This window comes from Flavihumibacter sp. ZG627 (genome assembly GCF_000814325.1).
Classification (GTDB): Bacteria; Bacteroidota; Bacteroidia; order Chitinophagales; family Chitinophagaceae; genus Flavihumibacter.
In genome coordinates this window covers 1-57,671 of sequence record NZ_JPHF01000011.1, presented here as the reverse complement: position 1 = coordinate 57,671, position 57,671 = coordinate 1, and the positions used below count along the sequence as shown (strand labels likewise).

Annotated in this window: 56 protein-coding genes (1 of these 56 running past the window's edge); 39 read left to right on the top strand and 17 right to left on the bottom strand. The window is 44.2% G+C overall.

The window, feature by feature from the left end:
- Positions 1 to 155, top strand: partial view of a DNA ligase D gene (gene ligD, locus HY58_RS16645; RefSeq protein ID WP_039134662.1) — the 3' end only. The gene continues 2,215 nt to the left of window position 1, outside the view; only the last 155 of its 2,370 coding nucleotides appear in the window; its start codon lies off the left edge, out of view; it ends in the stop codon at positions 153 to 155.
- 25 nt (positions 156 to 180) lie between these two features.
- Positions 181 to 459 carry a hypothetical protein gene (locus tag HY58_RS16640; RefSeq protein ID WP_039134659.1) on the top strand — a complete coding sequence of 93 codons (279 nt, stop codon included), beginning with the start codon at positions 181 to 183 and terminating at the stop codon, positions 457 to 459.
- On the opposite strand, the gene HY58_RS16635 is transcribed toward HY58_RS16640, so the two are convergent.
- Positions 449 to 2,716 (bottom strand): radical SAM protein, encoded by a 2,268-nt coding sequence (locus HY58_RS16635; RefSeq protein ID WP_253271601.1) that lies wholly within the window; start codon positions 2,714 to 2,716, stop codon positions 449 to 451. The genes HY58_RS16640 and HY58_RS16635 overlap by 11 nt on opposite strands.
- Before the next feature lie 27 nt (positions 2,717 to 2,743).
- On the opposite strand from HY58_RS16635, the gene HY58_RS19050 reads away from it, so the two are divergent.
- A complete protein-coding gene (locus tag HY58_RS19050; protein WP_082022204.1) occupies positions 2,744 to 3,283 on the top strand; it encodes a gluconate 2-dehydrogenase subunit 3 family protein in 540 nt (179 codons plus the stop codon).
- A gap of 2 nt (positions 3,284 to 3,285) precedes the next feature.
- Positions 3,286 to 4,992: a GMC oxidoreductase gene (locus HY58_RS16625; protein ID WP_039134656.1), complete on the top strand. Its 1,707-nt coding sequence runs from the start codon at positions 3,286 to 3,288 to the stop codon at positions 4,990 to 4,992.
- On the opposite strand, the gene HY58_RS16620 is transcribed toward HY58_RS16625, so the two are convergent.
- Positions 4,989 to 6,110, bottom strand: coding sequence for a redoxin family protein (locus tag HY58_RS16620; RefSeq protein ID WP_039134653.1), 1,122 nt, complete (start codon positions 6,108 to 6,110; stop codon positions 4,989 to 4,991). The genes HY58_RS16625 and HY58_RS16620 overlap by 4 nt on opposite strands.
- 49 nt (positions 6,111 to 6,159) lie before the next feature.
- Between HY58_RS16620 and HY58_RS16615 the strand changes: the two genes are divergently transcribed.
- The 8 genes from HY58_RS16615 to HY58_RS16580 all read left to right on the top strand — a co-directional run bounded on the left by HY58_RS16615 (position 6,160) and on the right by HY58_RS16580 (position 12,842).
- A complete protein-coding gene (locus tag HY58_RS16615; protein WP_156123735.1) occupies positions 6,160 to 7,284 on the top strand; it encodes a glycoside hydrolase family 26 protein in 1,125 nt (374 codons plus the stop codon).
- 5 nt (positions 7,285 to 7,289) lie between these two features.
- On the top strand, positions 7,290 to 8,027 hold the full coding sequence (locus HY58_RS16610) for an EcsC family protein (protein WP_039134650.1): 738 nt from the start codon (positions 7,290 to 7,292) through the stop codon (positions 8,025 to 8,027).
- A gap of 105 nt (positions 8,028 to 8,132) precedes the next feature.
- Positions 8,133 to 9,191, top strand: a complete 1,059-nt coding sequence (gene ribD / locus HY58_RS16605) for a bifunctional diaminohydroxyphosphoribosylaminopyrimidine deaminase/5-amino-6-(5-phosphoribosylamino)uracil reductase RibD (RefSeq protein WP_039134647.1) — start codon at positions 8,133 to 8,135, stop codon at positions 9,189 to 9,191.
- Positions 9,176 to 10,039, top strand: coding sequence for a hypothetical protein (locus HY58_RS16600; RefSeq protein ID WP_039134644.1), 864 nt, complete (start codon positions 9,176 to 9,178; stop codon positions 10,037 to 10,039). The genes ribD and HY58_RS16600 overlap by 16 nt, the downstream gene beginning before the upstream one ends.
- Before the next feature lies 1 nt (position 10,040).
- Positions 10,041 to 10,646 (top strand): YigZ family protein, encoded by a 606-nt coding sequence (locus HY58_RS16595; protein WP_039134633.1) that lies wholly within the window; start codon positions 10,041 to 10,043, stop codon positions 10,644 to 10,646.
- A 116-nt stretch (positions 10,647 to 10,762) separates the two neighbouring features.
- Entirely contained in the window at positions 10,763 to 11,611 is an 849-nt protein-coding gene (locus tag HY58_RS16590; protein WP_039134630.1) for a hypothetical protein, read from the top strand.
- Positions 11,612 to 11,616: 5 nt separating this feature from the next.
- Positions 11,617 to 12,168: an RNA polymerase sigma factor gene (locus HY58_RS16585; RefSeq protein WP_039134627.1), complete on the top strand. Its 552-nt coding sequence runs from the start codon at positions 11,617 to 11,619 to the stop codon at positions 12,166 to 12,168.
- The gene (locus HY58_RS16580; protein WP_039134624.1) at positions 12,165 to 12,842 is read left to right on the top strand and encodes a hypothetical protein; all 678 of its coding nucleotides are present in this window, start codon (positions 12,165 to 12,167) and stop codon (positions 12,840 to 12,842) included. The genes HY58_RS16585 and HY58_RS16580 overlap by 4 nt, the downstream gene beginning before the upstream one ends.
- On the opposite strand, the gene HY58_RS16575 is transcribed toward HY58_RS16580, so the two are convergent.
- Together HY58_RS16575 and HY58_RS16570 are read right to left on the bottom strand one after the other, a co-directional pair.
- Positions 12,820 to 13,725 (bottom strand): 3-hydroxyacyl-CoA dehydrogenase family protein, encoded by a 906-nt coding sequence (locus tag HY58_RS16575; RefSeq protein ID WP_039134622.1) that lies wholly within the window; start codon positions 13,723 to 13,725, stop codon positions 12,820 to 12,822. The genes HY58_RS16580 and HY58_RS16575 overlap by 23 nt on opposite strands.
- A 28-nt stretch (positions 13,726 to 13,753) precedes the next feature.
- Positions 13,754 to 14,395 (bottom strand): carboxypeptidase-like regulatory domain-containing protein, encoded by a 642-nt coding sequence (locus HY58_RS16570; RefSeq protein WP_039134620.1) that lies wholly within the window; start codon positions 14,393 to 14,395, stop codon positions 13,754 to 13,756.
- 95 nt (positions 14,396 to 14,490) lie between these two features.
- Between HY58_RS16570 and HY58_RS16565 the strand changes: the two genes are divergently transcribed.
- The 8 genes from HY58_RS16565 to HY58_RS16530 all read left to right on the top strand — a co-directional run bounded on the left by HY58_RS16565 (position 14,491) and on the right by HY58_RS16530 (position 21,588).
- Positions 14,491 to 15,585, top strand: a complete 1,095-nt coding sequence (locus HY58_RS16565) for an Mrp/NBP35 family ATP-binding protein (RefSeq protein WP_039134617.1) — start codon at positions 14,491 to 14,493, stop codon at positions 15,583 to 15,585.
- A 103-nt stretch (positions 15,586 to 15,688) separates the two neighbouring features.
- Complete coding sequence (locus tag HY58_RS16560; protein WP_253271600.1) at positions 15,689 to 16,528, top strand: glycerophosphodiester phosphodiesterase; 840 nt, start codon at positions 15,689 to 15,691, stop codon at positions 16,526 to 16,528.
- A gap of 11 nt (positions 16,529 to 16,539) precedes the next feature.
- Positions 16,540 to 17,325, top strand: a complete 786-nt coding sequence (locus tag HY58_RS16555; protein ID WP_039134613.1) for an SDR family oxidoreductase — start codon at positions 16,540 to 16,542, stop codon at positions 17,323 to 17,325.
- 23 nt (positions 17,326 to 17,348) lie between these two features.
- Positions 17,349 to 18,611, top strand: coding sequence for a kynureninase (kynU, locus tag HY58_RS16550; protein WP_253271599.1), 1,263 nt, complete (start codon positions 17,349 to 17,351; stop codon positions 18,609 to 18,611).
- 19 nt (positions 18,612 to 18,630) lie between these two features.
- A complete protein-coding gene (gene pyrF / locus HY58_RS16545) occupies positions 18,631 to 19,431 on the top strand; it encodes an orotidine-5'-phosphate decarboxylase (protein WP_039134608.1) in 801 nt (266 codons plus the stop codon).
- A 62-nt stretch (positions 19,432 to 19,493) separates the two neighbouring features.
- The gene (locus tag HY58_RS16540) at positions 19,494 to 20,672 is read left to right on the top strand and encodes an acyl-CoA dehydrogenase family protein (RefSeq protein ID WP_039134605.1); all 1,179 of its coding nucleotides are present in this window, start codon (positions 19,494 to 19,496) and stop codon (positions 20,670 to 20,672) included.
- A 24-nt stretch (positions 20,673 to 20,696) separates the two neighbouring features.
- Positions 20,697 to 21,203 (top strand): shikimate kinase, encoded by a 507-nt coding sequence (locus tag HY58_RS16535; protein WP_039134603.1) that lies wholly within the window; start codon positions 20,697 to 20,699, stop codon positions 21,201 to 21,203.
- Complete coding sequence (locus HY58_RS16530) at positions 21,196 to 21,588, top strand: DUF423 domain-containing protein (RefSeq protein WP_039134601.1); 393 nt, start codon at positions 21,196 to 21,198, stop codon at positions 21,586 to 21,588. Before HY58_RS16535 ends, HY58_RS16530 begins: the two co-directional genes overlap by 8 nt.
- Here the strand turns inward: HY58_RS16530 and HY58_RS16525 are convergent.
- Positions 21,568 to 23,499, bottom strand: coding sequence for a 7TM diverse intracellular signaling domain-containing protein (locus HY58_RS16525; RefSeq protein ID WP_172644673.1), 1,932 nt, complete (start codon positions 23,497 to 23,499; stop codon positions 21,568 to 21,570). The genes HY58_RS16530 and HY58_RS16525 overlap by 21 nt on opposite strands.
- Positions 23,500 to 23,589: 90 nt before the next feature.
- Between HY58_RS16525 and HY58_RS16520 the strand changes: the two genes are divergently transcribed.
- Entirely contained in the window at positions 23,590 to 26,148 is a 2,559-nt protein-coding gene (locus HY58_RS16520; protein WP_039134595.1) for a DNA translocase FtsK 4TM domain-containing protein, read from the top strand.
- A 140-nt stretch (positions 26,149 to 26,288) separates the two neighbouring features.
- Entirely contained in the window at positions 26,289 to 26,942 is a 654-nt protein-coding gene (locus HY58_RS16515; protein WP_039134593.1) for an outer membrane lipoprotein carrier protein LolA, read from the top strand.
- A gap of 71 nt (positions 26,943 to 27,013) precedes the next feature.
- Here the strand turns inward: HY58_RS16515 and HY58_RS16510 are convergent, their stop codons facing one another.
- On the bottom strand, positions 27,014 to 28,000 hold the full coding sequence (locus HY58_RS16510; RefSeq protein WP_039134590.1) for an AraC family transcriptional regulator: 987 nt from the start codon (positions 27,998 to 28,000) through the stop codon (positions 27,014 to 27,016).
- Positions 28,001 to 28,038: 38 nt separating this feature from the next.
- The gene (locus HY58_RS16505; RefSeq protein ID WP_039134588.1) at positions 28,039 to 28,602 is read right to left on the bottom strand and encodes a UbiX family flavin prenyltransferase; all 564 of its coding nucleotides are present in this window, start codon (positions 28,600 to 28,602) and stop codon (positions 28,039 to 28,041) included.
- 37 nt (positions 28,603 to 28,639) lie between these two features.
- Between HY58_RS16505 and HY58_RS16500 the strand changes: the two genes are divergently transcribed.
- On the top strand, positions 28,640 to 29,173 hold the full coding sequence (locus HY58_RS16500; protein WP_039134585.1) for a DUF255 domain-containing protein: 534 nt from the start codon (positions 28,640 to 28,642) through the stop codon (positions 29,171 to 29,173).
- A gap of 447 nt (positions 29,174 to 29,620) precedes the next feature.
- Here the strand turns inward: HY58_RS16500 and HY58_RS16495 are convergent, their stop codons facing one another.
- Complete coding sequence (locus tag HY58_RS16495) at positions 29,621 to 30,877, bottom strand: pyridoxal phosphate-dependent aminotransferase family protein (protein WP_039134582.1); 1,257 nt, start codon at positions 30,875 to 30,877, stop codon at positions 29,621 to 29,623.
- Positions 30,878 to 30,998: 121 nt separating this feature from the next.
- Between HY58_RS16495 and pafA the strand changes: the two genes are divergently transcribed.
- From pafA to HY58_RS16480, 3 genes are read left to right on the top strand one after another with little or no spacing between them, the layout of a single operon-like run.
- On the top strand, positions 30,999 to 32,633 hold the full coding sequence (pafA, locus tag HY58_RS16490) for an alkaline phosphatase PafA (protein WP_039134579.1): 1,635 nt from the start codon (positions 30,999 to 31,001) through the stop codon (positions 32,631 to 32,633).
- Positions 32,634 to 32,658: 25 nt separating this feature from the next.
- The gene (locus tag HY58_RS16485) at positions 32,659 to 35,520 is read left to right on the top strand and encodes a pitrilysin family protein (RefSeq protein WP_156123733.1); all 2,862 of its coding nucleotides are present in this window, start codon (positions 32,659 to 32,661) and stop codon (positions 35,518 to 35,520) included.
- Positions 35,521 to 35,532: 12 nt separating this feature from the next.
- Positions 35,533 to 36,597 carry a radical SAM protein gene (locus tag HY58_RS16480; RefSeq protein ID WP_039134576.1) on the top strand — a complete coding sequence of 355 codons (1,065 nt, stop codon included), beginning with the start codon at positions 35,533 to 35,535 and terminating at the stop codon, positions 36,595 to 36,597.
- Between the two features lie 107 nt (positions 36,598 to 36,704).
- Here HY58_RS16480 and fbaA read toward each other — a convergent pair whose 3' ends face one another.
- The 4 genes from fbaA to HY58_RS16460 all read right to left on the bottom strand — a co-directional run bounded on the left by fbaA (position 36,705) and on the right by HY58_RS16460 (position 41,817).
- Positions 36,705 to 37,772, bottom strand: a complete 1,068-nt coding sequence (gene fbaA, locus HY58_RS16475) for a class II fructose-bisphosphate aldolase (protein WP_039134573.1) — start codon at positions 37,770 to 37,772, stop codon at positions 36,705 to 36,707.
- 78 nt (positions 37,773 to 37,850) lie between these two features.
- A complete protein-coding gene (locus HY58_RS16470; RefSeq protein WP_253271598.1) occupies positions 37,851 to 39,035 on the bottom strand; it encodes a hypothetical protein in 1,185 nt (394 codons plus the stop codon).
- The gene (locus HY58_RS16465) at positions 38,941 to 39,738 is read right to left on the bottom strand and encodes an ABC transporter substrate-binding protein (protein WP_039134570.1); all 798 of its coding nucleotides are present in this window, start codon (positions 39,736 to 39,738) and stop codon (positions 38,941 to 38,943) included. Before HY58_RS16465 ends, HY58_RS16470 begins: the two co-directional genes overlap by 95 nt.
- A gap of 717 nt (positions 39,739 to 40,455) precedes the next feature.
- The gene (locus HY58_RS16460; RefSeq protein ID WP_039134567.1) at positions 40,456 to 41,817 is read right to left on the bottom strand and encodes a pyridoxal-phosphate dependent enzyme; all 1,362 of its coding nucleotides are present in this window, start codon (positions 41,815 to 41,817) and stop codon (positions 40,456 to 40,458) included.
- A gap of 46 nt (positions 41,818 to 41,863) precedes the next feature.
- On the opposite strand from HY58_RS16460, the gene HY58_RS16455 reads away from it, so the two are divergent.
- From HY58_RS16455 to HY58_RS16435, 5 genes are all read left to right on the top strand, one after another.
- A complete protein-coding gene (locus tag HY58_RS16455) occupies positions 41,864 to 42,508 on the top strand; it encodes an alpha/beta fold hydrolase (RefSeq protein ID WP_039134565.1) in 645 nt (214 codons plus the stop codon).
- A gap of 47 nt (positions 42,509 to 42,555) precedes the next feature.
- Positions 42,556 to 44,802, top strand: a complete 2,247-nt coding sequence (locus HY58_RS16450; protein WP_039134563.1) for a Tex family protein — start codon at positions 42,556 to 42,558, stop codon at positions 44,800 to 44,802.
- Between the two features lie 207 nt (positions 44,803 to 45,009).
- The gene (locus HY58_RS16445) at positions 45,010 to 45,222 is read left to right on the top strand and encodes a hypothetical protein (protein WP_039134560.1); all 213 of its coding nucleotides are present in this window, start codon (positions 45,010 to 45,012) and stop codon (positions 45,220 to 45,222) included.
- Between the two features lie 27 nt (positions 45,223 to 45,249).
- Positions 45,250 to 46,104, top strand: a complete 855-nt coding sequence (locus HY58_RS16440; RefSeq protein WP_039134558.1) for an aminotransferase class IV — start codon at positions 45,250 to 45,252, stop codon at positions 46,102 to 46,104.
- Between the two features lie 40 nt (positions 46,105 to 46,144).
- Positions 46,145 to 47,473, top strand: coding sequence for a deoxyribodipyrimidine photo-lyase (locus tag HY58_RS16435; RefSeq protein ID WP_039134556.1), 1,329 nt, complete (start codon positions 46,145 to 46,147; stop codon positions 47,471 to 47,473).
- Between the two features lie 23 nt (positions 47,474 to 47,496).
- On the opposite strand, the gene HY58_RS16430 is transcribed toward HY58_RS16435, so the two are convergent.
- Entirely contained in the window at positions 47,497 to 48,294 is a 798-nt protein-coding gene (locus HY58_RS16430; protein ID WP_039134554.1) for a 1,4-dihydroxy-6-naphthoate synthase, read from the bottom strand.
- 17 nt (positions 48,295 to 48,311) lie between these two features.
- On the bottom strand, positions 48,312 to 48,968 hold the full coding sequence (mqnB, locus tag HY58_RS16425) for a futalosine hydrolase (protein WP_072037644.1): 657 nt from the start codon (positions 48,966 to 48,968) through the stop codon (positions 48,312 to 48,314).
- A 195-nt stretch (positions 48,969 to 49,163) separates the two neighbouring features.
- On the opposite strand from mqnB, the gene HY58_RS16420 reads away from it, so the two are divergent.
- Genes HY58_RS16420 through fabD form a run of 3 tightly spaced genes read left to right on the top strand, consistent with a single transcriptional unit; the run spans position 49,164 to position 51,147 of the window.
- Entirely contained in the window at positions 49,164 to 49,580 is a 417-nt protein-coding gene (locus HY58_RS16420) for a 6-carboxytetrahydropterin synthase (RefSeq protein WP_039134552.1), read from the top strand.
- A 38-nt stretch (positions 49,581 to 49,618) separates the two neighbouring features.
- Positions 49,619 to 50,215, top strand: a complete 597-nt coding sequence (gene folE, locus HY58_RS16415) for a GTP cyclohydrolase I FolE (RefSeq protein ID WP_039134551.1) — start codon at positions 49,619 to 49,621, stop codon at positions 50,213 to 50,215.
- A gap of 41 nt (positions 50,216 to 50,256) precedes the next feature.
- Positions 50,257 to 51,147, top strand: a complete 891-nt coding sequence (gene fabD, locus HY58_RS16410; protein ID WP_039134548.1) for an ACP S-malonyltransferase — start codon at positions 50,257 to 50,259, stop codon at positions 51,145 to 51,147.
- 5 nt (positions 51,148 to 51,152) lie between these two features.
- On the opposite strand, the gene HY58_RS16405 is transcribed toward fabD, so the two are convergent.
- From HY58_RS16405 to HY58_RS16395, 3 genes are read right to left on the bottom strand one after another with little or no spacing between them, the layout of a single operon-like run.
- Complete coding sequence (locus HY58_RS16405) at positions 51,153 to 51,602, bottom strand: GNAT family N-acetyltransferase (protein ID WP_039134547.1); 450 nt, start codon at positions 51,600 to 51,602, stop codon at positions 51,153 to 51,155.
- Positions 51,603 to 51,608: 6 nt separating this feature from the next.
- A complete protein-coding gene (locus HY58_RS16400; protein WP_039134826.1) occupies positions 51,609 to 53,405 on the bottom strand; it encodes a serine hydrolase in 1,797 nt (598 codons plus the stop codon).
- 25 nt (positions 53,406 to 53,430) lie between these two features.
- Positions 53,431 to 54,660, bottom strand: coding sequence for a PLP-dependent aspartate aminotransferase family protein (locus HY58_RS16395; protein ID WP_052324229.1), 1,230 nt, complete (start codon positions 54,658 to 54,660; stop codon positions 53,431 to 53,433).
- 47 nt (positions 54,661 to 54,707) lie between these two features.
- Here HY58_RS16395 and HY58_RS16390 point away from each other — a divergent pair, with 47 nt between their 5' ends.
- The 5 genes from HY58_RS16390 to HY58_RS16370 all read left to right on the top strand — a co-directional run bounded on the left by HY58_RS16390 (position 54,708) and on the right by HY58_RS16370 (position 57,509).
- On the top strand, positions 54,708 to 55,196 hold the full coding sequence (locus HY58_RS16390; protein ID WP_039134545.1) for a DinB family protein: 489 nt from the start codon (positions 54,708 to 54,710) through the stop codon (positions 55,194 to 55,196).
- Between the two features lie 85 nt (positions 55,197 to 55,281).
- Complete coding sequence (locus tag HY58_RS16385) at positions 55,282 to 55,827, top strand: hypothetical protein (protein WP_156123731.1); 546 nt, start codon at positions 55,282 to 55,284, stop codon at positions 55,825 to 55,827.
- Positions 55,824 to 56,870 (top strand): nucleoid-associated protein, encoded by a 1,047-nt coding sequence (locus HY58_RS16380; RefSeq protein WP_039134542.1) that lies wholly within the window; start codon positions 55,824 to 55,826, stop codon positions 56,868 to 56,870. The genes HY58_RS16385 and HY58_RS16380 overlap by 4 nt, the downstream gene beginning before the upstream one ends.
- Positions 56,871 to 56,884: 14 nt before the next feature.
- Positions 56,885 to 57,133, top strand: a complete 249-nt coding sequence (locus HY58_RS16375) for a hypothetical protein (RefSeq protein ID WP_216593825.1) — start codon at positions 56,885 to 56,887, stop codon at positions 57,131 to 57,133.
- Positions 57,120 to 57,509 (top strand): type II toxin-antitoxin system VapC family toxin, encoded by a 390-nt coding sequence (locus HY58_RS16370; protein WP_039134529.1) that lies wholly within the window; start codon positions 57,120 to 57,122, stop codon positions 57,507 to 57,509. The genes HY58_RS16375 and HY58_RS16370 overlap by 14 nt, the downstream gene beginning before the upstream one ends.
- The last annotated feature ends 162 nt before the right edge of the window (positions 57,510 to 57,671 follow it).

Here is a 57,671-nt window from a genome sequence, read left to right as displayed (position 1 = left end):
CGCTGGAATGGAAAGAGGTGAATCATGATTTGTCGCCTGCCGCATTTACCATACGCAGCATGCCTGCCCGGCTTGCTAAGAAAGGGGATCTTTTTGCTGGTGTTTTGACTGATTCAAATGATTTATTAAAAGCACTTCGTTTGCTTCAAAAATGATTAACTTTTAGTACAATATTTATGTATGTTCAGAAAGATCATTTTTATTCTTTTCTCCGTTTTTGTGCTGGCTGCGTCAGGCTACGCCCAAACAGATGAAAAAGCATACCAAAAACAGCGGCAAAAGATTGAACGCGCTGAAAGAAAGGCTAAAAAAGCTGAAAGAAAAGTAAAACGCGAAAATCGAAAGGTGCGTAAAGCAGAGAAAGAAATACGCAAACAAAAAAGGCAGGAGCAGCGTGACCTTAGGAAAGAAGAAAAACTAAAAGAGCAGGCAGCAAAAGCCGCGCCTTCTACAAACTAAGTAAACCGGCCTTATAAAGTGAGTTTATTGGTTTATTATCCCAGAATAGTTCGAAATCAGGTAACCCGGCCGCTTCGTAATTTTCACGGATTTCTTGTCTTGTCATAGCAGATGCCTCAGTGATTGAAAGCCTTGGCAATAATTTCGACAACCAAATGCCTTCGTCCTTTCCAATCCTTATAGTTTGGCTGCCCTTACGGGAATGAAATGTCAATTCTGCATTTTCCCACGACTGTCCTTTTTTTGTTTTTGTTACTATTTGTAACTGTGGTTGATGACCAATGAATATTATTTTAGCGGAAGGTTTATTTGATATAAGTTCTTCCTGCTCCAGTGCCTTTACTATATGCTCCGGTGCCACTGATGGTTTTGGGGTCTTAAAATCAAACCAGCGATGTAATGGATAGTCTATGCACGCACCATGCATATAATTCAACAAAGATTTTTTTAATCCATAGGCGAAGCTCGAATGATCAGCGCCGGTTGGATCCAGATGTTCAACATCATTATCGGCAAAACTTATTTCAGCAGCCTTCAGCGCCTTCACTTTAAATTTTTCCGGTTCTAGCCCCACCGGACTATGGGCTGTCATGGTGAATTGGTGCCAGAATGCACTTTGTAAAATTCCCGCCTCAAAGAACTGCCTGACCATTTCCAGCGAATCGATGGTTTCCTGTGCCGTTTGGGTAGGAAATCCATACATAAGGTATGCATGTACCATAATTCCGGCATCCGTGAAATGCTTGTTGACCCTTGCTACCTGGCCCACAGTGATACCTTTACGTATAAGTTGGAGTAATCTGTCGGATGCAACTTCCAGGCCACCTGACACGCCAATACATCCGGAAGCTTTGAGTAAATAACAAAGGTCGCGCGTAAAGCTTTTCTCAAACCTGATATTAGTCCACCAGCTTACAATCAGTTTCCTTCGAAGTATTTCAATCGCTAAGGCCCGCATGAGTGCGGGGGGAGCAGCTTCATCAACAAAATGGAATCCGTTGGTACCCGTCTGTGATATCATCTCTTCAATGCGGTCACATATCAGTGATGCCGTCAAGGGTTCATAGAGCCTGATATAATCCAGCGATATGTCGCAGAATGTACATTTCCCCCAATAACAACCATGAGCCATAGTAAGCTTGTTCCACCTGCCATCACTCCAGAGGCTATGCATCGGATTGATAATTTCAATAGCATTGATATAACTATTCAGCAGGAAATCGCTGTAATCAGGGGTGCCTACCTGGCCTTGTTTGTAATCAGAACAACTTCCATTATTTACATATGTTACCACACCGTCTTGTAAAAGGAATGTCCGTTTTAGTGATTCAACAGGGGTGTTATTCTCTATATGTTTTATCAACTGTTCAATGGGTGCCTCACCATCATCCAGTGTTATAAAATCAACGAATTCAAACACCCTTGCATCCGAAAGCGAACGGAGTTCCGTATTGGGGAAACCACCACCCATGCATACCTTGATCCCCGGATGATTTTTTTTGATCCATTGACCGCATCGTAATGCAGCATAAAGGTTTCCGGGAAAGGGTACTGATATCGCCACCAGCTTTGGAGCTAACTCCTTTACCTTCTCTTCAAGGCAGGAAATCAGCAATTGATCAATATAACTGAGGTTTTTTTGTAAAGCACTATATAGCTCATCAAATTTGTTGGCTGAACGTGCCAGCTTCTCCGCATAGCGGCTAAAGCCAAAATGTTCATCCACCGTTTCCCTGATAAGATCAGATAAATCTTCCAGGTACATGGTGGCCAGATGTTTTGCCTTGTCCTGCGTACCCATACTTCCAAATGCCCAAACCAGGTCTTCGAGTTGCTCAAACCTGCTTGCCTCTGGGAGGAAATCACGCTTGCTGATTAAATGAGCCAGCGTTGGATTCTTACCCTGTAAGAAAGCTACTACATTATCTATTGTTTGTATATAATCCTCTTTAAGCGCTATTATTCGTTTTACGTTTTCTGATAGATCCGTTTGATCATTATCTATCTTTTCAAATAGTTGCCGCAGACCATCTGATGAAAATATCGCAAGCGTTACCTCAATCCCCAGGTCCGACTGAAATGAACTGATACCTTTTGTATTTAAAAAACCTTTCAGGTATGCAGTTGCCGGGTAAGGTGTATTAAGCTGTGTGAATGGGGGAGTAATAAGGTAAACAGAAACAGGCAAATGAAGTGCTTTAGCCTGTAAAATTATGACAGAATAATTATCGATAATGGTATATTTATTCTTCGGCATGGGTGTTAACATAAAATTGCAAGCCAAATGAATCGAAGAGACTTAATCAGGCAAATGGTCTGGATGGGTGCGGGTATAGCCTTCCTTCCATCCTGTGTTTACAAGCAGGACCAGCTATCAATCCAACTGAAAAAAATTCAAATTACCCCCGCTCAGGAAAAGCTGCTCTTTTCCCTGGCTAATACAATTATTCCCCCTGGTGATTCTCCCGGTGCGGCCGATTTGGGAGCTCATTTATTTGCCTTGAAAATGGTTGATGATTGTTTCAATAAAGAAGATCAGGAAAAATTTGTGCGGGGACTGAAAGCTATGCAGGAGCATATCAAAAAAAATGGAGCAGACGTTCTGGAAGAAAAAGTGGAAGACGGAAAGCTCAGCCTATTGAAAACGGTTTCCCAAAAGTCTGACAACAACGAGATTCCGGGATTTCTTGATCCTTTCAGACGGTTGGTAGTTTTTGGCTATACACAATCCGAATATGTAATGACAAATCTTGTTCCCTATAAACTTATTCCCGGTAAATACCATGGCTGTGTACCGGTTACCACTTCAACAATAAAATCCTGATTATGGGAAACCTGAATTTGAAAGGCGTTAAAGAAAACACGTATGATGCAATAGTCATAGGTTCCGGAATAAGCGGGGGATGGGCTGCAAAGGAATTTTCAGAAAAAGGGTATAAAACACTCGTACTTGAGCGTGGCCCAGATGTTAAGCATCTGAAAGACTATCCAACAACCAATATGATGCCCTGGGAATTTGAGCATCGCGGACAGTTGACCACTGATATCATTGATGCAAACCCGGTTGTAAGTAAATGTTATGCCTTCCGGGAAGATGCAATGCACTTCTTTGTTAAGGATAACGATCATCCATATGTGCAGGATAAACCTTTTGATTGGATAAGGGGCTACCAGGTAGGAGGAAAATCTCTTCTTTGGGCAAGGCAGACACAGCGATGGAGTGATTACGATTTCGAAGGCCCTGCACGCGATGGCTTCGCGGTTGATTGGCCCATCAGATATAAAGACATTGCGCCATGGTATAGTTATGTTGAAAAGTTTGCCGGCATTTCCGGTAATAAAGACGGCATTGCAACCTTGCCGGATGGAGAATTTCTTCCGCCCATGGAATTAAATTGTGTGGAGCAGTACTTTAAAGAAAAGGTGGCTTCCCGGTACAACGACAGACATATAATAATCGGCAGGGCAGCACATATCACAGCTCCCCAACAAATTCATCTCGACCAGGGAAGGGCCCAGTGTCAGAACAGAAATCTTTGCCAGCGCGGATGTCCTTTCGGAGGCTATTTCAGTAGTAATTCCTCTACCATACCCTGGGCACTGAAAACAGGAAATATGACGCTTCAACCTAATTCGGTTGTTGAATCCATCATCTATGATGAAAAGTCAAATAAGGCTAGTGGTGTAAGAGTTATTGATACTGTTACAAAAAAGGCAACAGAATATTTTGCCTCCGTCATTTTTGTAAACGCGGCAGCCCTTAATACCAACCTGATTCTCCTGAACTCCACTTCATCCAGATTTCCGAATGGACTCGGAAATGATAATGGGTTATTAGGTAAATATGTTGCTTTCCATAATTACAGGGGTAGAGTTAATGCAGAGTATGATGGATTTAAGGATAAGAATAGCGAGGGAAGAAGACCTAATGGCGGATACATACCCCGTTTCAGGAATGTTCTTAAACAGGAAACCGGTTTCCTGAGAGGATATGCTGCCGGTTTTGGAGCATGGCGGTCAAACCAGCCTGCAAATGGTTGGGGCAATGAATTGAAATCAGCCCTTCTTAACCCTGAACCAGGACCATGGCAGGTGAACTCACATATTATGGGTGAAACAATTCCTAAAGAAGCAAACCGCGTTAGTCTTGATACAAGTAAAAAAGATGAATGGGGAATACCTCTTATGCATATCGATATGGCCTATGATAATAACGATGAGGATATGCTAAAGGATTATTTTGAGCAGGTATCTGAAATGTTTGCAGATGCAGGCTTTACAAATATCAAAACCCAGGATTCTAAACAGGCGCCGGGACTGGATATTCATGAAATGGGTGGAGTGCGCATGGGCCGTGATCCAAAAACATCCCTTCTCAATGAATGGAACCAGCTACATCAATGCAAAAATGTATATGTTACAGATGGGGCATGTATGACCTCAACGTCTACGCAGAATCCATCTCTTACTTATATGGCCCTTACAGCAAGAGCTGTTGATCATGCAGTTCGAACCATGAAAAAAGAAGGTTAGAAATAGCGTCCAATTAAGGGATGATCAATGATTATTTTTTTGATCTCAGCTGGATCTATAGACCCTTGTTTGGCATATACAATCTTTCCTCCAGGTTCCACAATGAGGGTATAAGGTAGTGCACCCGGCCATTTGGGATCGATGGCTTCTATGAGATGATATTTATCTTCTGCAGTATATTGATAATTACTTCCTGATGCCTGCTGTTTTTTCAGGAACTCCATCACTTTATCCTTTTTCAAAGGATCATCTGCGCTGATACTGATGAATTCAAAGTCGCGCCCTCTGTACATTCGGTGTATAGTAATGAAATCAGGAAATTCCCGAACACAGGGTCCGCACCAGGTAGCCCAAACATTGATCAGCCTGAGCTTTTTACTATCATTTTTCAAAAGCTCCCTGATACCGTTCACATCAATATCCTCAACCGTTACCGGCTCTTTTGCCCATTCTTCTTTTGCTTTCTCAAGCCAGTTTTCTTTTTCTGACCACTTGATGGAACAACCGAAAACTTTAGTTGTTTCCACTGCAGGCGCACGATCATTTATCAATGAATCAATAGCATCACGTGTGTCAAAGCTTGTTGGTGTTTTCGTTGGTTTTTCAACATTGTCGATCCGTCCCTGGTAGCGCAATTTTCTCTTCTCATCAAAAATAAAAACATGAGGAGTGGCCACAGGTCCATAAGCTTTTGATACAGCCTGGGTTTCACCGTCATATAAGTATGGAAAGTTGAATTTTTTCTGCGCTGCCCTCAACTTCATTTCCTCAAAACTATCATTGAGATCACTATAATCAAGTTCATTTAACCGGATGGCTTTAGGATCATTTGGTGAAATAGCAACAACTGCAACCGACTTGTCACGATAGTCTTCCGTTAGTTTTATCAACCTGTCTTCATAGGCCTGTGCGGTGGGACAATGATTGCAGGTGAATACAATCACAAGCAGTTTTGCTTTTTCAAAATTTGCCAGCGTATATGTTTTACCGTCAGTAGCCGGTAAACTAAATGAAGGGGCTGCCGCACCAATAGAAAGTGTTTTGGGTTCTTCAACGGCAAATGCATGAAAAAATGAACTTAATAAAAAAGCCAACACAAAAAATGGTGTACTTTTCATGTCTAAGATTTCCTAAAAGTTATCATTTTTATCTGTATTAACCTGCATTATGAAATATTGCCCGGCACTGTTGCTTACGCTAATTTCAATTTCTCTCACAACATCCGCACAAAAAAGAATTTCCCTGATTGATCCTCTTGCTACCAAAGAAACCAGGGCCCTTGCAGGAAACCTTCTAAGGCTCTCAAAGAATTCTATACTCTTCGGCCACCAGCATGCCACTGAATACGGACATGGCTGGCAGGGTGATGCTGACAGATCAGATGTTAAGACAATAACAGGATCACACCCCGCCGTTATAGGTGTTGATATTAGTGGTTTGTCAGGAAGGCCCAAAGATGAAATAGAGAAGAATAAAGCTGACCTGGTTAAGAATATAACTGATACCTATAACCGTGGTGGATTAAGCACAATATCCTGGCATTTCTCCAACCCGGCGTCAGGCGGTGGATTTTATTGGAAAGATTCTATATCCCTTCCTGCCGTAGCATTGATTATACCCGGAGGTTCGCATCACCAGCAGTATAAGGAGATATTGGCAACTATAGCAGATATGGCGAAATCACTTAAAGGGAAGGATGGTACCCTGGCGCCTGTAATTTTCAGACCCTATCATGAATTCGATGGCGATTGGTTCTGGTGGGGAGCTAAGCATTGCTCAAAAGAGGATTTCATAACATTATGGCAATTTACTGTGGGTTATTTGAGGGATACGCTTGATGTACACAATTTTATTTATGCCTTTTCTCCTGATAATAAATTCAACACCGAAGCGGAATTTCTGGAAAGATACCCTGGTGACCAATGGGTGGACCTGGTTGGTATGGACAATTATGCTGATTTCGGAAGGGATGGAAAATATGACCTGCTTTCAGGCATAAAAAAACTCAGGATCGTTTCGGAATATGCGCAGAAAGCAGGCAAACTGGCTGCATTTACAGAAACTGGTCTCGAAACTATTCCAAACCCAAAATGGTTTACCGATGTTCTTTTGAGAACAGTTATAACCAATGGCTTAAAACTTGCATACGTTCTGGTATGGCGAAATGATGCAACCAGTGCAACGCACTACTATGCGCCATTTCCCGGCCATCCCAGTGAGGCCGATTTTAAATTATTTTATGATCATCCCTTCACCCTTTTTGAGAAAGATCTGAAGGCATTATACAAATAAAGAGCATGGATGTATACCAGCAACAAATAATCGCTGAATTAGCCGTCTGGCAACACAAAATGCTAAAGCGACCCTCATTCCTGAACAGCATCTCTAAAAGGATGCAAAAGCGTATTAATGCCATAATCCCCGAAAAAGTCCACCAGGCAATTACCGCCACTATCAAACAGATGATCCGGGGAGTACTGTTTGGCTCAAAGCATACCACAAGCAGCCCCGAACCCTTTGATTCACTCATGTCGAGGGAGATGGCAGTAATGCAGAAAATTGAATTCTACCGCAATACAGCCGCCATTGAGGGAGGGGTTACCGGGGCCGGAGGCCTGTTGCTTGGATTGGCAGATTTCCCTATTCTTCTTGCCATCAAGATCAAATTGCTATTTGAGATCGCAGCCCTTTACGGGTTTGATATCAACGACTACAAGGAGCGGGTTTACCTGCTCCATATTTTTGAACTTGCCTTCTCCAGCCATGAACATCGGCGAAATGTATACCTGAAAATGGAAGACTGGGAGGAAAAAAAGAAACACCTTCCCGACGATATTCACCAGTTTGATTGGAGAAATTTCCAACAGGAGTATCGCGACTACCTTGATCTTGCTAAGATGGCCCAGCTGGTTCCTATCATTGGTGCGCCGGTGGGACTTATCGTCAACTATCGCCTCCTCAAAAAACTTGGAATAACCGCGATGAATGCATACCGAATGCGTATATTTTCGGTTAATGATCGCCTCCATCCATAAAATTCTTTTTTTTCAGCATGGCTTCTAACACTAGCTGCTCTTCCTCATCCGTCTCTGGGTTAATCATTTTCATTACCTCCATGTACTATATTTGTCTGGTACTATATGCACATTCATGAAAAATACATGCTCCGTTGTCTGCAACTGGCTGAACTGGGTTCAGGTAATGTAGCTCCTAATCCTATGGTTGGAGCGGTGCTTGTATTTAAGGACAGGATAATAGGTGAAGGATTTCATCGACAGTATGGAAGAGAGCATGCAGAGGTAAATTGCCTTGCATCCGTTAAGGAGGAAAACCGCTACCTCATCCCTGAAAGCACCATGTATGTTTCCCTTGAGCCTTGTGCCCATTATGGTAAAACTCCCCCTTGTGCAGATCTGTTGATCGCCAATAATATTCCTAAAGTGGTAATTGGAATAATTGATACCTTCGATAAGGTGAGTGGGAAAGGGGTGACGCGATTAAAAAATGCAGGGGTTGAGGTGATAACAGGCGTTTTGGAAGAGGCCTGTTATGCAATAAACAGGCGCTTCTTTATATTCCACCGTCATCAGCGTCCATTCATCATTCTAAAATGGGCGCAATCAGCAAATAATTGTATTGCCGGGGCAGGAAAACTCCCAATGCAGATCAGTAATGGATTTTCTGCACGCAGGGTTCATCGGTGGCGAAGCGAAGAATCAGCCATTATGGTCGGAACAAATACAGCACTTATTGATGACCCATCTCTCACAACCCGTTATTGGAAAGGAAACAATCCGGTAAGGATATTATTGGATATGCAGCTAAAAGTACCTGATAGCAGCGCTATCTTTTCGGCTGATAATTGGAAACCAGGTGACCTCCCTCGTACAATAATTTTTAATGAAAAGAAGGAGGATACAAAAGATCATCTCCTGTATATACGATTAGTGAATAATGATCACCTGATTCCCCAGCTCAATAAACACCTGTATACGCTCGGCATTCAATCATTACTGGTTGAAGGAGGAACACTTTTGATACAGTCATTTCTCGATGCCGGTATCTGGGATGAAGCAAGAATCATAACCAACCAATCACTTGTTATCGAAAACGGATACCCCGCCCCATCTTTAAATGGGGGCAAGCTTAAAACAAGTGAAACTTACGTAACAGATTTTCACACATGCTATTCCTCATAGGTAGCATAATTCTTAGCTCCTGGCTTATCCTCTCCTTTAAACTGGTGGAAAGGTTTGGTATCAATACATTTCAGGCAATAGTATTTAATTATATCACCTGCGTAATAACCGGCTCAATTGTAAATGGAGATACGCCATTCAGGCAATCCTTAATACATGAAAATTGGTTTCCATGGGCAATCCTGATGGGGAGCATGTTTATTTCGCTTTTTAACCTTATCGGATACACTGCCCAGCGTTCTGGTATTTCAGTTACTTCCGTTGCTTACAAATTATCGCTTGTTATTCCTTTTATTTTATCCATTTTTCTGTATGATGAAAAAGTAACTTTTTTGAAGGTAATGGGACTGGTATCCTGTATACCGGCTATTTACCTCGTTAACAGGCGCCAGGAAAACGCCATTCCCGGCTTTGGGTTAGCAATACTGCCAATTATACTGTTTATCGGAAGTGGATTATTGGATAGCCTTATTAAATACACGGAACAACGATTTCTTGATGGTAACAATAATGATGAATTTCTGATTACTGCTTTTGGTGCAGCCGCAACTATAGGCATTTTTATCATGATAATTCAGCTGATTGCCGGGAAGACATACCTTAGCTGGAAAGCTGTATTGGCAGGAATAGCGATCGGTATCCCAAATTATTTTTCTATATGGTGCCTGGTGAATGTGTTGAAAAAATTTGAAGGGAATAGTTCGGCCATAATACCGGTTAATAATATGGCGATCGTTGCGTTTTCCACCGTTGTAGCAGCATTATTATTCAAAGAAAAACTAAGCAGGACCAACTGGCTGGGCATTATTATTTCATTGGGCGCCATCGCCTTAATTGCTTTTGGATAACATGGATACTAAAACATATTATACTACGATAGATTCTAATGGCACCGCTGAATTTCGCGACAGAGGCTCCAAATTCATTGGTTATGCCTTTCCCGTTAATTCCGTTGATCAATTTAAAAAATCACTGGAGCTAATAAAGAAAGAACATCCAAAAGCAACCCATCACTGTTTTGCATACAGGATTGGTATTGATGGCAACAGTTTTCGCGTTAATGATGACGGTGAGCCCTCCGGTACTGCCGGCAAGCCTATACTCGGCCAGATCGATAGTAAAGAACTAACCAATGTTGGGGTGGTGGTAGTCCGTTATTTTGGTGGATCATTATTAGGTGTTCCCGGCCTGATCAACGCTTATAAAACCACTGCAACAGTAGTGTTACAGACGATCCCATTTGTGCAAAAACCCATTGAGGTCAAATACCGGCTTCAATTCGATTATACAACCATGAATGATGTAATGACCATCATCAAACAGTATAATTGCACCATTCTTTCGCAGGAAATCCAGCTATTCAGTCTCTTCACCATTGGTATTCCAATCAGCCGCCTTGATGAGGTACTTTACCGTTTTAGAGATATGCATACAGTGGAAACTACCAAATGTTGAAGCCCGCATCTGCATTAAATATTTAACTGCTAATTGTTAAAGAAATGTAAAAGCTCCTTAACTTACCCAACGGTTTTATAGCGCCTGGGGGTATTGTTTATACAATAAACATTATCATGAAAAAGCAATTATTAAGTATTTGTAGCCTGGCATTCCTATTGTTGGTTGCCTGTACTGCTGCAAAAGTTTCTGTACCCGATAATCTCCGGGCAGCCGCAACACCAATGAAAGTCTCCGGCCTCAATGGCTGGATGATTAACCAGCAGCTCAGTTTTGGGAATTATACCACCAGCTCCGTGAAGCGGGGATGGGATTTTTCCTCCGCCCTCCAACATAGTCATATCAGTTTTAAAATGGAAGACCAGATTGTAAAAGTGTTCAATATCGGCACAGACAACAGGTCTGTTAATGAGAGGAATAAATTCCAGTATACAATTCGCGAAGGAGCAAACAGCGCTGCCGTTTTCGCCATGGAAAAATTCAATGAGAAACAATTGGTTTACAAAACCGGCTTACCAATTCTGGGTGATGTAACACGCACTAAAAATGTACAGTATGCTTTTTCTGCAGCTATTGTATTGCTTGCCGATAACCAACCAGAACCGTGGCAGTTTGTAATGGTTCACCGCTACGATGCCGCCCGTGATACAGCACGCGGAATTTTTGACCAACCCTATGTTGAGGAAGATGGTTATGCAAGCAACGGCGATATGACCATACAAATAAGGCCACTCAGAATTCGTAACTATACCAATCCAAAAGGTAAGGATGTTAAAGTAGTGGGCGGATCATTATTTGCCGGTTATGAGTTGCTTGTAGAGAATGGTGTTATAGGAGTTGTGGATCTTCTCGACAACCAGGTGTGGATGGTCAATGATATGGATCTGGCCTACAAAATGGTTACAGCAGCCATATCTTCAGTGCTGATGTTAAAAAGAAAGCAGGACATCAACCAGGAGCAATAATCTACTTGAGCGATCAACTGACCATAGGAAGTATCATTGACGGCTGTATAGCAAACAACCGTAAGGCACAGGAACTGTTATACCGTCAGAACTATGCCTTTGCCATGATTATTGCCCAACGCTATTCGCGCGATGAAGCGGATGCCGCTGATATTCTCAGTCATGCTTTCGTGAAAGTTTTTAAAAGCATCAAAAGTTTTGATTCCTCAAAGGGTAGCTTTAAAACCTGGTTGAAAAGGATAGTGATAAATGAGGGACTTGATCATATTAAATCAAGAAAAAAATTCGGTGATGAAATAGAGCTCGAAATGGAATCAGTTGCTGCTCCCAATATCAACAATGCAGCTATTGAACAACTGGATGCCAAAGAGCTGATGACAATGATCCAGCAATTACCTCCCGCAACACACGCCGTTTTTGTTTTGTATGCTGTTGATGGTTATAACCACCGGGAGATTGCAGAGAAACTCTCCATCAGCGAAGGCACCAGTAAATGGCACCTGAGCGAAGCCCGTAAATTTCTGCAGCAAAAGATCCTTCACGAAAATTTTAAATGAGCCAGGCCACACCATATGAACAATTAATAGCCGCAAAGCTGGAACAACTTCCTCCACTACCCGAAATGGCGGATGCAATCTGGCTTCGTATTGAAAAAGAACTCGATAATTCACACTCTTCCGATGATGATGATTTTGGGGGTGATCCCGATCCTGGTCCCTTTTCCCCTACCGTACCTGACCTCTCCTGGGTTGGATGGTCTTTTCTCATAGTAGTAAGTTCTGTTATTCTGATTCTGATGTCCAGAAACAAGATTCTTTCTCCAACAACGATTCCTGCGCGTGATCCGATTAATAATTATGAAGAGGTTGATAGGAACAATTCAATTGTAAACAGAAATACCATTCCATTCCTATCTGACAGTGGTGATATTTTACTGAATAGGAGTGGGCCGGCTTATCAAATAGATACCATCCCTTCAATATCACAGGATCTGCTTTTACAACCGGATTCTTCATTGCGTAGTACAGATACCTTATCTGGTTTACCCGCCTCCGCATTAGCTGACTCAATGAATGAAGCTGGTATTGTTATTCCTACACCTGATACCATAAAAAATAATGCGCTGAATAATCCAGCCCGCGATTCTACGCGTGCAAGAAGAAAGCCCGCAGGCATCGTCGTAGATTCGGGGGGATACAGAATTGTTCCTAAAAAAGATTCTGGTTCTTAAATCGATCGCTCACTACCAGTTCTTTGGAACCAGGCGTATACGTGTAGAAACCCTCTCCCGTTTTTATACCTAATTTCTTTGCTGTGACCATATTGGTAAGCAGGGGACAGGGTGCATATTTGGGGTTGCCAAAACCATCCTGTAACACCTTGAGTATACTGTGACAAACATCAAGGCCAATAAAGTCTGCCAATTGAAGCGGCCCCATGGGATGGGCCATTCCTAGTTTCATAACCGTATCAATTTCCTCCACACCGGCTACTCCTTCATATAAACTGTAAATAGCTTCATTTATCATTGGCATCAGGATCCTGTTAGCAATGAAACCTGGATAATCATTTACCACACAGGGTATCTTATCCAATTGCCTGGAGAGGGCAACAATTGATTCCGTAACAGCTGCTTCTGTTGCATAACCATTTATGATCTCAACAAGCTTCATAAGGGGAACAGGATTCATAAAATGCATGCCTATCACTTTCTCCGGTCGGCTGGTAGCACTTGCTATTCGGGTTATTGATATAGAGGATGTATTGCTTGCAAGGATTGCCTCTTCCGGAGCTAACTCATCAAGCTCCTTAAATATCTTAAGCTTAAGTTCCGTGTTTTCTGTTGCCGCTTCCACAATAAGCGCAACATCATGTATACCTTCCTTTAGCGTATTATATGTATGCAGCCTGCCATATGCACTGTTTTTTTCATCTGCAGAAAGCGTCCCCTTAGTAACCTGGCGTTCCATATTCTTACTGATGGTCTGTAACGCTTTGGCCAACTGATCCTGGTTAACATCTACCAGGTTCACCTCAAATCCTTTTTGGGCAAATACATGTGCAATACCATTCCCCATAGTACCTGCACCAATCACAGCAATCTTATGAAACATAATTATTTTTTAAGGAACAAAACTAGCGCTACTTCTTGCTTTTAAAGTCACCTCTTTTCCAGGCCCTGATAAACTCTGCCCAGGCTACCGGATTCATGAGGTTGATAGGAGGGGTTTGACCCGCATATGAATACCGCTGGGCCTGTTTGCGTAAGGTGTAGTTGGCAGCCTCCCTGCCATCAGCTGGAAGAATATTCATCAAAGCCCTGCGGGTTTGCTCATCCGTATTACGGCGCGCAATTTCAAGATCGTCATCCGGGATCTGCGTATTCACAAAATCACGTTCGAATTGTTCGCGGGTTGGTCTGGGTCTGATAATTGTCGCAGGAAGATATTGTGTATCGGTAACCATCAATTGCACAACACTGTATTGGTTCCCTTCGATATCGCGTGGTACCTCAACCAATTTTGGTTTATAACCGATGCTGGTAAATTCGACCTTGTCACCCTTCATCACAACAATGGAGAATACACCCTGATCATTTGTTATTGTTCCTCTTCTTCCTCCCTTAATAGTAATACTAACAGAAGGTATTGCCTGCAGGCTGTCGGCAGTCATCACAACACCATATAATTGCACAACAGAATCTTTGATCTGTTCGAATTGCGCATTTGCCTGGCTACAAATAACAAAAAAACTTATTATGAAAAGAGGTATAATTCGCTTCATCGCTTCAAATATATAGACTCTTGCAAACCTGACTCAACATTTTACGGCTTGCATTGGTTAATTTTGCTCTAAAATTACCCTACAAAAGTCCAATAATGACGCAAGATCAAATATTACAGGCACTTAGAAATGTTCAGGAGCCCGACCTTGGTAGCGATATTGTTACATTGAACATGGTTAAAGACCTTTCCGTAAATGGCGATGATGTGAGCTTCACCATAGTTCTCACAACGCCCGCCTGCCCTATGAAAGACCTGATGAAAAATGCATCCATAAATGCAATCCGCCTCTTGGTAAACAAGGAGGCTAATGTTACCGTGAACTTTACTGCCAATACAAGTTCTGTAAGGAAAGACACCGGCGCTGTACTTCCTAAAGTCAAAAATATCATTGCCGTTGTGAGTGGAAAAGGTGGAGTGGGAAAAAGTACCGTTTCTGCCAACCTTGCCCTTGCCTTATCACAGGGCGGAGCAAAAGTAGGATTGATGGATGCAGATATTTATGGTCCATCTGTTCCCATAATGTTTGGCGTTCGCGGTGAAAGACCAAAGATGATGGATAATGGTGATAAAGGACTGATCGTTCCCCTTGAACGTTATGGCATCAAACTGATGAGTATTGGTTTGTTAGTAGATGAAAAAAATGCGGTTGTCTGGCGCGGACCAATGGCCAGCAGCGCAATCAGGCAATTTGTTACCGATGTGTTCTGGGATGAACTTGATTACCTTGTCATTGATATGCCACCGGGTACAGGCGATATTCACCTTACACTTATGCAAACCGTTCCTGTTACCGGTGTGGTGGTTGTTACCACTCCACAGGATGTAGCGCTCGCTGATGCAAAAAAAGGTATTGCCATGTTTGGACAGGCACAGATCAAAGTGCCTATCATAGGCATCGTTGAAAACATGAGCTATTTTACTCCAGCAGAACTTCCCGAAAACAAGTATTATATCTTCGGAAGGGAAGGAGGCAAAAGACTTGCTGAAGAATACGATATACCTTTCCTTGGCCAGATTCCGTTGGTTCAGAGCATTCGCGAAGGTGGTGATAAAGGCGTTCCCATCATGATGACAGATGATGCAGTTTCAAAAGCAGCATTTGAAGAATTTGCAGGGCTGGCAGCAAGGAGTATTGCTATGCGAAATGCAAATTTTGCAGCTACCAGGGTTGTTGAAGTAGTAGCATAGCAGCAATATTACCTTCCTCCAACAATGCTGAACTATGTACGTAAACCTCTTGATTTTACTTTTCATTACAATCCTTTCAGGTTGTAGCGCAACTAAAACGAATATGTCAAAAACACCTTTACCTTCTTTTGATATGGAAGGCCACAGAGGTGCAAGAGGACTGATGCCGGAGAACACAATTCCGGCTATGATGAAGGCCCTGGAGCTGGGAGTGACCACCCTTGAAATGGATGTTGTTATTACCGCTGATCGTAAGGTGATATTGTCGCATGAACCTTTTTTTAATCATGATATCAGCACCCACCCGGGTGTTGTTCCAATAACAGCGGAAAATGAAAAGCAATACAACATCTTCAAAATGTCGTATGCGGAAACCAGGATGATTGATGTTGGTTCAAAACAACACCCGCGGTTTCCACGCCAGAAGAATCTTCCTGCTACCAAACCATTACTATCAGAGGTGATCGATAGCGCCGAAGCGCATGCTAAACAAAATGGACGCTCCCTTCCTTTCTATAATATCGAGACAAAATTACAGCCATCATCAGACGGTATTTTTCATCCTTCTCCCACAGAATTTGTTGACCTTTTGATGGCAGTGATTAAGGAGAAGGAAATTACTGATCGCGTTATTATCCAATCCTTTGATTTTAGGACTTTAAAAGAAGTTCACAACCGCTATAAAGGAATTCGAACAGCAGCCCTTGTAGAAGGCACCGATAATAAATCCCCTGATCAGCAACTGGCCGAATTAGGATTTGTCCCTGATATTTATAGTCCGTATTTCCTGCTGGTAACACCATCGCTGATTAGTTTTTGCCATGAAAAGGGAATGAAAATTATTCCCTGGACGGTTAATGACAAGGAAACTATCCAGCGCTTGAAAACAATGGGGGTAGATGGAATCATAACCGATTATCCCGATCTTTTTGCTAACGAGTAAAATCATGCTATATGGATCTTTCATTAAGAGGTAGGACGGCACTGGTTTGTGGTAGTACCCAGGGTATTGGGCTGGCATCAGCCCTGGAACTTGCTGCGCTTGGTGCTAATTGCATACTGCTTGCCCGCAATGAAGCAAAACTCCGGGAGATTGTTGCTCAACTACCATCTTCAGAAAGCCAGCAACATTCCTATGCTGTAGCTGATTTTGCTGATCCTTCTTCCATCCGCAATGCCATCCGGAAAATCGTTTCTGAAAAGCACATAACCATACTGGTTAATAATACTGGCGGACCAGCAGCAGGGCCTATTATAAATGCAGAGCCGGATGCATTTATTACCGCCTTTACGCAACACCTGGTGGCCAACCAGATATTGGTGCAGGCTGTAGTACCTGCAATGAAGTTGGAAGGTTATGGACGTATCATCAATATTATTTCTACCTCGGTTAAGATCCCGCTGAATAATCTCGGCGTATCTAATACCACCAGAGGAGCAGTAGCTTCCTGGGCCAAAACGCTGGCCAATGAACTGGGTGGTTTCGGAATCACTGTGAACAATGTATTGCCCGGTTTTACAAGTACTGCCAGGCTCGAGAGCCTGGCAAATACGCTGGCTTCAAATAAAGGTATTTCGGTTGAGGAGCAATCCGCTGCCATGGCTGCAGAAGTGCCGGCAAAACGCTTCGGATCCGCCAGTGAGATCGCTGCTGTTGTTGCTTTCCTCGCGTCACCTGCCGCAGCTTATGTGAATGGAACCAGCATACCGGTAGATGGCGGAAGAACAGGAACTATTTAAGCATGAACCTAAAATCAACCGCCTTGAATAATTCCCTCGAATTTGCACGCACACTGGATGCAGCCGATCCCTTAAGAGCTGCCAGATCATCCTTTATCATTCCGGTTGAAAATGGAAGAGAACAGATCTATTTCCTCGGTAATTCGCTTGGCCTGCAACCAAAACGAACAGCTTCCTACATTGACAAAGTGATGCAACAGTGGAGCCGCCATGGAGTAGAAAGTTTTTTTATGGGCGACGACCCCTGGATCAATTATCATGGGCACCTGGTCAAACCATTGTCAAATATCCTTGGAACGCTTCCACAAGAGATCGTGGTGATGAACCAGCTCACCGTTAACCTGCACCTGATGATGGTGAGCTTTTATCGTCCGGAGGGGCAGAAAAGAAAGATCATCTGCGAAGCAAAAGCATTTCCTTCTGATCAGTATATGTTTGAATCGCATCTGAAGGCGCTGGGATTGGATCCGGATGATATTCTTATTGAAGTTGGCCCCCGCGAAGGTGAGCATATTATAAGAAATGAGGACATTATTTCGATGATTCACCAAACGGGTAATGATCTCGCCCTCGTATTATGGGGTGGCATCAATTATTATACCGGGCAGCTTTTTGACATGGCATCCATAACGGATGCAGCCCATTCAGTTGGTGCCAAAGCAGGATTCGATCTCGCCCATGCCGCGGGAAATGTAATGCTTCATCTGCATCAATGGAATGTTGACTTCGCCTGCTGGTGTTCATATAAGTACCTCAATGCGGGTCCGGGTGCAGTGGGTGCAGCGTATATCCATGAACGATACCATAACGACCAAAACATTCATCGTTTTGCAGGATGGTGGGGCTATGAAAAAGAGACCCGCTTCCTGATGAAGAAAGGTTTTGTTCCTATGCGGTCTGCCGAAGGTTGGCAGCTAAGTACGCCATCTCCAATAATGATGGCCTCTATGCGTGCCTCACTCGAAATATTTGAGGAGGCAGGCTTTGCAGCAGTTTATCAAAAAGGTCAGCTACTTAGCGATTACCTGCTTTTTTTACTTGACGATATTAATAAGTCATCCTCATCCATGATAGAAGTAATAACTCCATCATCCCATAATGAAAAAGGTTGCCAGATCTCAATGCTCATGCACAAAAATGGAAAGGAGATCTTCGGGAAACTTTCAAGGGAAGGCGTATATGCCGACTGGCGTGAGCCCAACGTTATCAGGGTTGCCCCCGTTCCCCTCTATAATAAGTTTGAAGAAGTGTGGCATTTTGCAGAAATTCTTCGTTCAACTATTTAACCTGATTACCTTCACGCTCATGAACCGCGCTCAACTCATTGAACAGATAAAGAGTAAAAAGTCATATCTCTGTGTAGGTCTCGATACCGACCTCTCAAAGATCCCCGCTCACCTTCAGAAACGTCCCGATGCCATTGTTGCTTTCAATAAAGCAATCATTGATGCTACCCGTGAATTTTGCATCAGTTATAAGATCAATACTGCATTCTATGAAGCAATGGGATTGAAGGGATGGGCCGCCATGGAAGAAACCGTTCATTATATTGGTGATTCCCATCTCACCATCGCTGATGCTAAAAGGGGGGATATCGGTAACACGAGCTCACAGTATGCCAAAGCATTTTTTGAATCACTACCTTTTGATGCTATTACAGTTGCACCCTATATGGGCTCGGATAGCGTTAAGCCCTTCCTTGAATATTCAGATAAATGGACCATCGTGCTGGGATTAACATCCAATATCGGCGCAAAGGATTTTGAACTGCAGAAAATGGATGATGAATTCCTCTACGAAAAAGTTTTACGTACCGTTTCAGGTTGGGGAAACCCTTCAAACCTGATGTTTGTAGTTGGCGCAACGAAAGCCGATGCTTTTACCAATATCCGCAAAATTCTTCCCGATCATTTTTTCCTGGTTCCCGGGGTAGGGGCCCAGGGCGGCAGCCTGAAAGAAATATCGGAGAAAGCAATGAACCCTGATTGTGGCCTCCTCGTTAATGCAAGCAGGGCTATCATCTATGCTTCTGAAAAGGAAGATTATGCTGTAGAAGCTGCCGCCATAGCCTCCCAATACCAACACGAAATGGCTTCCTACTTATAAATGCCAGTTCCACACACTTGATCGCTTTTTCCTACTTTAGCAATTCCAAAATTCAAGAAGCCATGGCCCAGGATCAATTTCAAAGTCCCGATTATTTAAAGTTAGACGACCTCTTAACAGAAGAACACCTGATGGTACGCGATGCGGTGAGAAATTATGTAAAGCAGGAGATCTCGCCCATCATCGAGGATTATGCCCAGCGAGCAGAATTTCCCCAGCAGATCGTTAAACAAATGGGTGAGCTCGGCGTATTTGGTCCCACCATCCCTGCAGAATATGGCGGCGGCGGACTTGATTATATTTCCTACGGACTCATGATGCAGGAACTGGAAAGAGGAGACAGTGGCGTCCGCTCAACAGCATCAGTACAGGGCTCACTGGTGATGTACCCTATCTACGAATTTGGCAGTGAAGAACAACGGCGGAAATTCCTTCCTAAACTTGCCAGTGGAGAATGGTTGGGTTGCTTTGGCCTCACCGAACCAGATCATGGAAGTAATCCGGCTGGTATGCTCACCAATATCAAAGATGCGGGTGATCATGTTATCCTGAATGGCGCAAAAATGTGGATCAGTAATGCACCCTTCGCACAGGTTGCAGTTGTATGGGCAAAAGATGAAGAAGGTAATATCAGGGGCATGATCGTAGAACGTGGTATGGAAGGTTTCAACACACCAACCACCAAAGGCAAGTGGAGCCTTCGTGCCTCCGCAACAGGTGAGTTGGTTTTCGATAATGTGAAGGTCCCTAAAGAAAATATCTTTCCGAATGTAAAATCAATGCGCGGTCCGCTTAGTTGCCTTACAAAGGCTCGTTTCGGAATAGCCTGGGGCACAATTGGTGCAGCAATGGATTGCTATGATACCGCCCTGCGTTATTCTAAAGAAAGAATTCAGTTCGATCGTCCCATCGGCGGTTTCCAGCTTCAGCAAAAGAAACTGGCTGAAATGATCACTGAAATCAGTAAGGCCCAATTATTGAACTGGCGTGTTGCAGTACTGATGAACGAGGGAAAAGTGACCCCCGCACAGGTTAGCATGGCAAAGCGAAACGGCTGCGAAGTTGCGCATAATGTTTGCCGTGATGCAAGGCAGATGCTTGGTGGCATGGGCATAACAGGCGAATATCCCGTGATGAGGCATATGATGAATATTGAAAGCGTGATCACTTATGAAGGTACGCACGACATTCATCTCCTGATTACGGGTATGGATGTAACCGGAATGAATGCCTTCACCTGATAGGGTTGGCAACAAATATTTATTATGAAGATCTACCTGATAGGATTTATGGGAAGCGGCAAATCATTCTGGGGCCGCAAACTTTCTGAAAGTATGAAGCTTCCCTTTTTTGACCTCGATGATATGATCGTACAACAGGAGAATAAACCTGTCACGGATATATTCATGGAAAAGGGTGAAGAATATTTCAGGGGAATCGAAAAAGAGATGTTGCATGATCTCACCGCTTCTCACGAAAACTTTATCATTTCCTGCGGAGGGGGCACTCCCTGTTTCTTTGGCAATATCGATTACATGAAATCAAATGGTAAGGTAATATGGCTGAACACCGCAGCTGATGTATTGATTGAACGCTTGCTGAAAGAAAAAAAACATCGCCCATTGCTTAGTGATATTCCCGATGAAGACATGAAGGCCTTCATCATGAAAAAACTGCATGACCGTAAACTTTATTATGAACAGGCGCATTTGTCTTTGCCTGAAGAAACACTTTCACTAAAACAAATTCAGGAGGCAGTAGAAAATGAGTAGATCCATCCTTTCAACGGCAGCAATTCTCGGCGCCCTTGCAGTTATTCTCGGCGCATTCGGAGCTCATGGACTTAAATCACTCGTACCTCCAGAATCTGTGTCCACTTTCGAAACTGGTGTGCGATATCATATGTACCATGTATTTGCACTATTGGCTACTGGACTATTATCTATCCATTACCCTGTACTGCCAATGAAAAGAGCCGCACAATGTTTTCTCGTGGGCATGCTGCTTTTCAGCGGATCGCTTTATCTTCTTACTTTACTTAAAGCCACCGATACCGTTGGACTATCCAGTATAGGTCTTATCACCCCGATTGGTGGATTATTCCTTGTTGCAGGTTGGTTATTTCTCTTCTGGGGATTATTGAAGCGGAACACTTAAGGTGATGGTGGTGCCATCATTGCTGCGAATGCCAAAATAGCCGTCAATGGTTTCCATGCGCTTTCGCATATTCGTCATACCACTGCTGAACTCCCTTATCTTATCCGGATTTATTCCTACACCATTATCATGGATCTGGATCACAAGATGAGGGCCAAGCCTGAAACTAATGGTGACTACAGTGGCATTGGCATGTTTAACGATATTGTTGAGTGACTCCTTAATGCACAAAAAAATATTTCGTCTTTTCTCACCGCTCATTTCAACAGCAGGCATATTATCCGGATAGTCCACCTTGCAGGTTATATCTGCATTGTCAAGAAATTCATATGCATATGATCGTACATAGGCAATCATATTGTCCACCGTATCATTTGAACTTTTCATTGTCCAGATAATGGTGTTCATTTTACTGATCAGCTCACTTGCTGAATTTGAAATTTTATCAATTTCAGGTAGAATGGGCTCTTTCATTTTTGTCTTCGCCAACTCACTTAACAAACGGATTGCCGTTACCCCAGACCCCAGTTCATCATGCATATCAGCGGAAATCCTGTTTCGTTCTTCCTGCTTTGCCGCCAGCACGGCCATCTTATTCTCAATGGCAGTTTTCTCATAATCCATCAGCAAACGTTCCTTTTCCCTCGCCCTTGCTGAAATATCCTGCTTATTCTTCACCGAAAGTGCCACCAGGAAAAAGACCAGCTCAAAAAGAATTCCCAGTTCATACCAGAATAAGGAGTCGTTGATCAGGGCCGACCGGGCGTCAGTGAAACGCTGGGAACTATTGATAAGAAAAAGTGAAAGCAGCCCGCCTGCAAAGAGAAACGAATGGCCGATTGCCAGGTAGCGAAGTATTGATTGTCGGTTAATGATAGAATAAGAAATCACAAAAACAGTACAGAATGACCAGGAATACTTAATGAGGTTCTCAATAAGGTTTTGTAATGGAAAATTGTTGGTGAAAAAATTCAGGTAGGTAAAGATTGCCATCCCAGCAATAGTTAAATATTGCAGGGCTTTCAGTACTAAATTAAGAGCCGGAAAATCTTCTCTTGCATTCACAAATTTGATAAGAAAGAGAAAATAAAAAATGGTTGCCGTTGCCTGCAGCATAAAGTCGGCATAACTTTCAAAAAAGAAATTTTCCACGGTGGGATATTTGTATAGAGCCGCCTTTAAAAAAAACATTATCCCAAGTAAAGTGCCATACGAAGCATAATAGATAAACTCAATGGAACGATTGGCAAAAAATTGTGCTAATGAGTAAATCATCATCATCAGCATAATACCACAAATGAGATAGGTTATGATCGCACTGATCCTGCGTTCATTCTGAATGGATGCGATCAGGGAAGGAAGATAAAAATCCTGCGATAACATCGGCCTCAGATTGTTTACTGTAGTTTTGATAAACTTCAGTCGCGCTATAAAAGTTGCTGATTCCCCACTATTCAGCTTTATTTCGCCAACAATTGGATTGAAATTATTTTCATTTCCAGGTCCGGATATGGCTGGTAAAGAATCTGATACTTCCCCGTTATCAATCAATTTATACAATATTATTTCTCTGAAATAAAACCCCGGAAGGAAAAATAGTCTGGTGCTGGTATCAGTATCATTTGTAATACGAAAACGGAGGTAAAAATTTCGATTGATATCTCTGGCGGGAATCTTACTCGCAAAACTTCGGTCAATGGTTTGGTTGATGGGTAAGCCTGTGAGTTGATTATTTCTCAAACCATCAGAGCTGTCAATATAGATCCTGCTCTCACCTTCAATGGGAACCGCCAGTTTGATCATGCTGGTAAGGATAGTTTCTGCTACGGGCACTATATCCTGCGCCTTTAGCAGGTCACCGGTTAGAATAGCTGAAATCATGAAAATTGTCCGGATAAGGCATCGGACCATCAAGGAAATTTGCATCGGTAAGGCTAATCTAAAAATCTAACCCAAAATACAATTTCTTTTGCACCCTACTGCCAATGTATATTTGTGTTTATGGCAAATAAGCTGAAGTCCAAGAAAAAACCATTACCCGATACTGTTGACCTCCGGCAGGATAAGGAGGAGAAGGTGGAAATGAAGTCACTGGTCAAAGACGAACGCACCCTGAAGATCACCGGTGCCATATTGTTATTGCTGGCCATATTTCTATTCATTGCCTTCACTTCCTATCTGTTTACCTGGCAGGAAGACCAGGATAAGGTGTTCAAAGGTGGGAGTGAATTTCTGTTTGCTGATAATATCAGGGTTTCTAATCTGCTGGGTCGCCTGGGCGCCTGGGTATCACATTTTTTCTTTTACAAAGGATTTGGAATTGCATCTTATTTTCTCTGCAGCCTTTTTTTTGTTAGCGGAGCCAATCTCCTCTTTGAGCGGAAAATATTTCGCCTCACCCGCAATATGAGATATGTTTTGGTGGGGTTGATATATTTCAGTGTTGCCCTTGCCTTTTTCTTTGGTGCAAGCGCATTTCCATGGGGTGGTGCAGTGGGTGCCATGGTGAGCGACTGGATGACAAAATTCCTCGGCACCATTGGTACCGCAGCTATATTACTGGCAGCCGGGGTTGCCTACTTCATCTGGAGATTCAACCCGGTATTTTCAGTTCCAAAAATACCGGCAAATCCTCTTCGTAAAAATAACGATCCCGCTCCTGATCTAACCGGCAACAAAGAAGAGGTTAATGAACCACGACTATTTATTGAAGAAAAGCTCGCTAAGAAAAATGGACTGAAAAAAAATGATGGTGGTATAGTAGTTATTCCGCCACCCGATCCCATAACATCTATTCCTCTGGAGGTTATCGAAAAAGAATCTAACGATTTTGAATTGCAGGACCAGGTAGAAGAAGATGAAACAATACCGGTTCCAGAACAAGAGCCGAAAATAGAGGAAGATGTGCATGCCTATGTTGAAATGCCTTCGCCACCAATTCGTCCTCAGGTTCCTCAGGTTGCTCAAGTTCCTGTTAGTGATCTTGAGCTTGAAATCAAAGCAATTCCGGAAGGGACTATTGAAGAAGAGATCAATGAAAAGATCCCTGAACTTCCTCCTTATGAACCTACCCTCGACCTCAGGGACTATAAATATCCGGGCATGGATCTGCTGGAAACCCATGGTAGTGAAAAAATAGTGCAGGACCCTGCCGAACTGGAAACCAATAAGAACCAGATTATCACAACACTGAAAAACTATGATATCCATATCCAGAAGATCAGTGCCACGGTTGGACCAACCGTAACCTTATATGAAATAGTTCCGGCAGCAGGGGTGCGCATATCAAGGATCAAGAACCTTGAAGATGATATAGCCCTTAGCCTTGCAGCGCTTGGTATCCGTATCATTGCGCCCATCCCCGGGAAAGGCACAATCGGTATCGAAGTGCCCAATGTGAAGAAAACAGTAGTGAGCATGAAGACCCTGCTTAACTCTGATAAATTCCAGAACGCCAATTTCAGTCTCCCTATCGCTATCGGCAAGAAGATCGACAATGAGAATTTTATTGTTGACCTCGCCGCCATGCCGCACCTGCTGATGGCAGGGGCAACGGGCCAGGGTAAATCAGTTGGACTAAACGCCATTCTTGTTTCCCTTCTTTACAAAAAACATCCTTCCCAACTGAAGTTTGTACTGGTGGATCCAAAGAAAGTGGAACTGAGCCTGTACCGAACCATCGAACGTCACTTCCTGGCTAAATTACCGGGAGAGGAAGAGGCTATCATCACCGATACAAAAAAGGTGATCAATACCCTCAATGCACTTTGTATTGAAATGGATAACCGCTATGATCTTTTAAAGGAAGCCGGTACCCGCAACATCAAGGAATACAATGAGAAGTTTGTTAAGCGCAAACTCAATCCGCAGAAAGGACACCAATTCCTTCCCTTTATTGTGCTGGTGATAGATGAGTTCGCTGATCTTATTATGACGGCGGGGAAAGAAGTAGAAATGCCAATAGCCCGACTTGCACAGCTTGCCCGTGCAGTAGGTATACACCTGATAATAGCCACGCAAAGACCTTCGGTAAATATAATTACCGGAACTATCAAGGCAAACTTCCCGGCACGTATCGCATTCAAAGTTTCTTCCAAAATTGACAGCCGAACCATTCTCGATGCCGGGGGTGCTGAACAACTGATAGGGAAGGGGGATATGCTGATCTCCTATAATGGTGAACTCACGCGTCTGCAATGTGCCTTCGTCGATACACCAGAGGTGGAAGGTGTTACTGAATTCATCGGCGATCAGCGTGGTTACCCCCAGGCTTTTCTGCTTCCTGAATATGTTGATGAAAAAGACCTCGAAGGAAAGGATTTTGACCTTGGCGATAAAGACCCGCTTTTTGAGGAAGCCGCCCGTTTGATCGTTTCCAACCAGGTGGGATCAACATCCCTGCTGCAAAGACGTATGAAACTGGGTTATAACCGGGCGGGGAGACTGATGGACCAGCTTGAAGCTGCCGGCGTGGTGGGGCCTAACCTGGGAAGCAAAGCAAGGGAAGTGATCATTAAAACAGAATCAGAACTTGATCAGTTCCTCTCCGAAAGGCTTTAACAATATTAATGACCAGCTCACCGGCTAAACATTAGAAAGCTTTGTTAAAGCGAACGATCTCTTTAAGCTTTGCTTACAACCAGGGGTCCAATCATTGCATCTGAAAGAATATATTTGCACCCGTTTTAATTAACTAACACATGAAAAGATTTTTAGCCCTTGCGGCATTGTTGATAGGTTCGTTTTCAATTTCTATGGCACAAACCAGCAGTGACCCCGCTGCCAAAACCGTGCTTGATAAAGTAAGTGCCAAATTCAAGACCTTTAATGCTGTACAATCGGGCTTTACCCTTCAGGTTGAAGATGGTAAGGGGAAAGTGCAGGGAGTTAAAAAAGGAACTGTATATATGAAAGGCGGCAAATACAGGGTTAGTGTCACCGGCCAGGAAATTTTCTGCGACGGAACCAATATCTGGACCTACGATAAAGCTGCTAATGAGGTTACAATCACCAAATTCGAACCTGGACAAAACACGCTCACTCCTCAGAAACTATTCACCAATTTCTATGATAAGGACTTTCTATACAAGATGAATGGTGAAAAAAAGATTGGCGCAAAAACCATCCAGGAAATTGAAATGACCCCTACTGATAAATCCAAGGCTTTTCATAAAGTATATGTTTATGTAGACAAGTCAACCAACACCATCTATTCTACTAAAGTGCTGGAGAAGAATGGCAACAAATACACATACACAGTGAACAGTCTCAATGGTAAAGCTGTAGTGCCCGATGCACAGTTCGTGTTTGATAAGAAGAAATATCCAGGTGTAGAGGAAGTGGATCTTCGATAAATGATATCGTTCACATTTACTTTAATTGCAGGACCCCATTGGGTCCTTTTTTATTTGTAGGATGGAAAAAATCAGGCCCTGATTTCACTGGGGAGTAGATTATACTCCTTCCTGAATGCAGCCGCAAAATTGCTGAGGTTTGAATAACCAATCTTTAATCCAACTTCTTTAACGGAGAAATCACCACTCAGGAGCATGTCCCTTGCAATGCTCATCCGCTGGCGCTGGTAATAAGCATAAATGCTTGTTCCATACACTTCCTTGAAAAGCTTTTTAAGTTTTGCCGAACTCATCGCAGCTTCCTGTGCCAGCTGGTCGATAGTAGGCGGGCGACTATTAACATCGCGCGTCAGTAATGATTCAACATGCATTAACTGGTGAACATCATGCCTTGAAATTTTAGGACTTGCCATCAGTGTTTTTGATTTTTCATAAAGCCTGGTGAAAAATCTTTCTATCAGCAGCAATATCCTGTTTTGAATGGTTGCTATATACAATGGACTCTCCGGATCTGATTGCATCATCTCATTAAAATACCTGCGGTATTCATTGTCGATTGGTTCAATAGTATAACTTCCCGTGCGCATATTGAGATATGCGGTCAGCACCTCTTCCGGATCATTGATGTTTAAATGTTCTGCCAGCCATTCTTTATTAAAAATGATATTGACTCCCTTGATATGGGTTCCCTTTCTTCCCAGGTACGATACATCAAACAATGTGCTGGTGAGATAAATTCCTGCATGTTGTTCATTGCGTGTATTTAGAACTTCACCGTCAATTTTTAAAACCATCTCATCTTCGATGCGGATATCTTCATAACGAAGAACATAATATTCTTCCGGTATTTTTTGCCTTTTCAGGAAGAACTGATCACGAAGGATATAATCAGATATTATTGCCTGCAGGCCACTTGGCAATTCAACACAGGTTGAAAATCCATCAGCAATATGAGGGGGGTATATAAGTGTACAGTTCTGCAATGAAGTACCCATTGCGGCCGCCAGGTCATTCATGATCTGCCGGTAATTATAGGAATTATACTCAAAGCTGAACACTGGCAAATGTTTAGAGTACCAAATTAATCAAAACTCTGCTATTCCAATCCCCATCGGTAAGTCTTAACAGTTAGTCCTGCCAGGTCAAGAATTCTATCCACCACGGTGGCAGCAACTTCCTCAACAGTGGTGGGCCTTGAATAAAATGAAGGAGTAGCGGGGCATATGATCCCACCCGCAAGTGTTATTGTCTCCATATTACGGATATGAACCAGGTTGTAGGGTGTTTCGCGTACAACACATATCAGTTTTCTTCGTTCTTTTAATATTACATCGGCTGCCCGGGTAATCAGGTCATTGGATATACCAGAGGCTATTCTCCCCATTGTGCCCACTGAACAGGGAACAATGATCATGGTGTTGTATTGACCTGAACCAGACGCAAAAGGAGCATTGAAATCCTTTTTATCGTAAAACCGGATGCCGCTGTAATTATTATAACTGTCATTGCCCAGTTCCGTTTGCCAAACTGTTCTGGCATTATCTGTCATAACGCAGGCGAGGCCCTGCCACTGGTCTTTCATCAAAACCAGCTTATCGAGTAATAACCTGGCATAGATGGAACCGCTGGCGCCTGTAACAGCTATAACAATTTTTTGCATCCGGATGTGTTATTTTTGAATACCAACAAAGTTAATCATGCATAAGTTTATCACCGTACTGTTATTCTTATTTAGTTCAATAGCTGCCATGCCGCAATCATCCAGATCTTCCACGGATAAGGATATGCGCTGGATGAGTCTCGAAGAGGTTGAAAAGGCAGCTAATGAATCGGCACGCCCCGTGCTGATAGATCTTTATACGGATTGGTGTGGCTGGTGTAAGGTAATGGACAAACGCACCTATAAAAATGAAAAAGTGGTTAGTTACCTGAAGGATAAATTTTATTCAGCCAAGATAAATGCGGAAAGCAAAGCGCCTTTTGTTTGGGGTGGACGCAGTTTTGCCTTCAATCCACAATACAAAACAAACGATTTTGCCCTGTTTCTCACTAATGGCCAGCTTTCTTACCCAACCACCGTCATCATACCTGCCCCCGGTGAGGCCCCTCAGGCTATCCCCGGTTTCCTGGCACCCAATGATTTTGAGCTGATTGTGAAGTATTTCGGTGAAGGAGCCTATAAAAAAATCCCTTTCCCCGATTACCAGAAAAGCTTCAAAGGCAGTTGGTGATTGGTTTTTGGAGGCATAAATTAAAATTTAACAAGGCTGCAACGTTCCTTTCAATAAAGCAGTCTAATAAGTAGGTTTTTCATAGGATATTGGATATTATTCGGACGGGATTTCTATCCTGTCCTTTTTTTCTCTCCCGGCTTCCAGGAAGCCTCCAATTGTCAGATAAGTGTCATCCCGACACAACACATCTCAGGAAAAGTACTTAGTGCCGGTTGATTGCCGTCAAAAAAGATTGCTATACCCCAAAAAAATATGACCCATGCAACCAATGTTACCCCATTAACATCTTATATTTGAATTTTCATAGGATAAGGTTTAATGGTTAATGGTATTTGATTAGTGCATCCCGCCGCAAGGCGGGATTTTTTTTTTGCCTGATAAAACCAGCATAAAAAAAGCCACCCGAAGGTGGCTTCCCATATAATATAGTTTTCATTTTTTCTACTACATCGCCTCCGCCATATCGGGTATCTCAGCAGCTTTATATTCTCCTGCATCCAGCTTTGCCTTTGTTTCCGTAAAAGCCTTCAGTGTGAGATCAATATCCTCCTGGTTATGTGCCGCCGTAGGAATAAGCCTGTATATGATCTGACCCTTTGGAATAACAGGGTATACAACTATAGAACAGAAGATATTATAGTTCTCCCTCAGATCCAGCACCATAGCCGTGGCCTCAGGCACATCCCCCTTCATATAAACCGGCGTAACCATTGTATTGGTCTTGCCCAGGTCAAATCCTTTTTCACGCAAACCGTTTTGTAATGCATTGGTAACCTCCCAGAGCTTTGTGCGAAGCTCGGGCATAGATTTTAACATTTCCATTCGCTTCAGCATACCTTCAACAACCACCATTGGAAGGCTCTTGGCAAAGATCTGTGAACGCACATTGTATCGCAGATATGCCAACACATCCTTTCTTCCGGAAATAAAAGCACCTATACTTCCCATAGACTTTACAAAAGTGGAGAAATACAGATCTATCTCATTCTGGCAACCCTGCTCCTCATCTGTTCCTGCACCTGTTGGTCCCATCGCCCCAAATCCATGCGCATCATCAATCAGGATCCGGAATTCATACTTCTTCTTGAGCTCCACAATTTCCTTAAGCTTACCCTGGTCACCACTCATTCCATAAACCCCCTCAGTGATCAGGAGTATTCCACCACCGCTCTTTTCAGCCATTTTAGTAGCGCGCTGCAACTGCTTCTCACAGTCTTCAATATCATTATGCTTGAAAGTGTAACTATAACCCATATGCATCCTGATTCCATCAACTATACAGGCATGGCACTCCGCATCATATACAATAACATCCCTTCTATTCACCAACGCATCTATACAACTCATGATACCCTGGTAGCCAAAGTTCAGTAGCATGGCATCTTCTCTTTTGGTAAAACTGCTCAGCACCTTCTCAAGCTGCTCATGGTAAACACTATTGCCACTCATCATCCTCGCGCCCATTGGATAACCAATTCCCCATTTTGCCGCAGCTTCTGTATCAGCTTTCCTCGTGTCAGGATGATTTGCTAATCCAAGATAATTGTTCAGGCTCCAAACGATCCGCTCCTTTCCCCTGAACATCATCCGGCTTCCTAATTCTCCCTCCAGCTTGGGGAAGGCAAAATAGCCATGGGCACGCTTCATGTGCTGACCTAATGGTCCACCATCTTTTACCAGTTTTTCGAAGATATCTGCCATAGATTATATATGATTGATGAGAAAAATTTTTGCAAAGGTAATTCATTTTCACCTTGGCATTATCAATTGGTTAAGACAGTCCTGATTCATTCCTACCGCTATCTTTGTAAAAAAACAGGACATGTTAGTACGCTTTCTTTCTTTGTTGATTTTTGCCCTTTCTTTTTCAGTTACACAAGCCCAGCAGCAGGCTTCGGGCTCAAAACCAAAACTAGTTGTTGGCCTGGTGGTTGACCAGATGAGGTGGGACTTTCTATATCGGTATAGCGATCGTTATAAAGCCGATGGTGGATTCAGGCGACTGCTCACCCAGGGCTTTTCCAATGAGAATACTTTCATCCCATATGCACCTACAGTGACCGCATGCGGCCACTCATCTATTTATACAGGTTCTGTTCCTGCTATCAACGGCATTACAGGAAATGCCTGGTATGATAAGAAAGCTGGTAAAGTAATGTATTGCACCGAAGATTCTACCGTTAAAACGGTGGGATCCACTACTGCCGCCGGACAAATGAGTCCGCGTAATATGTATAGTACAACCATAGGGGATGAACTTCGCCTTTTCACAAATTTCCGGTCTAAAGTAATCGGCATAGCAATAAAAGACAGGGGAGCGATCCTGCCCGCAGGTCATGCCGCCAATGGGGCTTACTGGTATGATAGCAGAACGGGTGATTGGATCACTTCAACCTATTATCGCAACGACCTGCCTACCTGGGTTCAGACTTTCAATAAGCAGAAGATCGTCGACAAATATTATGGTGAAGGATGGAAGACACTTTATCCGATTGAATCATATAAAAGCAGTACTGCACAGGGACAGCAATTTGAAGGAAAACCTTTTGGGGATAAATCCATCGGTTTTCCCTACGATCATAAAGAACTTATCGGAAAAAATTATGGCAGCATTGCGGTTACTCCTCACGGTAATACGATGACCCTTGAACTTGCCAAAGCTGCACTCACCGGTGAAAACCTTGGTAAAGGTGATGCTACTGATTTACTTGCCGTAAGCCTGTCATCGCCAGATTATATTGGTCATACATTTGGACCTAATTCCATAGCCGTGGAAGATTGTTATCTCCGGCTTGATAAGGACCTGGGAGATTTTCTGAATTTCCTCGACCAGCATGTCGGCAAAGGTAATTATCTTTTCTTCCTCTCCGCCGACCATGGCGTTGCAAATGTTCCGGGCTTCATGAAGGCAAATAAATTACCCGCTGGAACATTTGATGATATTGGTACCATGGACTCCTTGAACACCATGCTGAAAGAAAAATTCGGCGCTTCCAACATCATTCTCACAATGCTCAATTACCAGGTTCATCTTAATCACAAAATAATTGATAGTGTAAAACTCAATAAGGAAGATATCATCGAAGAAGTGATCAGTTTCCTTTCAAAAGAGGAAGCAATTTCGCGTGCCTTCGACCTCTCAGAACTGCAGGAAACAACGCTGCAAAGCACAATTAAAGAAATGATCTCCAATGGCTATATGCCTAATCGAAGTGGTGATGTACAATTCATTCTTCATCCGCAATATATTGATGGCGGAACAACAGGCACCACCCATGGCTTATGGAATCCATATGATTCTCATATTCCACTGGTATGGATGGGATGGAATATTAAAGCCGGTAAATCTAATGCTCCGGTCTATATGTCCGATATTGCACCAACTATTGCCGCTATGCTTCAAATCCAGATGCCGAACGGTTGTGTGGGTAAGCCTATTGAAGCCATTATTCGCTGATTAATATATTTGCTAAACTGGACCTATGAACATTTTATTCTCCGGAAGATTATTGATTTGCCTGTTTCTCGTATTTGGGCAAACCGTTTCTTCGTTTTCTCAAACTCCACTGAGTACAGAACTGCAGCCCGACCCTGCTGTAAGAATTGGTAAGCTTGAAAACGGCCTTACCTATTATATACGGCAGAATAAAAAACCTGAGCAAAAAGTGGAACTGAGGCTCGCCATCAATGCAGGCTCCATCAATGAAGATGATGACCAGCTTGGCCTCGCCCATATGGCTGAGCATATGGCATTTAACGGAACTAAGAATTTTAAAAAGAACGAGATCATTTCTTTCCTGCAGGATATAGGTGTTGGCTTTGGTAATGACCTCAATGCCTATACGAGTTTTGACGAAACGGTTTATATGCTGCCTATCCCAACTGATAAACCCGGCAACCTCGAGAAAGGATTCCAGGTATTGGAAGACTGGGCACACCAGGTCACTTATCTCGACGAGGATATCGAATCCGAAAGAGCAATTATTAAAGAGGAAGCAAGAACAGGAAAAGGCGCCACAGACAGAATGATGCGGCAGGTATATCCTAAACTCTTTGCAAATTCTAAATACGCTGACCGTTTACCCATAGGATCTGAAGAACTTATCAGCAGTTTTAAGCCTGATAAGATCCGTAAGTTTTATAAAGACTGGTACCGGCCAAACTTAATGGCAGTTGCCGTGGTAGGCGATGTTCATCCTGACACCGCACTCGCCATGATCAGGAAACATTTCAATAAACTTACAAACCCACCCTCTGAAAGAAAAAGAGAGACCATCCAGGTTCCTGCTTATTCAACAACAGAAGCACTGATTGTTACCGACAAAGAAGCAACCAACTATTCTGTAAATATTAATTATCCTATCAAACCTGCTGCACCACAAAAAACAGTGGGTGATTATCGCAACCAGTTGGTTCGCCAGATCTTCAGCTCAATCCTCAGCCAGCGTTTACAGGAACTCACCCAGCAGTCTGATCCTCCATTTGTTGGGGCAGGAGCAGGAGTTGGTGGTTTCGTAAGGGGATATGAAAGTTTTAGCGCAACGGCCTATGCCGGTACAGGTGATATTACAAAGGCATTGAATGCGGTAGTGGAAGAGATCGAACGCGTTAAACGATATGGATTTAACCCGGCAGAACTGGAGCGTTCAAAAAAAGCAATACTCACAAGTATCGAACGTGCCTATAATAATCGTGACAAGACTGAATCATCAGTTTATATCGATGAATACCTGAACCATTTCCTTGAAGGTGAATACATTCCCGGCATCGAAAAGGAATTTGCTATCAGCAATGAACTTATTCCGGGTATTGGCATTGAGGAAGTAAATGGTGTAGCAAAAGAACTCCTCACACAATCCAACCGTTTCTTTTTTGTAACCGGACCAGAAGTCTCGGGTGATAAAAAACTGCCTTCACCGCAGGACCTGATTGCATCTGTGAATGCAAAAGAGAAAGCCAATATTACGCCCTATACGGAGAAAGCAGTTGCTGCATCCATCATGACAAAAATGCCAAAAGCTGGTAAGCTCGTAAAGCGCGAATATGATAAGGCCATGGGCGTTACAAAACTTACCCTGAGCAATGGCGTTACTGTTTCACTGAAATCGACCGATTTTAAAAATGACCAGATACTCATGGGGGCTACCCGCAATGGAGGATTGAATTATTATGGACTTGCCGATAAATACAACGCACAGTTTGCTGTTCCCGTTGTTTCGGCTATGGGTGTGGGTGAGTTTAGTCCAACCGACCTCCGGAAAGCTCTTGCCGGCAAAACTGTATCCGTTACTCCCTCCATTGGAGAAATTACTGATGGCATCAGCGGAAGTTCCTCCAATAAGGATATTGAAACCATGCTCCAGCTTGTTCATCTCTATATGACAAGCCCCCGCAAGGATACAGCCCTTTTCAAATCTTTTGTGCAAAGAAACTCCTCGCAGTATGCAGCCCTGTCGGCCAATCCACAGGCAGCATTTCTTGATACAACAAACAATGCGTTATACGGCAACAATCCACTTGCACCCATTGTATTTCCTAAAGTGGAGAATTTTAAAAACCTGAACCTCGACAGGGCCTTATCAATTTATAAAGAACGCATCGGTGATGCTTCCCAAATGAATTTTGCTTTCACCGGCAGCTTCAATACAGATTCAATTATACCACTCCTTGAAACCTACCTTGGAAGTCTTCCTTCCAGTGGTAAAACCTTTGAGAAAAAGGATAATAAAGTGAGGCCGGTTAAAGGCGTGAAAAAACTCGTTGTAAATAAGGGCAAAGAAGAGAAAAGCCTTATTCTCGCTTTCTATACCGGCGAGATGCCCTATAGTGAAGAAATGGACATTAAGGCCCAGGCCATCAGCGAGATTCTCAGCATCAGGATCCTGGAAGAATTGCGTGAAAAGATCCAGGGCATCTATGGTGGTGCTTTTTATGGACAGTTTGATAAGTATCCTTATAGCAACTATAGTTTGATACTTCAGTTGCCTTGCGGACCGGAAAAAGTTGATACCCTGCTGAAAGCAATCGATGCAGAGATATCTCTTCTCGTCACCAAAGGTCCCGAACAGTCTTACCTCGACAAGGTTCGTAAGCAATGGATTGAGGAGCACAAGGTACAGCTAAAAGAGAATGCTACATGGCTGCGGGAGATCCTCGACCAGCAAAGTGAAAAGACCGATCCAAAATATTTTCTGGAGTACCAGCAGATCATTGAAAAGCTTACTGTAAACGATATAAGGGATGCTGCTCGTAAACTCCTGAACCGGGAGAATGTTTTTACAGCAGTCCTCATGCCTGAATTAAAAGTGGATCCAAAACCCGCAACCGATAAAAAAGCATTCTAGGGGAGGACGAATATGACTAAGCGATTTTTGGAGAATCTCTGGAAGCGGGCGAAACACTTGCCGGGCGGCACAGATTTTTTTCAGTATACCGGAAATAAAATTCAACATGCTGCACTGAAATTGACCAGGCAAACCCGCGTTGCCCATCCTTCAACAGTGATGCTCGAACTCAGTGCTCACTGCAATTTGAAATGTACAATTTGTCCGCGTGAATATGGCTATGGTGAAGAGATGGACATGGGATTGATGGAAGAAGAGAATGCTAAAAAAGTGATTGACGAACTGGTTCCTTATGTCGATTCCATTGGACTCACCGGCATGGGTGAAACACTGATGTATAAAAAGATCGAATCTATTGTTGAATACATTAAAGCAAAGAACGAAGGCATTATCATAAACATCTCAACCAACGCCGTACTTCCCAAAACAATTGAAAAGATTGGGGCGATGGCCGGTAAACTGGATACCATCCAGATCTCCATCGATGGTATTGATGATGTATATAATTCCATAAGGGTTCAGTCTGATTTTCAACTCTTCAAAAACAACGTAAGGCAGATAGCGGATATCTGCCGCAATACCTCCACAACTGTTATGCTGAACATGGTGGTGACGCAGGAGAACTTCTTTCACATGAAGGAAGTAGTTCTTTTCGCTGAAGAAATGGGGATAGGATTTGTAAACTATACCATATTCAATCTTGCCTGTATTTCCGGCGTTGATCTGTCATACTATGATTTTTACCAGGGAGAGGCCTTTCAAGCAGAAGTGAAGCGTTTGCAGGAACATAATACTGCCGTAGAAGTCACCTGGAGCGGACTCGGTTCTGATAAAGGATTCCAAAGCTGCAGCCTTCCCTGGAGTCATTTTTATGTTTGCTGGAATGGTGAGATGGCACCCTGCTGCGCTAAGCCCTTCCCCAAAGAATTGAGTTTCGGAAACGTCTTCAAAGAAGGATTGATGCCCGTCCTGAACAGCGAAGGCTTCCAGGACTTCCGAACAAAATGGCTAAAAAATGAGACCCCCGATTTCTGTCGCGGCTGCCATTACGTGGACTGCAAAAAAGTAAATATATAATCCCCACACCATTTCTCCCTTCCCAAAAAAAGAATGTACCACGAAAAATCCGCAGTACATTCCCAAGGCACCTCTTACCTCTTACCTCTTACCTGAATTCTTACCTCTTAACTGTTGCGGTTGATGCAATTCAGATCCCCAAACGCTTCTTCCAGTCTGCTTATAAAAGTATCCTGGCCCTTGCGTAACCAAACGCGTGGATCATAGTATTTTTTGTTCGGCTTATCAGCACCATCGGGGTTGCCGAGTTGTGCCTGCAGGTATGCTTCATTTTTCTGGTAGTACTTCAGAACACCTTCCCAGAATGCAAACTGGAGGTCAGTATCAATATTCATTTTGATAACGCCATAACCCAGTGCTTCCGCGATCTGCTCCTTCGGTGATCCGCTTCCACCATGGAATACAAAGTATACCGGCTTCTCTGCAGTTTTGTATTGCTCCTGGATATAAGTCTGGCTGTTCTGCAAGATTTCTGGACGCAGTTCAACATTACCCGGACTATAAACTCCATGCACATTTCCAAATGCAGCAGCTACTGTAAACAGGTTGCCGATCTTGCCCAGCTCTTCATACGCATAGGCCACGTGCTGTGGCTGTGTATAAAGTTTATCATTTTCAATACCGCTGTTGTCAACACCATCTTCCTCACCACCGGTTACGCCAAGTTCAATTTCTATACCCATGCCGAGCGGCTGCATGCGCTTGAAATATTCAACACTGGTCTGGATATTATCTTCTAGTGTTTCTTCAGAAAGATCCAGCATATGTGAACTGAAAAGTGGACGACCTTTTTCCTTATGGAACTCCTGACCTGCATCAATCAGCGCGCTGATCCATGGCAGCCATTTATGCGAAGCATGATCAGTATGCAAAATAACCGGCACACCATAATGTTTTGCAACATTGTGGATATGCAGGGCACCAGATATGGCACCTGAAATATTCGCCTGCATCTTATCGTTTGGCATTCCCTTACCGGCTATAAACTGCGCTCCTCCATTGGAGAACTGGATAATGACGGGTGAATTAACCTTGGCGGCTGTTTCAAGCGTAGCATTGATGGAATCGGTGCCGATCGTATTTACGGCAGGCATTGCAAATTTGTTTGCTTTGGCGTCCTTATAAAGGGCTTCTAATTCTTCGCCGAATAATACGCCGGCGCTGTACTTACTCATCTTGGTAAAATTGGTTGTTTAATGATGCGATAAGGCAAAGGCAATCGTAAAAGCGAGCGCTAATATACTGATAGTATTTCAATCAGCTATTTTCCCCTGTAGCCGGGGAATCATCAGCAGGTTTTTCCGCAGGCAAACCTTCAGGTGTTCCTTCACCAGCCGGCCCATGGTATTGCTTCGCAAAAGTCCGGGGTGGAAATTATGGAACTCACTCAGCTCCCGCGCAAGCTGCATCGTTTTTTCCGGGGTGGATATAGTATCGCGGATCATGATATCCAGCAGTTCTTTTACCCGGTATCGCGCGGAGGCCAGCCTGAAGGCGATCATGGTCCTTTCCTCCGTCTGGTACTGCTCAATAGAATCCTTGTTGAGGTATTTCAGGGTAACATCAACAAAGGGATTATTCTCCTTGAAATATTGCGGTAGATAAAGATTTTTCCGCCCCTCATACGATTGCTGGTCAAAATCAATTGCCCTGATCCGGTACTGGTAATCTTCAATATCAGGGGTAATATCTATCACCCAGTTATAGCTGCGCATATCTCCCAGCAGCCTCACAAAACAACGCTCATTGAATTTGACGAATTCCTTTGCCAGCCTGATCTTATTGGTATCCGGACGTTCCAGGTAATTGGCAGAGAACAGGTCGCCCGGTATCCCTGGAATATGCTCCTCCACCAGCGTTTCCTTGCTGATCAGGAATTTGATCCTGTTGGGGGAGAGCAAGTGCTCCAGTTCCAATCCATAGATCCGCGATGCATCCGCGATCTTGATATAATAGTGGTCGTAATTATCGTTGAATTTGTTCACGATCCGGATCCGGAATGGCTGCGAGTTACCAAAGCCACAGAAATCGATCCTCGCCACATCAAGATGCTTGCTGAAGGTCATATCACCTTCCGTCTTCAGATTAGCATAAATACCAATCAATCCCTCCCTGATATAATCCCATTCCCGCAGGTCATAGATAACCGTCTCCCAGGCAGTGTCATTGCCTTCTTTATCTTTCAGGGGGAGAGAATAAGTAAAGCGCTGAAGGTCGCGGTATTCAACCGGTAAGCGCACGCCACGACCATGCTGGTTGAGATATTCGCGCAGCCGTTCATTCACCTTGAACATCGGCTTCTTCTTCGATGGCCGGTGATTCTCTCCACTGGGGAGATTAGCGTCATAATACTGGATATACATTCTGACGGGAATATAATGAAAAATAGGCAGGGGCTTCCAGCAGCCGGCTTCCATACCAGCTGAAATAACTTCCATCTACCAGCAGTATGCGGGTTTCAGGGAGCTCCGCCTGCAGTGCTTCCAGGTGCTTTTGCCGGAATGGGTAAGGCTCGGAGGAAAGCAGTAAAAGCCGGCATTGCTTTTCTTTCAATTCTTGTATTGTGATTTCGGGGTACCGGCTTGTTGCTTTGTAAATATTCATGAATCCGCACCTCTCCATCATATCACTGATGAAGGTATCACCACCCGCCGCCATCCAGGGGTCTTTCCAGATCAGGTAGGCGGTTGCGGGCATATAATTAACCGGAATTAACTGACTGAACCTCTCCGTGATCAGCCTGGTCATTTCGAGTGCTGCCTCTGGCCGCCCTGTGATCTCTCCTAATGCGCCGATCATTTCAATGGCTGTAGGTAAATTATATACATCACTTATGTATACCGGTACATACTTGGATATCTCCTCAACATGTTCACGGATATTTTCTTCCTTATTGGCAATTACAAGATCAGGTTTAAGCGAAATGATCTTAAGGATGTCAGGATCTTTGGTGCCACCAATACGGGTTTTACCCTGGTGCCATATTTGGGGATGTATACAAAATCGGGTGATACCTACCACTTCATCGTTTAGCCCAAGGCTATAGAGCAACTCTGTTTGTGATGGTACCAGTGAAATAATTCGTTGGGGGATGGAATCTAGCTGGAGGCTGTTACCGGTTTGGTCGGTAATGAAAGTCATGCAGGTGTTTTGTCAAAAATACACCTGAAAGACCACTTTGGTCCTCCTGCCTTACAACTTGGACTAGAAGCAGGGCAGGAGGGTACCGGATTTTAAGTGGTTTTTAAGGACTTGGTCTTGGTCTTCACCAGAACATTGGATCTCTGAAACCATCCGTAGTAAGATTTGGACGTTGGTTACTGTACAATGGTTTTAGGCCATGGTTTCAGGGGTTTCTTCGTTCGGCATTCATTAGGATCTTGGTGCTGATTTTTCTACGGTCTTTCTTTAGGATTTAGGATGGTGCTGATTTCTTTTTTCGGTTTTTACGTAGGATTCATGGATCTGATGCTGATTTCGGTTTTTGGTCTTTCTAAGGATAAAGAAAAAAAAGGAAGTTGACTGATACTGGATTTTTGGTGATACTGTTTTTCTAAGGAATTGGTCTCTGGAATTTCTGGATCTTGGATATTTTGATGCTCTTCGTCAGGATATTGGAACGATTGAATGATCAATCAACTTCTGATACAAATGTAGTCGGCATAATATTGGTAGGCAAGAGCGCATTTGCTCATTTTTAACAGTTCGGTATTTACTGCAATTTTAGTAAGCTTACAGAATTATCTACCGGGAGTATACGTAGTTGAGCTTCGTAGATCTACGTGAATCGCAGGAGTATAAATAATCCGGATACTGCGAAAGCCTTACCCGGATTGAGTTTCATTGAAATTGATCTATTTACTTGCCCATGGCCTGAATCACATCGTACTTGGTCACAATGTGGAAATTACCCGCTTCGTCCTTGCTCAACACTGCGCCATTTTCGCGATTTATCAGTGTACTTAACTTCTCAACCGGGGTCAGAAAGTCCACAATTGGAAAGGCCGCTTCCATCACCGATCCAACTTTTTCATGCTTGATATCAGGATTCGAAAAAACTTTCTGGAATAATCCCCCTTCACTGATAGATCCCACAAATCCATTCCCGTTCAATACAGGTATATGCTCGATATCGTATTTACGCATAAGGTCCACCGCTTCGGCAACGGTATGCTCAGGGGCCAGACTTATCAACTTCTTATTGGTGCCCCTGCCGTTTACGATATCCTTAAAAGTTTTTACATCAAGGAATCCTCTTTCCTGCATCCACTGGTCATTATAGATCTTACCCACATAGCGGCTACCATGATCATGGAATATGCATACCACCACATCAGTTGGTTTAAGGCGGTCTTTCAGTTGCATCAATCCCTGTATACAACTTCCTGCACTATATCCGCAGAATAATCCTTCTTCTTTGGCAAGCTTACGCGCCATGATAGCGCCATCTTTATCAGTGACCTGTTCAAAATGATCGATCACACTCATATCATAATTCTGTGGTACGAAATCCTCCCCGAATCCCTCTGAAATATAAGGATGCACTTCCCCCATATCCACTTCACCGGTGCGGAAATATTTTGTGAGCAATGATCCATAAACATCCACTGCCCAGATCTGTATATCGGGGTTCATCTCCTTCAGGTATTGCGCAGTACCTGTTACCGTTCCACCGGTTCCTGCTGTGCAAACAAGATGCGTGATGGTGCCATCGGTTTGACGCCAGATCTCTGGCCCGGTTGTTTCATAATGTGCTAAACGATTGGCCAGGTTATCATACTGGTTGAAATGATAGGAATTGGGGATCTCCCTTGCAAGCCTTTGCGCAACTGAATAATAGGAGCGGGGATCGTCGGGTTCTACATTAGTGGGACAAACAATCACCTCTGCACCAACAGCTTTGAGGATATCCATTTTTTCCTTGCTCTGTTTATCGGTAGTGGTGAATATGCATTTGTATCCCTTCACCACTGCTGCCAGTGCCAATCCCATTCCGGTATTGCCACTGGTGCATTCGATAATGGTTCCACCCGGTTTGATCTTGCCTTCTTTTTCGGCTACCTCCACCATTTTCAGCGCCATGCGGTCTTTGATGGAGTTTCCCGGATTGAAATAATCTACCTTGGCGAGAATAGTGCCGGGCAGGTCTTTAGTAATTTTGTTCAGACGGATCAGCGGGGTATTGCCGATCGTTTCAAGTATATTATTTTTTATATCCATAGCAAGCTTTATTGCACGGTAAAGTTACAATTCTAGAAGGGAGCTTATGAAACTGTATTTTATTCCAGGTTTAGGTGCTGATAAAAGAGTGTTCCGCCATATCCATTTACCCGATGGATATGAGATGGTGCATATCGATTGGATTCCTCCCCACCCCACTGAAAGCCTGCATGATTATGCCATTCGGTTGGCAGAAAAAATTGATATGAATGAAAACTGGGGACTGGTGGGATTATCTTTCGGCGGCATGCTGGCTGCTGAAATAAGTCGACTCTTCAAACCAAAACATACCATCCTGATTGCGAGTATTTCATCACCCGCACAATTACCTTTCTATTATAAAATTGTAGCACCTTTAAAAGTCCATAAGATACTGCCGATCTCCCTTTTTAAAAATGCTTCCCTCGCCCGACGCATCTTCACCACCGAAACGGATGAGGATAAAGCACTGCTCAGAAAAATTATCAGCGAATCCGATCCTGCTTTTATCAGATGGGCATTGGGTGCAATACTTAGTTGGAAAGCTACTGACATCCCAGCCGATTGCCATCATATTCATGGCTCGGGTGATCACCTGCTTCCTGTGCGCTATGTGAAACCCACCCATACCATTCCCGGCGGCGGGCACCTGATGGTGATGAACAGGTCGGAAGAAGTGAATGGATTGCTGGCAAGGATACTGGAGGGATAGTCGCATCCCCTTATATTTGCGATCCGAAAAAATTGAAACAAACAAAAATGGAATCAAAATATATAGCGGTAATCGCTAAAAAACTTTCTCTTTCACTCAAGCAGGTTAACAATGTGTATGACCTGCAGGCCGAAGGAGCAACCGTTCCTTTTATGGCGCGATACAGAAAAGAAGCAACGGGCAACCTCGATGAAGTGGCCATCAATGATATCGTTGAAGAAGTAAAATATTATACTGAACTCCACAAAAGAAAAGATACTGTTCTCAAAACCATCGAAGGCCTCGGCAAACTGACCCCTGAATTGAAAAATCGTATCGAGGAATGCCTTGATGCTACCGCCCTGGAAGATATTTACCTTCCCTACAAACCCAAACGCAAAACACGCGCAACACAGGCCATTGAAAAGGGATTGGAACCCCTCGCCAAACTGATCTTTGAACAGGGCAATATCGACCTGCAAAAAGAAGCGGGTGCATTTTTGAATGAAGAGGTCAAAGAAATTAAAGATGCCCTGCAGGGTGCGCGCGATATCATTGCCGAATGGGTTGCAGAAAATGAACAGGCGCGTAATATTATCCGGAAACAATTCCAGGATGGAGCCATCCTTACGTCAAAAGTGTTGAGCTCAAAAAAGGAAGAAACAGAAGCTCAGAAATACCGTGATTATTTTGAGTTCAATGAAGCCCTGGCTAAATGTCCCTCCCATCGCATACTCGCCATCCGCCGCGGTGAAAAGGAAGGATTCCTTATCATGGATATCAATATTGATAAGGCAACTGGTGTCGACTCACTGGAAAGGATATTCGTAAAGAATAATACTGCGGCTGCTGCTGAAGTGAAAACTGCCATTACCGATAGTTTCGACAGGCTGCTAAAACCTTCTATCGAAAATGAGTTCCGCATGAACAGCAAAACTTCTGCCGATGAAGAGGCCATTCATGTGTTTGCAGAAAACCTGCGCCAGCTAATGCTGGCATCACCGCTTGGATCAAAAAGGGTGATGGCACTTGATCCCGGTTTCCGTACAGGTTGCAAACTGGTTTGCCTTGATGCACAGGGCGCACTTGTGTATAACACTGCCGTATACCCGCACCCGCCGCAGAACGACTGGCAGGGCAGCATCGCCACGATCCGTCAACTGGTTGATCGATATGATATAGAAGCTATTGGAATTGGAAATGGAACCGCCGGACGTGAAACAGAAACATTGGTACGGAGCATTGATTTTGGAAAGCCAGTGAGTGTTTTCCAGGTGAATGAAAGTGGTGCATCTATTTATTCGGCCTCGGATGTTGCGCGCGAAGAATTTCCTGACCAGGATGTTACTGTGCGCGGTGCCGTCAGCATCGGGAGGAGATTGCTTGATCCACTCAGCGAGCTCGTTAAGATTGATGCGAAATCAATAGGCGTGGGACAATACCAGCATGACGTTAACCAGACCCGGTTAAAGGAAAGCCTCGACCGCGTGGTTGAAAGTTGCGTGAACCATGTTGGTGTAGACCTCAATACTGCCAGCAAACATCTGCTCACTTATGTATCTGGATTGAGTGCAACACTTGCAAAAAATATTGTTGAGTACAGAACAAAAAATGGTGCATTCAATTCTAGGGATGAGGTGAAAAAGGTGAGCCTGATGGGCCCTAAAACCTATGAGCAGTGCGCGGGTTTCCTGCGCATCCGTGATGCCTCCAATCCGCTCGATAACAGTGCTGTTCACCCCGAGAGCTATCATGTGGTGGAAGCGATGGCAAAAGATCTTGGATGCTCGGTTACCGATCTTATCAAACAGGCTGAACTAAGAAAGCAGATCAACCGGAAAAAATATATTTCAGAATCGATCGGTGAATTCACCATTGAAGATATCCTTCGTGAACTCGAGAAGCCGGGCCGTGATCCCCGTGCCCCCATCGAGGAATTTCGTTTTGATGACACCATTAAAACAATTGAAGACGTGAAGCAGGGGATGGTGGTTCCCGGCGTTGTAACCAATATTACCAAGTTCGGCGTGTTTGTGGATATCGGCGTAAAGCAGGATGGACTGGTGCATGTATCCCAACTCAGCAATACCTATGTGAGTGATCCCTCCACAGTGGTGAAGCTCCAGCAAAAAGTAACTGTAACCGTCACCGAGGTGGATGTTGCCCGCAAGCGGATCGGCCTCTCCATGAAAGAGCATGCCCGTACCACGGCCGCCCCCGCTGCACCAAAGCCGGCTGCTCCCAAGGCGCCGAAAGCCGCCCCGGCCAATGAATTCCAGTCCAAGCTGATGGAACTGAAGAAGAAGTTCAAATAATTCCATTACCCATCTGACGCCTGTCAGGACAGGCGTCAGATGGGTAGGCCTCAGGTTCAGGCAACTTGAAGGAACCCTGTCTGACTTATGTCATGACAGGCGTCAGACGGGTAATCCCGGGAGGGGGAAAATACGGGGGTGCCATGTTCCTTTTCCGGGTATGACAGAGTGCAGCGCCGCTGTACTTTTGGGTCTCAACCTTTTACTATGAATCTGTTCAAATACCTGCCGCAATTGGTGATCAAATCGCTCAAAGCGCAGAATAGCGGCATTTCTGTTCCAGAATACCAGGATACAAGCTATAACCTCACCGCGCAGTTATATCCCATCATCCCCTTACTGCTGCTCCTGCTGCTCTTTGCAACGTTTTCTATTGTGGCCTTTATGCTGCACAAACAAAAGCAAACAAAAACAATGTAAGTTTATACCTGTTAAAAGGTATAAACAATGTCGCAGTTGCTCTTCCAGGATGGTCAGTTTTATCGCGATGATAAAATGGTGGTAGGGGCATCCAGTCGCGCCCTGAGATATGGTGACGGACTCTTCGAAACAATGAAGGTGAACCGCGATACCATCCAGCTCGGCGATTATCACATGCAACGCTTGTTTGATGCCCTTCACCTGCTGCAGTTTGAGCTTCCCACCCATATCAACCCATCTTATTTCCTGGATCGTATCCTTCAATTGGTGCATCGCAACGGCCATGGAAAACTCGCACGGATAAGGCTCATGGTCTTCCGCGGCAACGGCGGACTCTATGATTCCGAAAATCATTATCCCCACCACATCATCCAAAGCTGGAGCCTCCCCGAAGCCAATCATCACTGGAATGAAAATGGACTGGTAGTGGGTATCCACGATAAGGCAAGAAAATCGATAGATATTCTCGCCAACAGCAAAACCAATAATTACCTTCCGTATATAATGGGTGCCCTGGAGGCGAAAAATCAAAAATGGAATGATGCGCTTGTCCTTAATAATGCAGGAAGGATTTCTGATAGCACCATCGCAAACGTATTTCTGGTGTCGGGAAATAAGATCACAACCCCTGCACTCGAAGAAGGTTGCGTGGCTGGCATAATGCGCCGTTATCTTTTGGAAAAATTAAAAGCCAATAACAGGGATGTACAGGAAATAGCCATCCAACCCGCCGATCTCGAAAATGCTGATGAAGTTTTCCTGACCAATTCAACCTATGGCATCCGGTGGATAAAATCGATCGGTAACAAAAATTATACTGCTAACCTCTCCCTCGAATTATACCACCTCTTCATTAAACCTCTTTTCGGGATAACAGATTGAACCAACTGCACCATGCTTTGTTGTAAACAACAAAACAACTATGCATAAAGAGCCCCTCGCAATAATGTGGTTTCGCCGTGACCTCCGGCTCTCCGATAATGCAGCCTTATACCATGCCCTGAAATCGGGATATCCAGTTCTCCCCATCTTTATTTTTGATCGTAACATCCTCGGCGACCTCGAAGAAAAAGCAGATGCCCGCGTAAGCTTTATCCACCAGGCGCTCAGTAATATGCAGGACCAACTCCTGGCAATGGGTTCAACTATGGATGTCCGTTATGGAACCCCCGCTCAGGTGTTTAAAGACCTGCTCCAACAATATTCCATCCAGGCCGTTTTCACCAACCACGACTATGAGCAATATGCCCTCGACCGTGATACAGCAATTGAAACACAGTTAAAGGAAGCTGGAGCAAGCTTTCATCACTACAAAGACCAGGTGATCTTTGAAAAAAATGAAGTGATCAAAGATGATGGTCGCCCTTACACTGTGTTCACTCCCTATAGCAAACGATGGAAAGCAACCGTCAATGAATTCTATCTGCGCTCCTATCCAACACATGAATATGCAGCAGCCTTTTATAAACAGAAACCAATAGCCCTGCCATCGCTGGAGTCGATGGGATTTCAGCCCGTAAACATTGATTTCCCTACAACGGAACTAAATGAAACCCTGGTGAGAAAATATACGGAGCAGCGAAACTTCCCCGGCATCAGGAGCACGTCAAGGTTGGGAATTCATCTGCGTTTTGGAACGATCAGTATCCGCGAACTGGCCCGCAAAGTGCAGCCCCTCAATGAAACATTCTTCAACGAACTCATCTGGCGCGATTTCTACCACATGATCCTCCATCATTTTCCATATGTGAGCAGGGGCAGGGCTTTCAGGGCGGAGTATGATCTCATCCATTGGCGCAATAATGAAAATGAATTTGCACACTGGTGTAATGGTACAACGGGATATCCTATCGTGGATGCGGGGATGCGCGAACTCAATGAAACCGGCTTCATGCACAACCGCGTGAGAATGATCGTTGCCTCTTTTTTAACCAAGCACCTGCTGATCGACTGGCGTTGGGGCGAAGCTTATTTTGCCAAAAAACTACTCGATTATGATTTCGCAGCCAATAATGGGGGATGGCAGTGGGCGGCAGGAAGCGGTTGCGATGCAGCGCCATATTTCAGGATATTTAACCCATACCTGCAGACAGAAAAATTTGACCCCAAAGGCGTCTATATCAGGAAGTGGATCCCTGAATTTGATAGTCTCGAATACCCCTCACCGATAGTGGATCATGATGTTGCCAGGAAACGTTGCCTGCAGGTTTATTCGGCCGCGCTAAAGCCGGGTGGTCAAGCCCCGGAATAATCCTTAAAACCCATGAACAATCATTACATCTCCATATTCGCATACAGCGCAAGTAACTGTTCAACCGCCTTATTGCCAGCCTCACCCAATCCCAGCGAATAATTATTCACGTAAAGATTTATATGCTGCCGCATAACCTCCTCACTCATTTCCTGTGAATGCTCCCTGATAAAATCAGATAGCTGCGGATACTGCTTCCAGTTATATTCAATACTCGTTGTGATCAATCTCTCCAGTTGCAACGCAACATCTTCAGCAATGCTTTTTTTAATGACAATCCCACCCAGCGGAATGGGACAGTGCAGTTTTGCCTCCCAATTTTCGCCCAGGTCCATTATTTTATGCAAGCCTTTCTGCTGGTAGGTAAACCTGTTCTCATGAATGATAACTCCCGCATCAACCCTTCCATCTATAACAGCCTGTTCAATTTCATGAAACACCATGAACTCCTTATTCATCGCACCCGGAAAGGCAAGAGAAAATAGTAGATTCGCCGTCGTATGCCGGCCTGGAATCGCAATCCTCAAACCATCGATATCATTAAGCGGAATAGGTTTGCGCGATATCAACAGCGGTCCCACACCCGTTCCCAGCGCCCCACCTGATTGCAGTAGCCGGTATTGATCCAGCACCAGCGGCAGTACACCATAACTGATTTTGGTGCAATCGAGTTTCCCCTCTAACGCCCATTCATTCAGCGTCTGCACATCTTCCATATACAACCTGAAAGTAAAAGGATTTGCATCCAGCTTTCCATTCACCAGCGCATCAAAGATGAAGGTGTCATTGGGACAGGGAGAAAATCCTAAACTGAGTTCCATAATTAATAAATAAGATCCTACAATGATTCCAGTAACCTGATCAGCTCTTTATTGAGATTATTTATCGCAAGAGGGATATTCCATTTCTTCTTATTTCGTTCGCCCACATAATTTGAAACAGCCCTCACCTGCAAAAAACTGATATGCTCCATGATACATACATAATGCAGCGAAGCGCCCTCCATCGATTCGAGATCAGCCTTATACCGTGATACATAATGCGCCGCCCTTTTTTTACTGGTCGTTACCTCGTTCACGGTGATCCCATTTGCTTTTTTCAGTCTGGTCCTCTTGATCAATTCGGTATAGGGATTTGGCAGCACACCTTTCTTATATGGGATCTCATTTGCCAGCGCCAGTTTCATATCGAAAACATCCACAAAACCATTTTTCTCCTGCACGCCCTGGTCGGCCAACGCATCCTGCCTGATCGCAAAAACCGATCCCAGTTTAATAGAATCATCGAATGCCCCCGCCACACCTGCCTGTATCACCAGGTCGGGCCGCTTATGCTGCAGGTAGCGCGTGAGGCCATAAGTTGCCGCATTGCTGCCCACGCCGGTGATCAGAATATCCACATCAAAATCGATATGGTTCAGCTTCTCCGTCGTACTGAGATGGTCGGTAAAGGGATTGATTTCCATGGGGGTAGACGCTACCAGCAAACAATGCATAAATGATCAGTTTGGGGCAAATGTCGTAAATCCCACCAAATCAGGCAGATATTGTAATTTCGCTTTATCTGTTGCCATTTTTTTTGGATTCGCGAACAAACCGGCGACAGTCCTGTTAAACTTTGTACTATAAAACGCTAAACAACTTGGACGGCAGACTTCCGTTGCAGTTGCGGAGAGCGGTAATAATATTATATGGGAAATAAAGTAGCCGTTTTCCGGAAGGAACATTTTAATGCAGCACACAGACTCTACCATGCTGGTTGGGACGAAGCCAGGAACCTGGAGATGTTCGGTAAATGCAGTTACCCCAATTACCATGGACATAACTATAACCTCGAAGTTAAGGTGACCGGTATTCCGGATAAGGATACTGGTTATGTGATGGATATGAAACATCTCTCGGACCTTATTCATGCTGTTATCATCGAACGCTTCGATCATAAGAATCTCAATCTCGATACGGTTGAATTCAGCCAGTTAAATCCAACAGCTGAAAACATCGCGATTGTTATCTATGATCTGCTTCGGCCGCATATTGATGCACAGCACGACCTGATGATAAGGCTCTATGAAACAGAACGGAATTTTGTTGAGTACCCTGCTTCTTAAAATATTGGCTGATCATATTTAATTATAAAACACGGAAGATGGCATATCATAAGGTTGAACAATACGAGGACAAGATCACGTCGGGACTGATCGAGAATTATCGCGAATCACTTGAACTCTTAGGAGAGAATCCTGACAGGGAGGGATTGCAGAAAACACCGGAGCGTGTTGCCAAGGCCATGCAATATCTCACCCAGGGATACCAGATGGACGCAAAGGCAATTCTTGAATCGGCAAAATTTCATGAAGATGTTAGTGAGATGATCATCGTGAAGGATATAGAACTTTTCAGCATGTGCGAACATCACATGCTGCCCTTCTTTGGCAAGGCACATATTGCGTATATCCCTAACGGCTATATCACCGGCCTCAGCAAGATCGCCCGCGTGGTGGATGTTTACAGCAGGCGCCTGCAGGTGCAGGAAAGACTCACCCAGCAAATTCTTACCGCTATTAAAGAATCTCTTAATCCAATAGGCGTTGCCGTGGTAATTGAAGCCAAGCATCTATGCATGATGATGCGGGGCGTACAGAAGCAGAACTCCGTTACTACCACCTCCGCATTCTGGGGTGAATTTGAGAAGAATGAAACAAGAAGTGAGTTCACCAAACTGATCTCCTCGAGGCTTAGTTAGTACTTCTTAATAACTATATTTGCCGCCTAACAAGGATAATTATGAAGCATGCTTTTGTTTTTCCCGGTCAGGGTTCCCAGTTCCCGGGGATGGGAAAAGAGCATTATGAGAACAGTGCATTTGCCAAGAGAATATTTGAACAGGCTAACGAACTCCTCTCATTTCGGATCTCTGATATAATGTTTAACGGTACGGAAGAAGAACTTCGCCAGACCAACGTTACGCAGCCCGCAGTTTTCCTGCATTCGGTTATTGCTTACCGGGGTATAGGCCATGCAAAACCCGATATGGTTGCAGGCCATTCACTGGGTGAATTCTCCGCCCTCGTTGCCAATGGCACCCTAACTTTTGAAGACGCCCTCAAACTGGTTTCCCTTCGCGCCATCGCCATGCAGAAAGCCTGCGATATACAACCTTCTACCATGGCAGCAGTTCTTGCCCTCGCCGATGAAAAAGTGGAAGAGGTTTGTCGCCAGGTGCAGGAAGAAACCGGTGAAATTGTTGTACCCGCCAATTATAATTGTCCCGGCCAGCTGGTCATCAGCGGAACGGTCAAAGGCATTGATATCGCCTGTGAACGAATGAAAGCTGCCGGTGCCAAAAGAGCCCTGGTGTTGCCGGTTGGCGGCGCTTTCCATTCCCCACTCATGGCGCCCGCAAAAGAAGAACTCAAAGCTGCTATTGAAGCCACCAAATTTCAGCAGCCTTCCTGCGCCGTTTACCAGAATGTGGTTGCCCGCGCGGTGCTCGATAAAGATGAGATCAAACATAACCTTATCGAACAACTTACAGGTGCCGTGCGGTGGACGCAATCTGTTCAGTCGATGATTGCCGATGGTGCTTCCACCTTCACGGAATCTGGACCAGGAAAAGTTTTACAGGGACTGATCCTGAAAATCGATAAGTCTGTATCGGTTGATGGTGTTAGTTAGTATGATCAATTTATTTCCAACGAGCAATTGATCCACTCGGCATCAAAATGCGCCCCGTATTTCTTATAAAAATTGATCGCGGGCTCATTCCATTCCAGCACCTGCCACACAATACCATTGAAGCCCTTAAGCTTTGCTTCTTCAATGAGTTTGTCAAACAGTAGCTTCCCCAGTCCGCGTCCACGCATGGCCTCGGTCACGAGTATATCTTCCAGGTACATTCGTTGCCCCTTCCATGTACTGTAACGGATATAGTAAAGTGCAAAGCCCTGCACTATATTATCTTCCTCCGCCACAAAGGCCCACCACACCGGGTTTTCTCCAAACCCGCTCTCCGTAAAATGCTCAAGGCTCACCGTCACTTCCTGCGGCGCTTTTTCATAGGTTGCCAGTTCTTTTATCAGCTCAAGTAAACGCGCACAGTCTGCGGCTGTGGCATTGCGGATCTTTATCATTGGTATTTATTTCTTTGGTGCCTTGAAAACGCCGTTCGGCTGGATGGCATTCATACTGGTTACTTCGCCCTTATCATTCAGATCAAACTGGATATTAAATCCTTCCAGCGCCTTGATCTTGAACAGATCTTTTTTTACCGGCACCAGCTCGTAATCTGGTTGCCCCGGCACTAAAAGCATCAGCGTATTTTCTCCCCGCAGGTAAACGTTTGCAAGGATCCCCGGCAATTGATATTCGCCTAAATATTTCTGTAGCTCCGCCTTCGAAATTTCCATCGCCGGCGCCTCCCGCCTGAATACAATTTCCTTCACGCCCTGTTCCAATGCAACATCAAAGGATTCTATCTCACCACCATAATTAGTATTGAACTTGATCCTTGTAGCATTATCATCAGGGTTCTCCATGTCACGTACCTTATACACATCAAAATGGTAGTGCTCGAGATAACTGGTCTGCTTACCACCTGAATTGTAATCGAGCCATAACGTATCTCTTTCAAGTTTCACAGTCGCCGTTCCATAACCCGGATTTTCATATTTACCTGCATAGTCCGCCTTTGCATGAAGGGCTTTGGCATTGGACTTCCGGAGCAGACTGTCACTATTGGTTTTCTTCGTTGCAGCAGCAGCGGCCCTGCCTTTTGCACGGGCATCAAGTTGCAACTGGTTCCAGTTTCGGTTAGGTAACTTCAGCATCCTGTCGGCAATATAATTCCGCACCAGCGCTGTTACATTGCCATTGCTCGATACCACAAATATTCCAATGCTATCTGTTGGGAAAAAGCCCGTGCTGGTGATAAAGCCATCTATTCCTCCACCATGCTCAACGCGGTAATGGCCGCGGTAAGAACTGAGGAACCAACCTAGTCCATATGCCTCCATATGTATATCAGGATGTAATGCCGGTGGCAGCCCGCCTCCGTCCAATGCCATCTGCTGTGAAATGGCCTGCGATACATAGCCGGCTGGAATAATTTCCTTGCCTTTGTACTTACCTCCATTGATCCAGGTGATCAGCCATTTGGCCATATCATTGGCAGAGCTGTTGATAGAACCCGCCGGACCAATAGCATCTATATTGCGGTATGGTATAACCGAAATAATAGAATCCTTCTTTACCGTGAAAGCAGGGGAGCGGTCGGCAGACTTCTCCATATCCTTAACTGAAAAATTGGTAGTGCTCATTTCAAGTGGCTGCAAAATACGCTCACGTATATTCTGCTCCCAGCTTTTGCCGGTAAGCTTTTCTGCTACCATACCCTGCGCCAGGAACATGAAATTATTATACTGGAATGATTGCCTTAATTCCTTACTCGGCTCCTGGTATTTTATCCTTTTAAGTAATTCCATCCTGCTGGCCGACGATCCATACCAACTCATATCATGCCTTGGAAGTCCCGTGCGATGCGTCATCATATCCCGCAGCGTAACATGATTGTTCAGGTACTCATTGTGAAATCCTAATTCAGGGAGGTATTGCGTAGCGGGCTTGTCGAGCTCCAGCTTCCCTTCTTTTTCCAGCATCCCCAGCAGGGAGGCTGTGAAGGCTTTGGTGCAGGATCCTATGGCAAAGAGCGTATTGCCGGTTACCGGTAATTTTTTCTCCAGGTCACGAAATCCAAAACCTCCTGCATATACTACCTTATTCTTCTCTACAACGGCAATGCTCACCCCAGGAGCATACCAGTCCTTCAGTATTCGTTTCACTAAGGTGTCGAGTCCTTTTAAGCGGGGATCAGTTGTGCCCTGCGCAAACAATCCTGTGCCGATAAGGCAAAGAATTGCCGTCATGATTTTTTTCATATCAATGGTTTTGGTTTGGTTCTTTTTATGACTGAAGTGCATTATCAAGGTCCGTGATAATGTCCTCGATATTTTCAATGCCCACACTCATCCTTATCAGTCCATCCGTAATGCCGTATTTTTCTCTTTCTGCTTTTGGGATGCCCGCGTGCGACATAGATGCAGGGTGGGAGATAAGCGTATCAACCGTTCCAAGTGAAACAGCCCTTGTACAGATCTGCAGCCGGTTGATAAATCTTTTTCCTGCTTCTACACCTCCCTTCACTTCAAAGCTCAGCATACCGCCCGGGTGCTTCATCTGTTTCATGGCGACAGCATGGTCGGGGTGGGATGGCAGCCCTGTATACAGCACCTGCTCAATGGCGGCGTGTTTATCCAGGTGTTGCGCTACCGCCATGGCATTACTGCAGTGCCGCTCCATCCGCAGCTCCAGCGTGCGCATACCCTGCGTTAGCATGAAGGCATCGAAAGGATTGGAATTGCCACCCAGCAATACATACCATTTCCAGACCCTGCTATTCATTTTTTCAAGATCCTTTCCCAATAGAACACCACCAATGGCAGTGCCATGACCATTCAGGAATTTAGTGGTTGAATGAAAAACATAATCCACATCATAACGGAAAGGCTGTTGCAGGTAAGGCGTAGCAAATGTATTGTCAACGGTCACCAGTAGTTGATGTTGCTTTGCGATGCCAGATATCATTTCAAGGTCAACACATTGCAGCGTTGGATTGGCCGGCGTTTCTATATGCACAAGCTTTATCGCCTTATCAGCTTTGATGGCAGCCGCGGCCAGTTCAGGGTCACGCAGGTCGGTGATAACAGTTTCGATATTATTTTCAGCAAGCACTTTGGTGAGCAACTCCTGGGTGCCACCATACAAAGAATAATGCGTCAACACCTTATCGCCCGCCGACAAATTACTGAGAAACATGGTTGCCATGGCCGCCTGTCCGCTTGCATGTAGCAGTGCCTTAAGTTGCAATGGTTTGCCATCAGCTCCGGTAATGCCATGCGCTTCCAGGGCCGCGATCTTTTGCTCCGCCACTTTAAAAGATGGATTGCCCCACCGGCTATAGATCCTCGTCTTATCCTCACCAGCAAATCTTTCCATGCCCTGTTCTGCCGTATCGAAATAAAATGTGGAGCTCGCATAGATCGGGGTGAGGTGGGCATAATTTGGATCGGGTTCATTTCCGCCATGTACTGCTACCGTTCCTTTGCCTTTCAATTGAATATCTTTGTTGACCATTGCGCTGGGTTCTTTAATTTAGTGTTCGCCAAATTTAATCGAAATCAATGAAGCAGCTCCTCCAGGATTACGCAACTTACCACCATTGGGCCAATCAATTGCTGGGACAAAAAATAGCAGAACAGGATTCCGCACTCTGGACCCGCGAAATTCCAGTCAGTTTTCCTTCACTCCATAAAACGCTTACCCATATATGGGATGCCGACAGAGCCTGGTGGAACCGCCTGAAGAAGGAGCCCGATACCGGACCCTTCCCTGCTTTTGAAGGAGATATCGCCGAAGCCCTTGGACAACTGCTGGTGCAGAATGAACAACTGATCAAATGGATCGCCGACCAGGAAGAATCACAGTTAAATGCTACCCTCAAATATGTGAACTGGAAAGGCATTCCCTTCGAACAACCCATCGCACATGTATTATTGCACATCTTCAGTCATGGTAGCTACCACCGCGGACAACTGGTCAATATGCTTCGGGCACTGGGAGTGGAAAATATCCCCCAGACCGACTTCATCGTATGGGCAAGGATGAAATAGATTTTCCCATGGCGTCCCGGCCCGGCTTATCAAATTATTTCGTAAATTTTGATACGATTCAGCGGGATCATAAAACATGCAGAAAATGAAGCGCCTGTTTGTGGGATGGATGACGATGTTGGTGGGCCTGGTACTCACGCAAAAAGCCAGCGGACAGCGGTTCGACTGGCGTTCGAGAATTGATGAGGTGGTGCATCTTGCCGATAGCCTCTCCCTGCTTTCACAGCAAACTTTCCATATCAATAAGTTCACCAAGAATGATCGCTCCGTCAGGGAGACCTGGCATTATACATTGCATAATGGTCGCGTTATAATTTTTGAAGTTCATTATTTTGTTGACTCCACTGAATATATCGAAGTGTATTATCTCGACCGCGATCATGTTGTTTGCATGGAGCAGTATGCCATTCTGAATCCACACCTCGATGATGATCGGATACTCTGGGGAGAAGTGGGATTTTTCCAGGGCGATGCGCGTCGCCAATATGTTACCATGGGCAATCCCGATCATGAGACGGGTACCATGAGTGAGTGGAATGCACTGAACCGTTTTAAAGGCCGCTACCGCGAGCTCCTCGCCAACCGCCCCTTACTGGAAAAAGATCGCAAAGGCCCTATCTTTGGCCCATGACCGGAATTGATGCTGTTATTCTCGAGAAAGCAATTGTACATAAAGTAGGTAATCCAACCAGGGGAGAAGAGTTAAAGATCTCCGCCAATCCCCTCACTTTAAATGATGATATCGTAAGAGCACTTCTTACCCGATATTTCCTCAATCCCTTTAATGAAAATGAGCACTATCATTTTACGCATATCAGTGATATTGCCATGAATGAGGTCTACCATTATGTTGTCAATATTTTTGAAGACAGCAGCAACTTTCACCGCGAATCCGTTTTCCTTGCACAACTACTCTATAATAAATCGACCCATGCCCGGGTTAAGGAAGGTGAGCTCTACGTGGTATTGTTCGACAAGATTCCTTTTGAAGGTGAGTTGGTCCGTGCTGTTGGCATATTTAAATCGGAGACCAAGGATACCTATCTCAAAGTGTTCCAGCATGGCCAGGGATATGAGGTGGCTGCCGAAGACGGCATCAATATCAATAAACTCGATAAGGGCTGCCTGGTATTCCGCACCAACCAGGCCGATGGCTTCAAGGTTTGCATCATCGATAATACCAACAAACAGCAGGACGCACAATACTGGGTGAATGATTTCCTGCAGGTGAAGCCCTTTGCCGATAGTTATCATCATACCAACCAGGCACTGGGCCTTTGCAAGCTCTTCATTGAAAAGGAGTATGCAGAAAAATTTGATGTCTCAAAATCGGACCAGATAGATCTGCTGAATAAATCAATGGATTATTTCAAAACCCGCGACCAGTTCAACCTGAATGAATTTGCCGAAGAGGTGATCCACCATCCGGAGGTGGTAGATACCTTCATGAACTATAAACGCAATTTCGAAAGCAACCGCAATTACGCCATCGATGAATCATTCGATATCAATCTTGCAGCGGTAAAGAAGCAGGCCAAAGTCTTTAAGAGCATCCTCAAACTCGATAAGAACTTCCACATCTACATCCACGGCCGCCGCGACCTCATCGAACGCGGCTACGACGAACAAACCGGCCAGAAGTTTTATAAGCTGTATTATGAGGAAGAAAGCTGATAAAAAGAGTAAATTTGAGAATTAATAAGATGGTTATGTTTGGAGAAGCAAAAAAACTATACCTCATTGAGGAAATATTAAAGATCGAAAATGATGCGGTACTGGCAGAGGTTGAAACCGTAATAGCGAAAAGTAAACTGCATGCTGTAGGTCGTAAAAGTTTTGCTTCATTTGCCGAAATGTGGACCAAAGAAGAAGCTGATGAACTGGAAAAAAATATAGAAGAAGGATGTGAGCAAATTCATTCCGATGACTGGAAGTAAATGTCTGCTTGATACCAGCGTTATTATACACGCGTTTCGAGAGAATAATGCTGTCTCAATAAAGTTGGATGCTATTGCAGAAGTATATGTACCGTTAATAGTAATAGGTGAATTATTTTACGGAGCGTATAAATCGACTGATCCTGTTAAGCATATTGACAGAATACAAATTTTTTTAAGTAACTGTATCATTTTAAATCCGGATGGTGCCACGGCAGACATGTATGGTAGCATCAAAGCTGCTTTGATGAAAAAGGGTAAACCTATACCTGAAAATGATATCTGGATAGCCGCCATGGCGCTACAATATAATCTCCCGCTTTTTACTACCGACAAACATTTTGCTGAAGTGGAGACTCTTTCATTGTTTGGTTGATAGATTACATTATTTATTTTACCCAACATTATGCATGTCCGCTGGAAACAATCAGGAAGCGGTATAACCATTACCACCACCACCAACTATATGGGGGGGATGGTCTTCGAGTCACGCATCACCACACCGCTGGATGCCAGTCAGCCCGATTATACCCACCGG

What these genes read in the sequence shown, in the direction of transcription:
- HY58_RS16445 (WP_039134560.1), top strand. Translation starts at nt 45,010, where the DNA reads ATGAATCTGTTCAAATACCTGCCGCAATTGGTGATCAAATCGCTCAAA.
- ribD (WP_039134647.1), top strand. Translation starts at nt 8,133, where the DNA reads ATGCACATTCATGAAAAATACATGCTCCGTTGTCTGCAACTGGCTGAA.
- fabD (WP_039134548.1), top strand. Translation starts at nt 50,257, where the DNA reads ATGAAGCATGCTTTTGTTTTTCCCGGTCAGGGTTCCCAGTTCCCGGGG.
- pyrF (WP_039134608.1), top strand. Translation starts at nt 18,631, where the DNA reads ATGAACCGCGCTCAACTCATTGAACAGATAAAGAGTAAAAAGTCATAT.
- mqnB (WP_072037644.1), bottom strand. Translation starts at nt 48,968, where the DNA reads ATGCATTGTTTGCTGGTAGCGTCTACCCCCATGGAAATCAATCCCTTT.
- HY58_RS16500 (WP_039134585.1), top strand. Translation starts at nt 28,640, where the DNA reads ATGCATAAGTTTATCACCGTACTGTTATTCTTATTTAGTTCAATAGCT.
- HY58_RS16480 (WP_039134576.1), top strand. Translation starts at nt 35,533, where the DNA reads ATGACTAAGCGATTTTTGGAGAATCTCTGGAAGCGGGCGAAACACTTG.
- HY58_RS16390 (WP_039134545.1), top strand. Translation starts at nt 54,708, where the DNA reads ATGAAGCAGCTCCTCCAGGATTACGCAACTTACCACCATTGGGCCAAT.
- pafA (WP_039134579.1), top strand. Translation starts at nt 30,999, where the DNA reads ATGTTAGTACGCTTTCTTTCTTTGTTGATTTTTGCCCTTTCTTTTTCA.
- HY58_RS16620 (WP_039134653.1), bottom strand. Translation starts at nt 6,110, where the DNA reads ATGAAAAGTACACCATTTTTTGTGTTGGCTTTTTTATTAAGTTCATTT.
- HY58_RS16575 (WP_039134622.1), bottom strand. Translation starts at nt 13,725, where the DNA reads ATGTTTCATAAGATTGCTGTGATTGGTGCAGGTACTATGGGGAATGGT.
- HY58_RS16400 (WP_039134826.1), bottom strand. Translation starts at nt 53,405, where the DNA reads ATGAAAAAAATCATGACGGCAATTCTTTGCCTTATCGGCACAGGATTG.
- HY58_RS16455 (WP_039134565.1), top strand. Translation starts at nt 41,864, where the DNA reads ATGAAACTGTATTTTATTCCAGGTTTAGGTGCTGATAAAAGAGTGTTC.
- HY58_RS16635 (WP_253271601.1), bottom strand. Translation starts at nt 2,716, where the DNA reads ATGCCGAAGAATAAATATACCATTATCGATAATTATTCTGTCATAATT.
- HY58_RS16555 (WP_039134613.1), top strand. Translation starts at nt 16,540, where the DNA reads ATGGATCTTTCATTAAGAGGTAGGACGGCACTGGTTTGTGGTAGTACC.
- folE (WP_039134551.1), top strand. Translation starts at nt 49,619, where the DNA reads ATGGCATATCATAAGGTTGAACAATACGAGGACAAGATCACGTCGGGA.
- HY58_RS16515 (WP_039134593.1), top strand. Translation starts at nt 26,289, where the DNA reads ATGAAAAGATTTTTAGCCCTTGCGGCATTGTTGATAGGTTCGTTTTCA.
- HY58_RS16570 (WP_039134620.1), bottom strand. Translation starts at nt 14,395, where the DNA reads ATGAAGCGAATTATACCTCTTTTCATAATAAGTTTTTTTGTTATTTGT.
- HY58_RS16540 (WP_039134605.1), top strand. Translation starts at nt 19,494, where the DNA reads ATGGCCCAGGATCAATTTCAAAGTCCCGATTATTTAAAGTTAGACGAC.
- HY58_RS16600 (WP_039134644.1), top strand. Translation starts at nt 9,176, where the DNA reads ATGCTATTCCTCATAGGTAGCATAATTCTTAGCTCCTGGCTTATCCTC.
- HY58_RS16395 (WP_052324229.1), bottom strand. Translation starts at nt 54,660, where the DNA reads ATGGTCAACAAAGATATTCAATTGAAAGGCAAAGGAACGGTAGCAGTA.
- HY58_RS16580 (WP_039134624.1), top strand. Translation starts at nt 12,165, where the DNA reads ATGAGCCAGGCCACACCATATGAACAATTAATAGCCGCAAAGCTGGAA.
- HY58_RS16435 (WP_039134556.1), top strand. Translation starts at nt 46,145, where the DNA reads ATGCATAAAGAGCCCCTCGCAATAATGTGGTTTCGCCGTGACCTCCGG.
- HY58_RS16565 (WP_039134617.1), top strand. Translation starts at nt 14,491, where the DNA reads ATGACGCAAGATCAAATATTACAGGCACTTAGAAATGTTCAGGAGCCC.
- HY58_RS16465 (WP_039134570.1), bottom strand. Translation starts at nt 39,738, where the DNA reads ATGACTTTCATTACCGACCAAACCGGTAACAGCCTCCAGCTAGATTCC.
- HY58_RS16485 (WP_156123733.1), top strand. Translation starts at nt 32,659, where the DNA reads ATGAACATTTTATTCTCCGGAAGATTATTGATTTGCCTGTTTCTCGTA.
- HY58_RS16495 (WP_039134582.1), bottom strand. Translation starts at nt 30,877, where the DNA reads ATGGCAGATATCTTCGAAAAACTGGTAAAAGATGGTGGACCATTAGGT.
- HY58_RS16560 (WP_253271600.1), top strand. Translation starts at nt 15,689, where the DNA reads ATGTCAAAAACACCTTTACCTTCTTTTGATATGGAAGGCCACAGAGGT.
- fbaA (WP_039134573.1), bottom strand. Translation starts at nt 37,772, where the DNA reads ATGAGTAAGTACAGCGCCGGCGTATTATTCGGCGAAGAATTAGAAGCC.
- HY58_RS16610 (WP_039134650.1), top strand. Translation starts at nt 7,290, where the DNA reads ATGGATGTATACCAGCAACAAATAATCGCTGAATTAGCCGTCTGGCAA.
- HY58_RS16405 (WP_039134547.1), bottom strand. Translation starts at nt 51,602, where the DNA reads ATGATAAAGATCCGCAATGCCACAGCCGCAGACTGTGCGCGTTTACTT.
- HY58_RS16380 (WP_039134542.1), top strand. Translation starts at nt 55,824, where the DNA reads ATGACCGGAATTGATGCTGTTATTCTCGAGAAAGCAATTGTACATAAA.
- HY58_RS16505 (WP_039134588.1), bottom strand. Translation starts at nt 28,602, where the DNA reads ATGCAAAAAATTGTTATAGCTGTTACAGGCGCCAGCGGTTCCATCTAT.
- HY58_RS16420 (WP_039134552.1), top strand. Translation starts at nt 49,164, where the DNA reads ATGGGAAATAAAGTAGCCGTTTTCCGGAAGGAACATTTTAATGCAGCA.
- HY58_RS16640 (WP_039134659.1), top strand. Translation starts at nt 181, where the DNA reads ATGTTCAGAAAGATCATTTTTATTCTTTTCTCCGTTTTTGTGCTGGCT.
- HY58_RS16535 (WP_039134603.1), top strand. Translation starts at nt 20,697, where the DNA reads ATGAAGATCTACCTGATAGGATTTATGGGAAGCGGCAAATCATTCTGG.
- HY58_RS16370 (WP_039134529.1), top strand. Translation starts at nt 57,120, where the DNA reads ATGACTGGAAGTAAATGTCTGCTTGATACCAGCGTTATTATACACGCG.
- HY58_RS16625 (WP_039134656.1), top strand. Translation starts at nt 3,286, where the DNA reads ATGGGAAACCTGAATTTGAAAGGCGTTAAAGAAAACACGTATGATGCA.
- HY58_RS16615 (WP_156123735.1), top strand. Translation starts at nt 6,160, where the DNA reads ATGAAATATTGCCCGGCACTGTTGCTTACGCTAATTTCAATTTCTCTC.
- HY58_RS16450 (WP_039134563.1), top strand. Translation starts at nt 42,556, where the DNA reads ATGGAATCAAAATATATAGCGGTAATCGCTAAAAAACTTTCTCTTTCA.
- HY58_RS16385 (WP_156123731.1), top strand. Translation starts at nt 55,282, where the DNA reads ATGAAGCGCCTGTTTGTGGGATGGATGACGATGTTGGTGGGCCTGGTA.
- HY58_RS16440 (WP_039134558.1), top strand. Translation starts at nt 45,250, where the DNA reads ATGTCGCAGTTGCTCTTCCAGGATGGTCAGTTTTATCGCGATGATAAA.
- HY58_RS16590 (WP_039134630.1), top strand. Translation starts at nt 10,763, where the DNA reads ATGAAAAAGCAATTATTAAGTATTTGTAGCCTGGCATTCCTATTGTTG.
- HY58_RS16525 (WP_172644673.1), bottom strand. Translation starts at nt 23,499, where the DNA reads ATGGTCCGATGCCTTATCCGGACAATTTTCATGATTTCAGCTATTCTA.
- HY58_RS16460 (WP_039134567.1), bottom strand. Translation starts at nt 41,817, where the DNA reads ATGGATATAAAAAATAATATACTTGAAACGATCGGCAATACCCCGCTG.
- HY58_RS16520 (WP_039134595.1), top strand. Translation starts at nt 23,590, where the DNA reads ATGGCAAATAAGCTGAAGTCCAAGAAAAAACCATTACCCGATACTGTT.
- HY58_RS16530 (WP_039134601.1), top strand. Translation starts at nt 21,196, where the DNA reads ATGAGTAGATCCATCCTTTCAACGGCAGCAATTCTCGGCGCCCTTGCA.
- HY58_RS16595 (WP_039134633.1), top strand. Translation starts at nt 10,041, where the DNA reads ATGGATACTAAAACATATTATACTACGATAGATTCTAATGGCACCGCT.
- HY58_RS16430 (WP_039134554.1), bottom strand. Translation starts at nt 48,294, where the DNA reads ATGGAACTCAGTTTAGGATTTTCTCCCTGTCCCAATGACACCTTCATC.
- HY58_RS19050 (WP_082022204.1), top strand. Translation starts at nt 2,744, where the DNA reads ATGAATCGAAGAGACTTAATCAGGCAAATGGTCTGGATGGGTGCGGGT.
- HY58_RS16470 (WP_253271598.1), bottom strand. Translation starts at nt 39,035, where the DNA reads ATGGAAGTTATTTCAGCTGGTATGGAAGCCGGCTGCTGGAAGCCCCTG.